The following is a 57,671-nucleotide window of genomic DNA, read 5'->3' as shown; positions in this document are numbered from 1 at the left end:
ATTTCACCCTTTAGTCGGTTAACTCCATAATTCTCTAGATGTTTACCTCCGGTTGTGATAGACAGCATCGTTTTCTTCCCTTTTAAGTTCCCGTGGTTATACACTCCAGGACCATATGCAAAACCAGCCGCGAAAACCCGGTCAAACCAGCCTTTTATAATCGCAGGTGCTGATGTCCACCACATCGGAAACTGAAAGATGATGTAATCAGCCCATTCTACCTTTTCTCTTTCTAACTGAAGGTCTTTAGGAACTGTCGACAAATCTTGAGGAACCCTGACATCACTTAGCTGTGCGACAGGATTGAAGTTCATCGCATAAAGATCAGAAACGGTAACTTTTGCACCTTTCTTTATTAAAGCCTCTACTGCAGCATCTTTTAAACTTGAATTATATGAATTGGGATTGGGATGTGCATATATAACTAACACATTCATAGTAGTACACCTCTACATTTATATTATGATTTTTATTGTTCTATTTATATCGAACGTTTTATATTGTTCATTATAAATGATTATTTTAAAATTACAACTAATTTCCACTTTTATTATTTTTTTCTAATATGATAGAATAGCAGTAGCATTTGCGTACGGGAAGTGAAAACACATGGGATATAGAGTAGATTTTGAATTTTCTCCACTATATGAATTAATGAATAGCCTAGAGTTATTTTTAACAAAAAAGTCCATTAAAAATGTAGAATTGGGGACTGAATGGGTGAATGCCGTACAGGAAAAATTAGATGAACACAAAGTAGATTTAGGGAGTCCGAAGAACTTACCTTGTTTTAATTACTTGTCTCTATTAATATGGCAATCCCCGGTTAAGGACGATGTTGAAGCATTTGTAAAATGGCTTCGATCGCTAGATCCTGGACAGCTATACGAGAGGCTGTTTTCCTATTACTCTGAGGTACTACCAGCAGACCTAAGTTCCCTACGAGATAAATATATTGAATTAATTTCAAAATGGAATAGTGTATATTTTAATGATTTAGACCCCATCATCATTAAAACCTTGAGACAGTCTATTAATGAATGGGACGGGAAAGAAAAAGAGGTAGATTCTGTTTCATTTGTGGATCAAGTTTCCGGTGGGGTTCGTATAGAGGACTACAAAGGATTGCAACAAGTGATTTTAATTCCTTCTTATCACATAAATCCGCTCATTACGATTTATAAATACAAGAACATGGTTCATGTCATGTACCCTGTTGATTTACCAGAGAAAGATTCTGAACAGCCGTCTAAAAAGCTTGTGCGCTTAACAAAAGCCCTCTCTGATGAGAATCGATTGCGTATATTAAAGCTTGTGAAGGAAGGACCTAAAACTTTTACAGAAATTCAGCAACGTTTTGAACTTTCGAAAAGTACGGTCCACCATCATGTTATGATGCTTCGTACTGCAGGCTTAATTAGTGCCTATCATACGAACGAATGCTGTACGGAGACGTTTGTGTATCGGGAGAATGGGCTTACGGAGTTAACGCAAAATATCAATTTGTATCTTGGAAAATAAGTGATGATAGAAACACGTGGAATCAGAAACAGGGATGGTATGCTATAAAAAGGAAGCTTGCCTATTAAAATTTTTAAGCAAGCCTCCTTCTTAATGGAAAGTTATGTTGAAACTTCATTATGCGTCACCCCAAACAACATCCCCTTCTTCACCCGTAGATACTCCTCATCCAGCTCATGTAAATCCATATCCTCATGAAAATAATAAGTAATATAGTCAAGAAAACCCCACACTACCTCCCTGTTCTCAACAGAGCTATTCTGTGCTGTTAAAATCAATGCATCCAGAATAGCCCCCAATATCGGTAAGTCTTTTCTACTCTTTACCTCAAATTCATAAAAGCTAAAGTAGAGGAGATTTTGTAAACTTTCCATTGCTATAAAGACCCTTGGTTTGTCTTCTTCATCTTTAAAAAGCAGGTTCCCCTCTAATAAAGGACTTATCTCTGCTAGTACCTTTCCGATATTCCTAATACAGTGCTTCGCGGTGAAAGGGTCATTGATTGCAGGGGAAGTTGCTCTCAAAGCAATTTCTACTAACTTTTGAACAGAATAGGAAAGGTCCTGAGAGGTGTTTCTTTGTTGAGCTAGTGTTATGTGTTTTTTACACGTTTCTAAAAGCTGATCATCAACACTCCCATTATCACGATAAACGGTAAATACCACTTTACCTTCAGAAACAAACTCCCCTATTTTGTGATGGAATTTTATAAATAGGTTATTTTTAGTAGCAAAAGAGACAAGTTCTTCTGTATTCACCATTTGAAGATAGGCGGCCTCTTTACAGTAGCAGGATTTATTAAATCCCAACTCTATTTCAAAATCGTTGCTAATAGCCAGCCTCTTGCCCTTCAACTGCTTTTTCAACGCCTGACTACATTCGTATGTTTCTTTCGTTAGTTTTTCAATCAGATAATCCACCTGAATGGACTTCCCGATATAGTGGATAAAGTGAATAAAGAACAACAAACATACAATCGTAAAAAGGACTCCGACCGCTGCTGAAATTACGTACTCATTCCCGATGGATTTCCTCATAAATAGAAGACTATAGATGGAATAGATAAAGCCACCTAGAAAAATTCCAAGTACCCTCATTGTAGTTTTTTCGGTCATGAAATTGGGAAGTGCTCTTGGTGAGAATTGAGAGGAATAGGTCGTTAACACAACCATGATAATCGAAAATGTAAAGGTCGTCATCGTTAACAGCGCAGAGGCTAAAGTAGCTAATATTTTTATTGCGAGATCTACACTTGTAAGCAAGATGTCAGGTACAAACTCCCTGTAATCTTTTATGAAGTAAGTATCAAACATAACAGTTATAATTGCTAAGATTAATCCAATTCCACTATATATACTCGGTAATAACCAAAGACTGTTCTTTAATTTGCGCCATAGTTTATTCATTATGAAAGTATCTTCCCTCCCTTGAAGCAGAAGTTTTGACCCCTAACAGTTTTGCCCTAGGACATAAAGTTAAACTTGCCAAATGAAAAAAGCCTATCTTCGTCTGATTGAGACAAAGATAGGCACAATTAAAATTCAATATCTACAAGATACAACCCACCAGCCTCTGCCATTCCGCCAGTCTGCACTCTCTCCTTCGATTCAATAATTCCAGGAATGCTTTCTGCTTCTTTTTCTCCCAGACCAACTTCTATCAACGTTCCAACAATTTTTCTCACCATATTATAGAGAAAACCGTTCCCATTAATCTTAATTTCAATAAAGCCTTCTACTTCTTCTATATCAATACTATTTACTTTTCGCACCATCGATTTTTTCTTACTTTTTGCATTCGAGTACGAAGTGAAGTCGTGTTCACCTATAAAAAACTGAGCTGCTTTTTTCATTTTTGATATATCTAATTTTTTGTCAACATGCATGCTGTACTTTCTCATGAAAGGATTTGTATATTCTTTATTCCAAATCTTGTACAGATATGTCTTTTCCTTCGCGTTATATCGAGCATGAAAACGATCATGAACCTTCTCAACCTCTATGACACTAATATCTCTTGGCAAATATCTGTATAGATATTCCCTAATATCTGATTCCGCTAAGTCCTCACTCATCTTAAAGTTAGCCACTTGATATAAAGCATGAACCCCTGCATCTGTTCTGCTACTACCAAAAATCTCAATCTTTCTTCTAACCATTTCGGATAGAACATTTTCTATCTTTCCTTGAATTGTATTATCATCGTTCCCGAGCCTCTGCCAGCCTCGATAACGACCTCCATCATATTGAATCACCATTTTATAATTGTTCATAACTTCTCCTTATAAATCTTTATCTCTGTTATGTAGTTGGTTAAGATTCTAACACTATATAGTTTACCTCAATTAGCTAAGTTAATTGCCCATCAATCCTAAAAAAATCCATAACATAAAAATAGAGCTGGAATCATCTCCAGCTCTACTTAAAAATTACTGTTCTAAAAAGAATTTTTCAAGATCATCTAAGAAAAGGTTAGCTGCAATTACTCCACCAGCAGTGTTCCAAATTGAGTCATCTACTTTGTGAATGTTTCCAGCTTTAACAGCTTCTAAGTTTTGGAATAAAGGATCTTTTAACCATTCCTCTTCGTTGTTAAGTGCATCAGTCTCTCCTGGTGGTGCATAAGTAAAGTAGAAAATGATGTCCCCTTCCATTTGAGGGATTTGCTCTTTACCAGCTTTAATCATAAAGTCTTCTACATTTTGTGCTTCAGGACGTGCAAAACCGATTTGCTCTAAAATAGTTCCTGCGAAAGTATCTTTTAGATAAATACGAACGTGATCAGCCATAAAACGAATAATAGAGATTTCAGTAGTTAGCTTGTCGCCAGCATTTTCTTTGATTTCTGCCACACGCGCGTCAAAATCAGCCATTACTTTTTGACCTTCAGCCTCTTTATTTAATGCTTTTGCATATAATTCAAAGTTTAATTTCCAATCGCCTTTAAGCGTTTCAGCAAAAACTGTTGGTGCAATCTTGTTTAATTGCTCATAGATTTCTTCTTGACGTAGCTTGTTACCAATGATCAAATCAGGTTGTAACGCTGCAATTGCTTCCAAGTTAACGCTACTTTCTTGCCCTACTGCTGTAACACCTTCCATTTGATCTTTAATATGTGCATAGAAGTCTGAACCTTCAGCAGGTGACCAAGAACTTACTGCTCCTACTGGCTTAACTCCCATAGATAGCAATGCTTCTGTACCTTCATTTGTAAGAATAACGACTTTTTCAGGTGTTCCTTCGATTGTAGTTGTACCCATAGCATGTTCAACTGTGTAAGACGCTGGTGTTGCTTCTTCTTTGTTTGTTTCAGATCCTGTATCTGACTTTTCTTCCGTTTGTGCAGCTTCTTCTTTACTTTCTCCTTGGCCGCAACCAGTTAGAATTAAAGAAAATACTAGCATAAGAGATAAAAGTGTAAGTATAGATTTTGCATTAAGCTTCTTAAACAAGGTTGTTTTCCCCTTCCGTAATCGGTAATGATTATCATTTACATTTACGAGAATAATTCATATTTCACCAATAGTCAATACCCTTTCACAACACTGTCATAAAAATTGAAAATGATTCTCAAAATCATTGACATCTAGACCCAAACATAAAATAATAGAATATTGAGTATAGAATTTATAAGAATCAAATTATCTATGAAAAAGGCTATTTTCAATGTAGCTGCTAAACTTTGAGGAGTTTTCATAATGATTTTAAAAACAAATAGGTTAAAAATAGTCGGACTTTGTATAGGAGCTATTTTCTTACTATTAAGTATGATTGCTAGTATTATTTACGGGTACACCGATACGACTCTAAAGATGGCGATTGAGGCTTTTAGAAATTTTAATGGTTCGAATGAGCATATTATTATTCAATCCGTTCGGCTTCCGAGAGCTCTAATTGCAGCCGTAGTAGGAGCAAGCCTTGCAATTGCAGGTGCATTGATGCAAGCCCTTACAAAAAACCCATTGGCTTCCCCAGGAATTCTAGGAGTCAATGCCGGAGCTGGATTCTTTGTCGTTGTTGCCGTTTCAGTTTTTAGTATAAGTTCCATGCAATCTTTTACTTGGATTGCTTTCTTAGGAGCCGCTGTTGCAGCCTTTGCAGTTTATTTTCTTGGTTCATTAGGTCGAGAAGGATTAACTCCAATGAAGCTCACACTAGCAGGAGCAGCCATGGCAGCCTTGTTTTCTTCCTTTACACAAGGATTACTTGTATTGAATGAACGAGCATTAGAGGAAGTATTATTTTGGTTAGCTGGTTCTGTTCAAGGTAGAAAGCTAGAACTGCTTTATGGTGTCTTACCTTATATAGCAGTTGCATGGATCGCTTCAATGATCATTGCTAGTAAAGTGAATGTTCTTTCCATGGGAGAAGATGTCGCGAAGGGATTAGGACAAAAAACAGGACTTATCAAAATTATCTCTGCACTTATCATCGTTGTATTAGCTGGAGGATCAGTTGCAGTAGCCGGACCAATTGGCTTTATTGGCATCGTTGTTCCACATTTAGCTAGATCATTGGTTGGGATCGATCATCGCTGGGTTATCCCTTACTGCGCGATCATTGGTGGTTCCCTTCTTATTTGGGCCGATATTAGTGCGCGCTATATTATTATGCCTGAAGAAGTTCCAGTTGGTGTTATGACAGCAATCATTGGAACGCCGTTCTTTATATACATCGCAAGAAGGGGGATATCTAAATAATGAAGAAATATAAAACCCTTCGTATAAAAGGTGTTATATCCTTTCTAATTGATCAGAAAGCATTACTTGTTACGATTGCTCTTTTTATTGCTACTTTGGCAGCGTTTATTATTAGTACAGGCATGGGAGATATGAAGATTTCCCCATTGGAAGTGATCAAGACTTTATTTGGTAAAGGTACGGATATGCATTCTCTCGTTGTTAATCAATTCCGTTTGCCAAGGATCATCGTTGCATTATTCGCTGGTATGAGCTTAGCCGTTGCAGGTGCGATTTTACAAGGAATTATTAGAAATCCACTTGCCTCCCCTGATATTATCGGTATTACGGGTGGGGCGTCTGTTGCTGTAGTAGGATTTTTAGCCTTGTTTAGTGACAGCAATAATTCTCTAACCATCAGTATCCATTGGTTGCCTTTAGCAGCTTTCATTGGAGCAACAACGATTGCTTTACTTGTTTACTTTTTATCTTGGAAAAATGGTGTATCGCCTATCCGGCTAGTGTTAATTGGTATTGGTATCGCTGCCCTAACTCAAGCTTTTACCACCACATTGATGATTATGGGGCCTATTTTTCAAGCTAGTCAGGCAAATATATGGATTACCGGAACGGTGTATGGCTCAAACTGGTCAAATGTTAAAATTTTAGTACCATGGGCTTCTGTACTATTAATTATAAGTTTTGTATTAGCGCAAAAGCTTAATATTCAAGAGCTTGGGGAAGAGTTAGCAAAGGGTGCCGGGAGCAGAGTACAAAAAGATCGTTTTACATTACTATTAATTAGTACTGCGTTAACCGGTGGAGCCGTTGCTTTTGCTGGAGGTATTGGGTTTGTTGGTCTAATGGCTCCTCACATTGCTCGTAATTTAGTTGGTTCTGCATTCGGAGCGCTACTTCCGACATCCGCGTTAATTGGTGGTTTATTAGTTATAGTGGCAGATTTAATAGGAAGAACGATAGCAACGCCATTAGAAATACCAGCAGGTGTTTTTACTGCTGCTATTGGAGCACCTTACTTCATCTACTTATTGTTTAAAAATCGTAATCTATAAGAAAAGCGCAAGCGCCTTGCTAAGCGCCGTATAAACTGGAGGCCCATCGTATGAGATAAAGGAAACACGGAGAGCGTAGCGATTCGATGTTGACTTATCGTAAGGAGATGGGGTGAAGTTTACTAGGCGCTAGGCGCTGGAGCTAGACACCAATCTAACTTGAAAAACTTATACTTTCTTAGCTAGTAAACGAAAAACCTATCATGTCCCTTTAATTAGCTAGACATGATAGGTTTTTTTATTTTCCTCACTTTAAGATCAATTTCGCAACAGCTTCACAATGCGTCGTATGCGGGAACATATCAACTGGCTGTACTTCAACCGTTTTATAGCCCCCATCCTCTAGGATTCGTAAATCCCTAGCTAATGTTGCCGGATTACACGATACATACACAACTTTCTTTGGCTTCATATCAATAATGGTTTGTAGAAGTGCTTCATCGCAGCCTTTTCGCGGCGGATCGACTACTAATACTTCCGCCGTAACCCCTTCCTTATACCACTTCGGAATTACGACCTCTGCCTCACCAACAGCAAATTCAACATTAGAGATATCATTTAACATCGCGTTACGGTTCGCATCCTCGATGGCTTCAGGGACAATTTCTACTCCATAAACCTTCTTAGCCTTTTGCGCTAAAAAGAGTGATATCGTTCCAATTCCACAATAGGCATCAATAACATTCTCTTCACCGGTTAAGTCTGCATATTGCAAAGCTGTCTCATATAATACCTTTGTTTGTTCAGGATTTACCTGATAAAAGGATCTTGAGGATATGGCAAACTTCACATTGCCAATATAGTCATAAATCACTTCTTCTCCCCATAGAACTTTTGTTTCATTCCCTAAAATAACATTTGTTTTTCGACTATTTACATTCTGAATAATGGATTTTACTCCATCAATTCGAGAGATTATTTCTTCTATTATTTGATTTTTATGAGGTAAGTCTTGAGTTCTGGTTACAATTACAACCATAACTTCACCCGTTACTAACCCATGACGAGCCATAATATGCCTTAATGTCCCTTTATGTCGCTGTTCATCATAGGCTGAAATTCCAAGACGCTCACATATTTCCTTTACTGCCTGAACCACTTTATCATTAATCTCTTGTTGGATGAGACATGCTTGCATATCAATTATTTCATGGCTACGTTTTTGGTAAAAGCCAGCAATCAAGCCTCCCTCTCTTTCTCCTACAGGAACTTGCGCTTTATTGCGATATCTCCAAGGTTCCTCCATCCCTAAAGTAGGATGAACCTTTACATTCTCGAGCTTTCCAATTCTTGTTAGTACATCGCGAACCTGCTTTTCTTTTGCCCTTAATTGACCTTCATAACTAAGATGTTGGAGCTGACATCCACCGCATTCATTATAAATAGGGCATGGCGCATTTACTCGATCCTTGCTTTCTTCGTATATCTCAATTAAGCGACCAAAGCTATACCCTTTATTTACTTTAATTACTTTTATTTTCGCCTTTTCTCCAGGCAATCCGTTCGGTACGAATATTGGATAACCATCTATTTTGGCTACACCTGCTCCGTCATGGGTTAAATCCTCAAACTCTACATCTATGTAATCATTTTTATTAATCGGGATTGTTTTACTCATTAGATTCTTCCTTTACTCGGATCTACATGTCCAAATTGACTAGAAAAATTGTAACATACTTGTATACAAAATACGAAATCCCCAGATAAAAATAGAAAAACTGCCGGTCTCTCTTTTAACCAGCAGTTTTTACAACTATTTGATTGCGTTCTTCGCAAGTAACATAATCGTCATGTCGTCCATAGGTGGGTTGTGAAGACCGGCACGGACATCGCGATAATATCGCTGTAAAGGATTTTGTTCTGAAAGGCTTCTAGCACCCACAATTCTCATCGCCAAGTCAACCACTTCGATGGCAGAGTTTGTCACTGCAAGCTTCGCCGCTCCTAATTCAGGCTTCATGCGATTTCTTCCTTCTTCATCCGCTTCATCCCATTGTTTTGCCACAGAATGAAGAAAATGACGGGCTCTCATTAACTCAAACTCCATCTCTCCCACTTTCTGTTGAACATTTGGCAAATCGATAATCGATCCCTTAATGCTATTCGGTGAGTATTCTTTTGCAAACTGAATGGCATACGTTCGAGCTGCCTGGGCAATTCCTAAATAGCAAGCTGGAATGTGAAGTAACCAACCTGATGCACCCTTGTTACCTGGCTCAACCCGCTCTACTAAATAATCCTCTTCGATTTTAACATCCTTTAGGACTAAATCATGACTTCCCGTACCTCTCATCGCGATACTATCCCATGTCTCTTCAATTTCCACACCATCAGTAGACCTGGGAATTAAGAAATAACCGACTTCCTCACTTTCAGCTACGGTGGCTGTTACATTAAAATAATCAAGCATGGGAGACATCGTTGTGAATGTTTTTCGGCCATTGACCACCCAGTGCTTCCCTTGTTTTACTGCAGTAGTGGTTGGCTTCCCACCACGCGTTGGACTTCCTGTTTGTCTTTCAGATGCGCAATTGTTAATAAGGGCTCCATTACGAACATCCTCACACATCATCTTAAACATGGATTCTTTCCATCTATTTCTTTCCCCGAGATCCTGTATGATTCCCATATGCCAACCTATGGACAATGCGGTTGAACCGTCTCCTCTTGCAATATATTCTTGAAGACACACTAGCTCATATAGAGATATTTCTTCTCCGCCATATCTTTTAGGTACTGTTAACGCGGTATATCCTGAAGTCTTTAAATCGTTAAGATTATCAAAAGGAAATGTCCCTTCTTCATCAACAGGAGCTGCCCTTTTTGAAAATCGCTCTGATAACGTGCTCATTAATTCGAGCCTCTCTTCAGTTGTTTTTAATTCTTGAAATCGCATTAATGTTCACGCTCCTTTAAAAACTCAATAAGCATTAATTCGTATTTTATAACACGACACTGTTTCATTCTTTACCCAATTATAGCATCCACCATTTACATTCTTAAAACAACTACACTTATATAAGAAAAAAGCTAGCCTGGGCTAGCTTTTTAAGGTTCTATTCATTTACGGTTACCGCGCTGTTTTCAGGACGGTCCTCATCGCGGATATCATCAATAGGAACAAACACTTCAAGATGTCGATACAAATTCACAAATTCAGCTGGCACTAAACCACCAAACTCCCCATCTAAATTTAATTGTATCTTTTCTTCTGAATGCACTTTTATTCGATTTGCTTTCGTATAGATGACAAGTGGATCATTCACATGCTCTCCACGGATAGCCAAAGTCGCTACCCTAATGAAATCCGCTAGGTTTGTTTTCTTTAGAATAAGCAAAGAGAACATTCCATCGTTTATAGATGAGTCTGGAGCAAGCTTTTCAAAACCACCAACCGAGTTAGTTAAGCCTACTAAGAATAGCATCGCTTCCCCTTCAAAAAGCTTTCCATCATATTCAATATTCACCTCGGTAGCTCGAATAGACGGAAGCATTTCTACACCCTTCAAATAATATGCTAGTTGTCCAAGCATGGTCTTTAGTTTACTTGGGACCTCATACGTAAGTTCCGTAATACGTCCACCACCAGCAATATTTATGAAATATTTCTCATTTATACGCCCAATATCTACTGGAATCGTATCACCTTTTACAATGATATCAACCGCAACCTCAATATCCCTCGGAATATGTACAGCCCTTGCAAAATCATTTGTTGTTCCTACTGGTATAATTCCAAGTTTAGGACGATAATCTTTTTCGGCCAAACCGTTCACTACTTCATTAATTGTACCGTCTCCACCTGCAGCTACTACTAAATCATATCGGCGTTCCACCGCAATTTCAGCCGCTTTCGTTGCATCACCAGGTCCGGTCGTTGCATGACAGGATGTTTCATACCCTGCTTCCTCAAGTTTTCTGAGCACCTCAGATAAATGCTTCTTGAAAATCTCACGACCTGAGGTTGGATTATAAATAATTCTTGCTCTTTTCATATCCATCATCCTATTTTACTTAGTCTCTATACTATATTGATTGTTATTTATTGTTCAAAACGTAGTCTCTCTTTCCGAACTCAATTCCATCTTTTAACATCATAACCCAAAAAATTGCCGCTCGCAATTTTCTAAAGTTCTCCCTTATCATTTTATAGGAAAGATGGAATAGCCCGACCCATATCATATCCCTTTTATTAGAAAATGGAAAGCTTCAATTTGATTAAAACATAAAAAGATTCTTAGCGTTAACACTAAGAATCAAATGAAAGGCAATGGTTACTTTAACGTATTCAAACTAACTTTAAAGCTATTGGATATATTTAGCTGATGAGTACCTTTTCCCATTTTGTAACTGGCATTTTTAAAATGGTTATTGCCCTCTGGATACGCATATCCCTCTTCAATCTCATTAAACTCGGGGTTAGAATCCTCTGTATGACCAGACGTTACAGTCCATTCATTCTCCTGACTAACCAACTCTTGTATCCCAACTGCTGAAACCGTTACATCACTGTTTTTTTCTAAATGAAGGGAGATACTTGAAGCACTCTCCACATTCCAGTCACTCATTAGTGTGCGCGGTTTTATTGTAATAGGATTATCATTCCCAGTTACCTCTAACTTTACATTGGTCGGAACCAACACCGTCGCAACCATAGTAGAGTAAAAATCAAATGGTCCTCTATAATTTTCTGGCAACCCTTTAATCGTTATATACAAAGTGTCACCCTTTTGAAGTGCAGAGACATAGTCATCCGCTTCTGATATTAGTTCTTTGTTTTTACTCGTACTTGCTCGATACGTTCCGAACATTGAAACCTCTTTATCTATTGTACTTTCAACCGTGACAGGATAGCGTTCAGTATGGAGAACTACTCGTTTTATATCCTCACTAACTTCCTTTGTAAAGGAAGGCAGTTCATAAGTCTTCTCCTCTCTTCCTAAAACATCATCCATGATATCTAGTAGACCTGTTGTATTTAACACAGCGAACGCAATTCCAAGGGTTCCAAGAATGCCAACAAAGAAAATACTTAAAAAATCATATTTTAGTAATGGCTTTTCCTGCCTCGATAAAAATAAATATACTAATATCTCAATACCAAGTACGACAAGTATAATTGGCAACCAAGATATCATCACATGAAGCATATCTAATCCTAGAATTTGTGAAAATAATAAATATATACCTAGAAATAGCAGTGCTATTCCCATTGAAATGGTTCCGACTCGCCAAGTTCTCATTGTAAACCCACCTTCCTTTCCTGTTCATACAGTTACTCAGATAAACCTTCCTGATTCCTACTCTTATTACCTAGCAATAACTTAATTCCTCCACCAATGAGGACAATACAGACGATTGCCGTTTGAAAGTAATGATCAAACCAATATCTTAAATCGATGTCAATCATTGAGTAAAGCATTGGTGATATAGAGGGAATAAGGATGTTGGATGTCATATAATATAATCCTAGTAATACTAGACCAATCCCAATCCATTTCTGCTGATTGATTAAGTATTCAATAATTGGCTTATCTTCAATTGGCTCTTGCCCAAATTTAGATGCTTTTTGCAAGCCATCAAAAAAGCTGTAAAACCAAATTATTGGAATTAGAAATAGAAAAATACCTAATCTTAGTACATCTAAAATGTAAATCGAGAATAAGAAAGCTGCCATTAGTTGTATTCCGCGACGCTGGTAACCAAGATATAAGTGTCCTGCGCCTGGAAAAATGGATAAAAATGTTGCAATTGATTTGCTCTTTTTCCCATCCTCTCTTCTCATTTCAAAGTCTTCCAGTATACTACGGTCAACAAGCTCTTCACCACGTTCCTTTTTATTAATTTGCTGCATAGCATCAAAGAAACTGTAGAACCAAATAACAGGTAGTATGGCTAGGAAAATTAGAAATTCGCCTCTTGAGGTAAGGATGGATACGAAGAACACCATGACTCCCAATCCTAAGAACGCCGTTAGGATGGTCATTCCTCTATTCATTAAACCTAATTGGAAATGACCAACCCCCGGGATTAATGATAAAAGGGTTGTATAGAATTTCTCCGAATCACGATTTGAAATAGGAGCATCTTGAGTTAAAGACTGGTTTCCTATTTGCTGTTTATGCAATCTAGACGCCGTTACCGCAGTGTCTATTAAATTTATTACGTAAAGAATTACACCTAAAATAACACATAGGAAAGCCTCATTATGTGCCCAATTGTTAGCTAAAATAAGCGTTAACGCAACAAGAAATATTTCAGACAATAAGTAACCGAGACCTCTAAATATTTTTCCTAAATAGAGTAGACCCCCACCTGGAAAAAAGGCTAATAAAAACGCAATGATTGGATTTTTTTGCATTATCTGTTTTCCTCCCTGTTTCTTTTCTCAATCGAATCCATCCAAGCAAACGTTCTATCTACTATCCCCTCTGTAACAGAAGATTTTTTTTCCTGAGCGATTGGACTCTGAACATTCTCCACATAGGTTGAAATGGACTGAAAAACACCTGTTGTCGTAAGTAAAAGCGTCATAGCAGCGGCAAGTGTATAATGAAAAATAGCTCTTTGATAAAAAGGTACCTTTTTCCCAGCATGAATCCGGGTAGCACTTTTACTCTCTTCAATTTTCTCCATAATGATGTCTGTAAAGGAGTCTTCATTAGATAGAGCAGGAAGCTCGTTCTCTAGTTCTGAAACAACCTGAAAATAGACTTCTACACATAGGTCACAGCTATATAAATGTTTTTCATACCTCTCTCTAGATTTCTCATCTATTTCATCGCTTGCGTATTTCTTCCACTGTTCAAATGAGTAATGAGTCATGAAAAATCTTCCTCCTTCCAATGTCTCTTCATCCAATGTCGTGCCCTATACAGTCTAGTTTCAATGGTTTTAACTCCCACATTATTTTCCTGCGCCATCTGCTGGTAGCTTTTTTCTTCAATATAAAAACCATGAATGACCTCACGATAATTTACAGGAAGCTCATCAAGCTTTTCCCTAACAAACTTTAGCTTCTCCTCCAGAATCATTCCTTCCTCTACCCTTACCTCTTCTATAGGTAGAGATTCATATACAATAGGCTCTATGATCTCTTCGCGACGTCTATCTTTCTTTCTTTTCACATCAATCGCATAGTTAACCGCAATTCTAGTGATCCAAGTTTTAAAACCTTGATTCTCATACCTTGGGAGAGAGTGATATATTTTAATAAATACATCTTGGGTGGCATCTTCTGCATCTTTTTGATCTCTTAATACTGCATAAATAGTGCGAAACAAATCGTTCCGATACTTTTCAACAAGAAGACGAAATGCGTGATCATTGCCACTTAATACTTTTTCAATTAGAATATGGTCGCTGATGTCTCTCTCCCCCTTTCTACCGCTTCCACCTTAATAGACGTTGGAACAATTAAAAACCCCTACACCTTTTTTAAAAAAAATTTTTATTTCCTTATAAAAAAAATTAAAAACCCCCTCTATTCAACTAAAGGGAGCTTTATGTATGTCTATTATTTATGTAGTTTTAGAATACTTACGTAACAAGCATGTGGAATTGTGTGCATAGCATCTTTCCCAAACTTTGTATCTAGTAAATTCAGAAGTTCTTCTATTATGTTTTTCCTTGGTTCTTCCTCAAGACCTGCAAGATAGGATAGAGAGGTAACTCGATCTAACCATTCACTGTTAGAAAATTGAACCTTGTAATCTAACTTATAAAAATCTCGCAAATCAAACTCGTTCTTACTCCATTCGTCAAACCACTCCACAGGAAAACCATTTATTCTTTGCTTGGACTCTGCTTTAGAACCAGGTGGCTTTACCCCATCAGGAATATGTCTTTTCAAAACATCAAAAGTGAAGTCAGTTACTTCATGAGGGGGGACAAATCCGGAATCCGCTACGATCAAAATTCCCTTATTCTTCAATAATCTCTTTATCTCTTTAATACTTTCTTCTCTATTAAACCAATGCCAAGCCCTCATTACCGTAACGATATCGAAATCGTTTGATGGTAAGTTGGTCTTCTCAGCAGACCCGACCTCATAACGAATGTTTTTATATTCAAGTGCGTTAATATTCTGTGCTTCTTTAATTAATTCAATCGAAGGATCTACTCCAATAACATCTGCATTTCGCAGGTCTAGTTTTCTTGTTAAGGCACCCGTACCACATGCAATATCTACTACCCTCTTACCCTCAAAGAAAATATTTCGTATTGTAAAACTTTCAAAAAGATTACTGGGGATATCATTACGAGACTTAGCATAACTTTTTGCCACTAGACCGAAATTTACTTCTTTCACATTCTCACCTCCGAATTATCTAAATATTAGGAAATTTATTAAAGATAGAATCATTATATGGTAAAATTCAATTGAAAACAAATCGGGAGGTGCGGAATAACATTTTTATCCTGTTATTAAAAAACTCTTCATGTAATAGGAATTGTCGTTTACATTATATATAAGGACATTTCCATTTTTCTGTTAAAGGATGATTATATGACTTCGCTAATTTTGTTGGCAGCCTATTTAATAGGCTCAATTCCAACAGCCTTAATTGTGGGAAAAGTGTTTTTTAATATTGATATTCGAGAGCATGGCAGCAATAATCCTGGTGCGACAAATAGTCTTCGCGTATTAGGAAAAAAAGCAGCCATCATTGTACTTCTTGTGGATGTGGGGAAAGGGGCTGTCGCAGCATCACTACCTTTATACTTTCAAACTGAGCTTGAACCACTCCATATTGGGCTAATCGCAGTCGTCGGTCACTGCTTTCCGATTTTTGCTAACTTTCGAGGTGGTAAAGCAATCGCAACTACAGCTGGGGTTTTACTAGTTTCAAATCTCTGGATGCTTTTGGTAGCTTATGTAACCTTTTTTGCCGTAATCTTTGTATCTAAATATGTTTTCTTTGGTAGCATTTCTGTCGGCGTAGCTTTACTTATATTTTCTTTGATTGAGCCAGGTAATGATAATGAACTTATATTTTCTTTATTTCTTTTGTTTCTACTTTTTCTACACCGAACCAATATTAAAAACTTCCTTTCAAATAATGAACTTAAAATTAATGATAATCGATTAAAAGATGATCGTATCACTACGAAAAGAAAATAATGTGATTTAAAGAGAGCTTTTGATAGCTCTCTTTACTTTTGGTTCGATTTTCTTTTTAGCACTATTTTTTAAAAGCACCAATAATACTACCTGCGACAACAGACCATAGATCGGAATCTTGCTTGTAAGCTGTTGTTAACTGCGTAATCATTTCTTTCTGCTTATCTGCAAAGTCTTCAGCATTCTTATCAGGAAGTTTTGATCGTAGTTCATCAACCATTGTTTGTATTTCAGAGGCTCTAGGACCCCAAACCGCTTTTTCTACCCCTTCTCCATCTATAAAAATAAAAATCGGAATGGCTCTTGAAGTACCATTTGTTAAGTATTGATCCATAAGTTCTAAATTTTGGTCCCTTAGTAAGAAGCGAACTTCCATCCCTGTATTTTCAGCGATTTTCAATAAAACTGGGTTGTTCAACATGGCATCTCCACACCAGTCTTCCGTAAGAACGATGACCTTTAGGGATTGGTCTTTTAATAAAGAAAGTTCCTCTAATTGTTGGTCACTTAAGTGAAAGCGGTTGTAAATCGACAACATTTCATCCTTATTCACTTTCATCGTTTCTAGGTATTCCTCTACATTCATTCCTTTGTTAAACCACTCTAATAAACCCATTTAAACACTACCTTTCTCTATTGAAATTTTGTCATCTCTTCTTCGACAAATTAAAAGGAAACCCCTTCGACATCGAAGGGGAATCATATCTTTTCCTGGGAAATTTTAATAGAAACTGTCGAAGTCTTAAAATCTGTGATATCGAAAATTAGCGTTTCTTTATTTCATCAACTATTAGTTTATTGGCTAACTGTGGGTTTGCTTGCCCTTTTGAAGCCTTCATTAACTGGCCTACTAGGAAACCGATTGCTTTATCTTTTCCGTTCTTAAAGTCTTCAATGGATTGAGGGTTTGCATCAAGCACTTCGGTAACAATCTTCAATAGTGCACCTTCGTCAGAAATCTGGACTAAACCTTTTTCCTTTACTGTTTGTTCTGCATTACCACCATTTTCAATAAGCTCCTTAAAGACTTTCTTCGCTATTTTAGAAGATATCGTACCATTTTCAATGAGCTTAATCATTCCGGCTAACCCTTCTGGAGTTAGTGCCACCTCTTCTAGTTCCTTTTGTTCTGCGTTGAGGTAAGCTGAAACTTCACCCATCAACCAGTTTGAAGCAAGTTTAGCATCTGCACCTGCATTCACCGTTGCTTCAAAGAAATCAGCTGTTTCTTTTCTAACAGTTAAAACAGCAGCATCGTAAGCTGGCAAAGCTAGTTCCTCTACATAGCGCTTTTTCCGTTCATCTGGAAGCTCAGGAATTTCCGCGCGTACGCGTTCCTTCCACTCCTCATCAATATACAAATCTAATAAATCCGGCTCAGGGAAATAACGATAGTCATCTGATCCTTCTTTTACACGCATTAAGATGGTTGTATTGGTTGCTTCATCATATCGAAGTGTTTCCTGCTGAATTGTCCCGCCAGATAGAATAACCTGTTCCTGACGCTTCTCTTCATACTCAATTCCTTTTCGGACAAAATTAAAGGAGTTAAGGTTCTTTAATTCTGTTTTCGTCCCAAATTCCTTTTGACCGACTGGACGAATCGAAATGTTCGCATCACAACGGAGAGACCCCTCTTCCATTTTACAATCTGAAACCCCTGTGTATTGAATAATAGATTTCAATTTTTCAAGGTAAGCATATGCTTCATTCGCTGTTCGAATATCCGGTTCAGAAACAATTTCAATAAGAGGAGTCCCTTGGCGATTATAATCACATAAGGAATATCCGCCTTCATGATTTAGTTTTCCAGCATCCTCTTCCATATGGATACGAGTAATTCCAATTTTCTTCTTATATCCATCCACTTCTATTTCAATCCAACCGTGCTCGCCTATAGGCTTGTCGAACTGTGAGATTTGATAAGCCTTAGGATTGTCTGGGTAAAAGTAGTTTTTACGGTCAAACTTCGTTTCAGTAGCTACTTGGCAATTTAAAGCCATAGCTGCTTTCATCGCATAATCTACTACTTTTCTGTTTAATACAGGTAATACTCCCGGATAACCTAAATCAATCACACTTGTATTAGAATTTGGCTCTGCTCCAAAGTGATTTGGACTTGCAGAAAAAATTTTGGAATCCGTCTTTAATTCAACATGTACTTCAAGTCCGATAACTGTTTCAAAGTTCATATTCTCACCCCTTACAACTGTGGTTTTTGTTTATGGAAATCTGTTGCTTGCTCGAACGCATGAGCCACACGATATACAGTGCTTTCATCAAAGTGTTTCCCAATGATCTGCAGTCCTAGTGGCAGTCCCTTATCAAATCCACATGGAACAGAAATAGCTGGAACACCTGCAAGATTTACAGGGATGGTTAAAATGTCGTTCGCATACATGGTTAATGGATCACTTGTTTTTTCTCCAAATTTAAACGCTGGTGTTGGAGTCGTTGGTCCAATAATAACGTCATATTTTTCAAAGACATCTTCAAAGTCTTTTTTAATTAATGTTCTCACTTTTTGTGCCTTCTTATAATAGGCATCATAATATCCTGAGCTAAGTGCAAAGGTACCAAGCATAATACGTCTCTTTACCTCGTCACCAAAGCCTTCTGCTCTAGTATTTTTATATAGGTCAATTAATGTATTTGAGTTAGCAGAGCGATAACCATATCTGACTCCATCAAATCGAGCAAGGTTCGCAGATGCCTCAGAAGAAGAGAGAATATAATATGTAGGCAATGCATACTTCGAGTGAGGGAGTGATACCTCTTCCCAAGTTGCACCTAAACCTTCAAGAACTTTTAGAGACGCAAAAATTGATTGGCGAACTTCTTCATTTACACCTTCTCCTAAATATTCCTTAGGCACGGCAATTCTTAATCCTTTTACATCTCCTGTTAGTGATTGTACAAAATTCGGTACATCCACATTGGCAGAAGTGGAATCCATTTTATCTAAACCAGATATTGCTTGTAATAAATAAGCATTATCCTCTACATTTCTAGTAATTGGACCAATTTGGTCTAGAGAGGAAGCAAATGCAATTAATCCAAAACGGGATACACGCCCATATGTTGGTTTAAGCCCCACAACCCCACAAAAAGCAGCTGGTTGTCTTATAGATCCACCTGTATCTGAACCTAATGAAAATGGAACCTCCCCCGCTGCAACTGATGCTGCGGATCCTCCAGATGAACCTCCTGGAACTGTCTCCAGATTCCATGGGTTTTTCGTCTTCTTGAATCCCGAGTTCTCCGTGGAAGAGCCCATCGCAAACTCGTCCATATTAAGCTTTCCAATTGTAATGGTTTCAGCATTATGTAATTTTTCTACAACGGTTGCATCATAGATAGGATCAAAATCACCAAGAATTTTGCTACCACTCGTTGTTATCAAGTCCTTCGTGACAATGTTATCCTTAATCCCAATTGGCATTCCAAATAATAATCCCTTTGTTTCATCAGTGTGAACTTTTCCGTCTAGCATTTTAGCTACATTACGAGCTCTTTCCTCATCTAATGCTAAAAATGCTTGAACATCATGATCTACTTGATGAATTCGCTTATAAGATTCATCTACAAGGTCTGAAACGGTAATTTCTTTTTTATGTAGGAGTTCATGTAATACTGATAACTTATGATCAAATAAACTCATCTTTTCCCCTCCTTATTCAATAATCGATGGAACTTTAATCTGGCCGTTCTGATGATCAGGGGCATTTTTAAGTACTTCCTCACGTGGAAGTCCCTTCCCAGCAACATCTTCTCTCATTACATTTTTCATATCAAGAACATGGGAAGTTGGCTCCACGTTCTCTGTATCCAACTCGTTTAACTGTTCAGCAAAAGTGATAATGGCATCCAACTCTTGAGTTAGCTTCTCTGCCTCTTTCTCGGATATAGCAAGTCTTGCCAAATGTGCAACATGCTTTACTTGATCAATTGAAATTCTCGACATAAAAGTCACCTCCAAATATAGAAAAGCGCAAGCGCCTTGGTAAAAATCAAAAATCGTGATTTTCACTTGGTAAGCGCCGTATAAACTGGAGCCCCTTCTAAGCTAGCTGTGGCTCCTTGCCCCTCGAGTCATAAGCTGTACTGCTATGTGGCAAACACCGCCACGCTGCAGTCCATCTTATGCTTGTCGGGTCAGAACAGTCGCCTCACTTTTTCTGCATGAGATAAAGGAAACACGAAGAGCGTAGCGATTCGATGTTGACTTATCGTAAGGAGTGAAAAATCATTCGATTTTTCTTAGGAGGGGCGAAGTTTACTAGGCGCTAGGCGCTGGAGCTAGACATCAGCCTAGCTTAAAATAGTTATACTTTCTTACCTAAGAACAAATCTACAATAATATTGATAATATCAAAGTTTAACGCTATAAAGCAACAAACACCCTAGCTTAAACTGGATGATAAGGAAGCTTTTTCTACAGCATTTTTATGAAAATAAAAAAGTGGCTTGTTAGGCCACATGATTGATCTATTTTATTTAAATAAATTGCTGAATGCTGAAAATAGCCCTTTTTTCTTTTCATTTTCTTTTACCTGAAAATGGGGTTGAGTACTATTTTTTAAGTAGATTTCTTCCTTATCTATGGCATAATCCTGGGCTACTACGAGCCCTAATTCTGAATTATAATCTTTATTAGTCACAACGGAAAACTCCACGCCAGTCTGATTGCATAGCTTAATATACTTTGATATATACTCGTAGCTCATATTTCCGTTTAAATATACGTGTGCCTTTCGGTTATTCTTTATAGCCTCTACGACTTCTTTATGCGTCCCTTCCATTCTCACTTGAGCTTGAGTAAGTGCAATTTCAACACGTTCCCTTAATGTACCTAAGAACTTCCTTCTTTCATCGGGTTTAATTTCCTTTGGACCATAAATTCCCTGTTTTAAGTATTCATCTACTTCATGATTGGACATATAATCCCCCCTATATTAAAAGGCTACTATTATGTATGTATTATTGTCTAATGAGGTGAATTAATTTACAAAGGTTTTTTATTTTTGGCGACATTCACTCAACTGTTTAATGGAGAGCATATTTGGATCATTCTACTAAAATAAAAAGACCCTCTCTTCCATAGAAGGGAGGGCAAAAATAGAAATGGAGAAAATATGGTGAAAATCACGGTTACAAAAGTAAACTTACTTTGATGCAGTAAACTGTTCTTCTTCCGTAGACCCTTTAAGAGCTGTTGTAGAAGAAGTACCTCCTGTAATAACCATTGAGACTTGGTCAAAGTATCCTGTTCCAACCTCTCTTTGGTGTCTTGTAGCAGTATATCCATGTTGCTCACTAGCAAATTCAGCTTCTTGTAATTCAGAGTATGCTGCCATACCACGATCTTTATAGCCGCGAGCAAGTTCAAACATACTGTGATTAAGTGAGTGGAAGCCTGCAAGTGTAACGAATTGGAATTTGTAGCCCATTTTCCCTAACTCAACCTGGAACTTAGCGATGGTTTCGTCGTCTAGCTTCTTCTTCCAGTTGAATGAAGGCGAACAGTTATATGCTAATAATTTGCCTGGGAATTTTGCATGAATCGCTTCGGCAAATTGTCTAGCCTCTTCTAAGCTCGGTTCAGCTGTTTCACACCAAACTAGATCTGCATAAGGTGCATATGCTAGACCACGAGAGATTGCTTGATCTAAACCTGCTTTCACTCGGAAGAACCCTTCTGGTGTGCGCTCCCCAGTGATGAACTCAGCATCATATGGATCAACATCACTTGTAATAAGATCTGCAGCATTAGCGTCTGTACGTGCTACTACTAGAGTTGGAACTCCCATAACATCTGCTGCTAAACGTGCAGAGATTAAATTACGTACTGCTGTTTGAGTTGGTAAAAGTACTTTCCCGCCTAAATGGCCACATTTTTTCTCTGAAGAAAGCTGATCTTCGAAGTGAACTCCCGCGGCACCCGCTTCAATCATACCCTTCATTAATTCAAATACGTTTAATTGACCACCAAAGCCTGCTTCTGCGTCCGCAACAATCGGAGCAAACCAGTCGATTGAATGATCTCCCTCAGAATGAGTAATTTGGTCAGCACGCTGTAATGCTGAGTTAATTCGCTTTACAACGTTAGGTACACTATTCGCTGGATATAAGCTTTGGTCAGGGTACATGTTTCCAGAAAGGTTAGCATCGGCTGCTACTTGCCAACCACTTAAGTAAATTGCCTTTAGTCCAGCCTTCACCTGCTGTACAGCTTGGTTTCCTGTAAGAGCACCTAGAGCATTAACAAAGTCCTCTTCGTTAACTAGCTTCCAAAGCTTTTCAGCACCGCGACGAGCTAGAGTATGTTCAATATCAATCGATCCTCTTAACTTAATAACTTCCTCAGCGGAGTAAGGTCTAGTAATACCTTTCCAACGCTCATCCATCTCCCAGCTCTCTTGTAATTGCTGTACTCTTTGATCTGCCATTTTATTTTTCCCCTTTCAATTCAGTGATTTTTATAATGACCTATCAAGACCGATATCGGACTTAGAAAGGTGTAAAATACTTTAATCTCAAATCGGTTCAATTTTTTCAAAAAAATGTGTAATTAAATTTGATTATTAATCTTATAGTTTATAGGTCTACTAAATTTAATTTACATCCACTCTATAGAACCTGCCTCCTTCGTTGTTATAATACACAATATTTATTATATAATGTATTCTATAACAGAGAAGAAAATAATGGAACCCCAAATTTAAAGATTTTTCAGTTTTTTTTCGACATGAATCTATTTTTTCATATAAAAAGCCTGATACCACAGTACTTTTCAGTGAATATCAGGCTTTTATATATTTTATTTTTTCAAAATTGTTACTTTCACATTGTTATAATACAGTGAGGTTCTGCCCTCAAATCCAGAGTCTGTTCCAAAGAAAAGCCATAACTCTCCATTACCATTTGTTTTCACTTCAATCGGTTCCGCGGTGCTAAGAGTCTTATTTGTATATTTTTCGTCTCCAGTTGCCTCTATTTTAGCAACATCACCTACGACAACCGCCTCCTTACCTGAAGAGGCTTGTTCTCCTTTATTAATATTCATTCTCCAGTCACCATTTACTTGGACCACTTTAGGCTCTTTAGTTGAAGCCCCTGCCTTTACATAGACACTTTCACCTGGAGCTCCTCCAATACCGATTAACCCTGGATCTGCACTCGTATAAAAACTAATTTCCATGTCAACTAAATATGTAGTATTAGGTAATAGACCTTCACTCTTTCCAACCTTTTTCTTAGCAAACATAAATAGATCATCACTGCTATTTTGCCCACTTAGATAAAGTCCCTTATTAGATTCCCCTGGTATTGATTTATGAGCAAATTCCAGTCCATATAATTCCTGATCGTAATCAACAGGCAGATCGGAAAATTCACCACTCCATCCTTGGAGTTCTTTAGAAAATTCATAGTTTAAGGATAATCCTTCCTTCAAATGAAAAGGGATTACAATTTTCTTTCCGTTCTTCAATTTATTCTCAATCGAAAGTAGGTAGACTGCTCCATATTCATAGCGATCTGATGGTTTTATCTTCACAGATTTTTTGTTTTTCTTATCATAAACAATAGAAGTTGGGTGAGTAACCAAGGAGCCATTTTCGAGTGTCTCTATATAAATGTTATAGAATTTATTTACGATTTTTTGATTCATCGACCTGTTAAAATTTACAGTCCACTCCTTTTGCGAATCTGTTATAGAACGTGTCTCCCAAAAATCAAAGCCATTTGTTTTCTTATTAAACAACGATAGATTATTTTGATCAATCAAACTCAATGTTGTATATGGAGGTAACTGTAACTTCCCAACAACATAAGGGTATACCATTACGTCCTGATAATACTTATCCTTTTCCGGATACCCTTCTTTAAAATGAAGCTTTAATTGTTCTAGTGTTTGTTCCGGTTTAATAAATTCCAGCGTGTACCCTGAGTTAGGTTTTTCACCTAACGAAATAACATATAGATCACCAAACTGATGCTTCCCTTCTACCTTTTTCACCTTTTCAATAAAAGCTTTTTCTACTTCTGATAATGTTGTCTCCTCTACAATTTGAAAAGTATGATTGACTTTCTCTTGGTTCATTCTTTCCTCTGCTAATACTTGAGTAAAGGGACTAAAAACTAACAAGATGGTAAGCAAGCTAAAAACAACCGCCCTCACTTAAATTCCTCCTTTTTACAAAAGTTCCATAATATAGACGCAAAATTCATAACGGAGGTTACATCTTTTGAAACAGAAAAAACCCGTCCTCATTTAACGAAGACGGGCACCTGAAAAATTATTTCTCTACATCATTTTCAACGGCTTCTTCAAATTGTTCTTGAATAACCGGTCTTGGATGATTGCCAATTAAACTAAATATTATAATAGCAAGAGTTGCTAAGATAAAGCCCGGTACAATTTCGTAAAGATGAGCTCCAAGTCCAACATTTTTCCAAATGATGACTGTCAATGCACCAGTAATCATTCCAGCTAGTGCTCCATTACGATTCATACGTTTCCAGTAAAGTGACATAAGGATTACCGGTCCAAAGGCTGCACCAAATCCTCCCCAAGCGTAACTTACAAGATCTAGAACAGAAGCTCCGCCTTTTTCAGGATTACCTTGGTATGCAAGTGCAATTGAAATGAGAGCAATGACAATAACACCAGCTCTTCCAATCCAAACTAATTCTTTGTCACTTGCATTCTTACGGAATAATGCTTTGTAAAAGTCCTCGGCTAAAGCACTTGATGAAACAAGTAGCTGAGAATCAATGGTACTCATAATAGCAGACAGAATTGCAGCAAGTAGAACTCCAGATACCCAAGGATTAAACAGGATGTCTGCAAAAAAGATAAACACTTTTTCGCTATTGTCAACCTCTCCAACAATTAGTGGGTTGTCCGCAAAAGAAGCAATACCTACAAAACCTGTTACAATAGCACCAATAATGGAAAGAGTCATCCAAGACATACCGTAGAATCTTGCCTTTGGGATTTCCTCTGTTGATTTAATAGCCATAAAACGTGTGATGATATGAGGTTGTCCAAAATAACCAAGTCCCCATGCCATTAATGAAATAATCCCCAACCCGGTCATAGTGTCAAGCGGGTCTAGATAAGTTGGGTCAATACTTCTAATCGTATCTACAGTTTCTCCCCAGCCTCCAAGGTTCATAATCGCCACAATCGGTACAATAATAAGCGCTAAGAACATTAATAGACCTTGGAAAAAGTCAGTCCAACTGACGGCTAAAAATCCACCTAAGAAGGTATATGAGATAATGACGATTGCACCAATAAATAATGCGGTGTTATACGTCATCCCAAATGTTTCTTGGAATAGTAGTGCTCCCCCTACTAACCCGGAAGAAGCATAGAAGGTGAAAAATATTAAGATGACAAGAGCGGAAATCACTCGCAATAATCGTGATTGATCCTTAAAGCGGTTTTCAAGAAAATCGGGGACAGTAATAGAGTCGTTGGCTACCTCTGTATATGAACGTAGTCTTGAGGCAACAAATTTCCAATTTAAATAAGCACCAATTAATAGTCCAACACACATCCAAATTGAATCTAAACCTGTTGCATAAGCTAATCCTGGTAAACCGAGCAATAGCCATGAGCTCATATCTGATGCTCCTGCACTCAAGGCGGTTACTCCAGGCCCTAAACTTCTTCCTCCAAGAACATAGTCTGAAAGATTACTAGTCATTCTGTAAGAGATAATACCGATAAATAACATTGCAATTAAATAAATAATAAAGGTAATTAACGTAGCGTTTTCCATTGTTTCTGCACATTTCTCCTCTCAAAATATTTTTATCTGTGTGTAATTTTTCTGAAAGTCTTTTTATACATTTATTTTGTATTTTTTATTCATCTCTATATAGTAATAAATGTAAAAAAAGACTCTCTAATTAACCCCCGTTGTCACCAACGTTGTTAATATTAACATACAAAAATAGTTAGAACAGGTAGAATATTCTGATTTTTATTTCATAATCTATAATTATACGTATAATTTGTATAAATTTATAATGTAAGCGCTTAATTTTAAATATGTATTCAGCAAAAATCATAAAATTAATTTCGATTTTTGACAGTTTTTTAGGAAAAAACACGATATTTTGAGATTTGAATTACGTTTTTTCGGACTCTAATTTTCACCCTAAGATGATAAAAAAGAGTGAACTGCAAATATTGCAGTCCACTCTCCACATATTAGTATGCCTCTTTTTTCGCTTGATCAAACTCTTCTTCAATTTCGTTAGAAGGTGGCGAAGTAATTAAACTAACAATAATGATAGCTAACGTACTAAGGATAAAGCCTGGCACGATTTCATATAGGTCGAATAAGCCTCCACTTAGCTTCTCCCACACAACTACAACAACTGCACCGGTAATTAATCCTACTAGTGCACCGTTTCGATTCATTCGCTTCCAGAATAGAGAGAGAATGATGACCGGACCAAACGCTGCACCAAAACCACCCCATGCATAGCTTACAAGATTAAGAACTGAACTATCAGGGTTCATCGCAAGTGCAATGGCGATAAATGCAATAGCAACAACAGCAATTCTACCTACCCAAACAAGTTCCTTTTGACTTGCTTGCTTACGGAAGATAGCTTTATAGAAATCCTCTGCAACGGCACTTGAGGATACTAATAACTGTGAATCAATTGTACTCATAATCGCTGATAGGATTGCTGCTAAAAGAATTCCAGCTACCCATGGATTAAATAAGACTTGGGTAAAATCCATAAAGACTGTTTCCGGATCCGCTAATGGGGCGTCAGCAAAATAGACGATACCAGCAAATCCAGTAAATACAGCTCCAAATAATCCAAATACCATCCATACCGTACCAATTAAACGTGCTTTTGGTACATCTCTAACAGATTTTAACGCCATAAATCGAGTAATGATATGGGGTTGCCCAAAATACCCAAGACCCCAAGCCATTAGTGATATGATTCCCATTGTAGTGGTACCAGCTAAAATATCAATGCCGTCTGGATTTAGGGTAGAAACAGTATCGACTGCATAACCCCAACCACCCACTTCACTGATAGCTGCAAAAGGCACTATTATCAAGGCAGCAAACATCAAGATACCTTGAATAAAATCCGTCCAACTTACGGCTAAGAATCCACCAAGGAACGTATATGAAATAATGACGATTGCACCTATCCAAAGGGCTGTTTCATATTGAAAACCGAATGAAGCTTCGAATAACTTTGCTCCTGCAACCATTCCAGATGATGTATAAAATGTAAAGAATAACAGAATTACGAGGGCAGAGATAACCCTTAATGATTTAGAAGAATCTTTAAATCTATTTTCTAAGTAATCTGGGATTGTAATAGAATTATTAGACACTTCTGAGTAAGAACGTAGTCTTCTGGCCACAAACTGCCAATTAATATATGCTCCTATTGCTAATCCAATGGCGATCCATGCTGACGAGAATCCGCTCACATAAGCGGCCCCCGGTAAGCCAAGTAAGAGCCACCCACTCATATCCGAGGCGCCCGCGCTTATAGCAGCGACCCCAGGTCCTAAGGTTCTGCCCCCGAGTACATAATCTGATAAACTACTTGTCATTCGATAAAAAAAGATACCTATTGCTAACATTCCGAGTAAATAAATGATAAACGTAACTAACGTTGCTGTTGACATCATTATTATTCTATTCTCTCCTTTCAGTTATAAACGTAACAATTGATAACAAAACTAATATTGGCATCGGGACGAAAAGCCAAAATAAAGTTGCTGCTGAAAGACCCACTTCTCAACACCTCCTTTTCACCCTTTGTATAACTCTTATGCACTAGTACACCTATATATGTATTTCACCGGGCTCTATCTTCATTATTTCAATATAAAAAACCCTTCTCTCATCAGTAGAGAAAAGGGTTTGAAGAAATTTATATTTATTACATTTTTAATGTTGTTTGGCCTTAAAAATACCGTCTTTTCTACAGAAATTAATTAGAAATTTTACAACTTTTGTACTAAACTCCATAAAACATTACTTTCGATTACTTCCTGTAGTGATAATTTCCAAGCTATATTAAAACATTTCAGAAGTTGTTTTAGCTTGCATGTGAAGTAATAAGTAGTCTGGTCCGCCTGCTTTCGAGTCAGTTCCTGACATGTTGAAGCCACCAAAAGGTTGGTAACCTACGATTGCACCTGTACAGCTACGGTTGAAGTATAAGTTTCCAACGTGGAAATCTTCACGAGCTTGCTCGATGTGCGCACGATTTCTTGTAATAACCGCACCTGTTAAACCGTACTCCGTGTTATTTGCTATTTCAATTGCTTCAGTGAAGTTTTTAGCTTTCGTGAATCCAACTACTGGTCCGAAGATTTCTTCTTGCATCAAACGGTCATTTGGCTTAAGGTCCGCAAATACAGTTGGCTTAATGAAGAAGCCTTTTGAGCTGTCTCCTTCTCCACCTGTCATTAATCTGCCTTCTTGTTTTCCAATTTCAACATAACTCATAATTTTGTCAAAAGCGCTTTGATCGATTACTGGACCCATAAATGTGCTTTGCTCTTCTGGATTAGCTAGAGTTAATTCATTCGTTAACTCAACTACTCGGTTTAATACTTGATCATATACATCTTCCACAATTACGGCACGTGAACAAGCTGAACATTTTTGTCCAGAGAATCCAAACGCACCAGCAACGATGGATTGTGCTGCTAATTCTAAATCAGCATCGCTATCTACAACAATCGTATCTTTACCGCCCATCTCAGCGATGACACGTTTTAACCAGATTTGGCCTTCATTTAATTTAGACGCACGTTCAAAAATACGTAATCCAACATCACGAGAACCAGTAAATGAAATGAAACGAGTATCTTTATGATCTACTAAGTAATCTCCAACTTCAGCGCCACTTCCAGGTACGAAGTTAAGAACCCCTGCAGGAAGACCTGCTTCTTCCATTACTTCAACAAACTTCGCTGCAACGATTGGTGTTGTTGAAGCTGGCTTTAATAGTACTGTGTTACCTGTTACAATTGCTGCTACTGTAGTACCAGCCATAATTGCAAGAGGGAAGTTCCAAGGAGAGATAATTACGCCTACTCCTAAAGGAATATAGCCATAGCGGTTAAATTCATTAGGGCGGCTATTGACTGGAACACCATCTTTGATTTGTAGCATTTGACGAGCATAAAATTCTAAGAAATCGATTGCTTCTGCTGTATCAGCGTCCGCTTCTTTCCACGGCTTACCTGCTTCTTTTGTTAAAAGGGCAGAGAATTCATGCTTACGACGACGGATAATCGCTGCTGCTTTGAAAAGAACATCTGCACGAGTTTCCGGCTTCACTTTCTTCCAAGTTTTGAATGCCTCAACTGCTGATTGCATTGCTTTCTCAGCAAGATCACGGTTCGCTTTTGATACACGACCAATAACTTCCTCTTTATTAGAAGGATTAACAGAAACGATTTTATCTTCCGTAGAGATACGCTCCCCACCGATTAATAGATCGTAGTCTTGACCTAAATAGTTTTCTACTGTTTTTAAGCCTTGTAAATAACCTTCACGCTCTTTTTCAACAGTAAAATCAGTAAATGGCTCATGCTTGTATGGTTGGACCATCACGATCGCCTCCTTAGTACTATTACTTTGCATACAATTCACATTCTATCAGTTTTAATTCCTATCATCAATGATGATATTAAGGACAAGTCTTTCTCATCCTTTACCTTTCATTAGAATGGTTTAAACATGCTTTTACAATCGGTAAAGATACAAAGCTCCTTCAAATTAGGATATACTTTACTGATATCACCTCTATAGACTGAGTCTTGATAATCCGCTCTGAAATTAACACCAACATTCATTCCAAACGTAAAAAAGCGTCTCACTTTCAAAAAGTAAAACGCTTTTTCATATAAATACTAATATGGATCTGATGGATGTCCCATTTCTTCTGCCTGTTTTACGGCATCCTCAGTATGCGTAGAACCAATAGGACCACCTGTATCTGATGTACCCGATGCATCTGCTCCTTTCAGTCCTTCCGCCACCCTTCTTCCATAATCAGGATCACACTGTGTAAAAATATCTATCATCTTGTCTTGAATCTCTTTACGGCAAGGTTTTAACGTATTAACAAGATTCGTTATAAGCTCATTTCTTTCCCACTCATTGAACCTTCTATACGTTTCGCCAGCTTGTCCGAAATTATTTGTGCGATCAATTCGCTCTCTTTTTACTTCTCCTTCTACATAAGGAGTATGATCCTTCCCTGCTCTTGGTGCTTCTTTCAATCCACCAATAAGTGAAGGTTCATAGTTTACGTGTGGATTTTGGCCTTCGCCTCTATCTACCCGGTACTCCATTTGGCCACCTCTTTGATTGGTAGCCACATGCTTTTTCGGAGAGTTAATGGGTAATTGTAGATAGTTTGTTCCAACACGGTAACGTTGTGTATCAGAATAAGAGAATGTTCTTCCCTGTAAAAGTTTATCATCAGAGAAATCTAGCCCGTCTACTAAAACTCCTGTTCCAAAAGCAACCTGTTCCACTTCCGCATAGTAGTTTTCTGGATTTTTATTAAGAACCAGCTTTCCAACCTTTTTCCATGGGAATTGATCTTTGTACCATAGTTTAGTTGGATCTAACGGATCATAATCCAATTCTGGATGATCACCATCACTAATAATTTGAACGTACATTTCCCACTCAGGATAGTTCCCTTGCTCAATTGCTTCATATAAGTCTTGTGTTGCATGGTTAAAGTTCTTACCTTGAATTTCATCTGCTTCTTTTTGTGTTAAGTTCTTAATTCCTTGAACTGGCTCAAAGTGATATTTTACAAGATAGCCTTTCCCTTCCTCGTTTACCCACTTATAAGCATGGACCCCAGAACCTTGCATTTGACGGTAATTCGCTGGGATTCCCCATGGAGAGAATAGGAATGTAACCATGTGAGCAGATTCAGGCGTTTGACATAAGAAGTCAAACATGCGCTCCCCATCCTGAATGTTTGTAACGGGATCTGGCTTAAAAGAATGAACCATATCCGGGAATTTTAACGGGTCACGGATAAAGAAAATCTTTAAGTTATTCCCAACTAAATCCCAGTTTCCATCCTCTGTATAGAACTTAATGGCAAATCCTCTAGGATCCCTTAATGTTTCAGGAGAATGTCCCCCATGTACAACTGTAGAAAAGCGAACAAATACCGGAGTTTTTTTGCCTTTCTCTTGGAAAAGCTTTGCTCTCGTATATTTAGAAATTGGCTCATCTCCCACCGTTCCATAAGCTTCAAAGTAACCATGAGCCCCTGCACCACGAGCATGGACGACACGCTCTGGAATTCTTTCACGGTCAAAATGACTAATTTTCTCTAAAAAGTCGTAATTCTCTAGTGTTGTCGGCCCCCGATTTCCAACCGTACGAACGTTTTGGTTGTCTGTTACCGGATGACCTTGTCTATTAGTAAGGGTATCAGACGTTTCATTCTTTCCTGTTGTTTTGTTAAAGTCATTTTCAGAACCTTCTATATTTGTACCATGGTACTCTTTTTCATTATCTTTCACGGTTGATCCTCCTAATAAAAGATTTCCAATGGTAACAATATTTGCCTTAAGATACGGTTTTATACAATATGAGTGGTATTTTTTCCCGTTCTATACTATCTCTAGATGTAAGACACAAAAATACCCCCAAGTTAAAATCTTGGAGGTACTTCTTGATATTCCGTATTAATAAATATGAACCATCGGCTCGTTAGCTTCAGCTTCTCTCACAATTAGTGCTTCAGGACCGTTTACAGATGAGATTTGAACCTCAACTGATATATAATTTGGAAAATGCTCCATCACTAGTCCAGTAACATATTGGGTAAACCCAACGGCTTCAGCTTTCCCATAAAATTGAATCGGAATAGTAATACTCAAGTCATGGAGTTGGTCACCAATATAAAAAGCTTCTCCTATGACACCATTAAAATTAGGGAAATAAGCTTCCACATCTTGTTTGAAATTCAAAAAGAACGTAACATCATCCCGATGAGCATTTGTTGCTTCTGGAGATGGAAATAAGAAGTACTTCTCATCGACTGTTTGCCAACCATCCAATTTTGAACTCCCTTTTGGTGCATGGGCGTAAGCAAAGAAGTTTCCTGGCACGACCGAAGATCTGCTAGCCTGCTCAAATAAAGCAATAGTAATGGGTACATCTTTTAATTTATCACTATTTCGAAGTCGCTTCAGAACCTGATCAGCTATTTTCTTTCCTTCACGTTCCATTACCGATCTCTCAATTTTGGTTTCAAACGTTGGACCATACTGTATTTCTTGATAGTAATGGACCGAATTCATCGCTAGCCCAATCACTACTCCACCTAAACGTACCGTTCCTTCACTGTTAACTAGATAGTTATGTTCAATAATATGAGCCAAATAGATCGGGTTTTCCTCATTACGAGTTTTTACATCTCCTTGACCCGAATCTAAAGGATTTAAACCAATATTCTCTTCTTCCGTTAAGTTTCTTTCTTTTAACTGTTGAGGAGTATACTGTCGATTAAGCCATAGCCCAACCGTCTCTCGATCTAAAACCTGTCCTTCTTGGAACAAGAATTTATCCGGATCAAAGTTGTGCTGGGCAATTCGCATAAGTCCTGTTTCGAGCTCATCTATGTCATACCTAGTATTTAAATTCCCTACCACTAATCCTCTTGCTTCTGAAGGCTTGAATGGTAAAATCGTTCGATAATATTGGTCCGAAATTTTATATTTTGGAATAATCGCTGTTTCTTTCGAATCTTCCTTATTTTGTACAACTTCCTCTTGTTTTTGAAAGTTAGGAGCACACCCACTCAATATAAGGATTAAGATTGCGACTATTGAGATCTTCCTCATGGTCCTTACACCTCTTAATCTTTTAATTCTTCTACCAGTCTCTCCTCGTTCCAGATCTCAATGCCTAAATCCTGTGCTTTTGTAAGTTTGGAACCGGCATCTTCTCCAGCAATCAGTATATCTGTTTTTTTACTTACACTCCCTGAAACATTTCCACCTAAAGCTTCTATTTTCTCTTTCGCTTCATTCCTAGTTAATTGTTCAAGCTTCCCAGTAAGAACAATGGTTTTACCAGCAAAAATAGAGCTAGATTCTGCCGCAGAAACAGGCTTTGGTCCTTTGTATGCCGTGTTTACTCCAGCTAATTTTAGTTCATTTATCAGTTCTGAAACTTCCTCCAGTTCGAAAAACGATACAATCGAATCCGCCATTTTTTCACCAATCTCATTAATTGCAATCAATTGTTCCTTCGTTGCATCGGCTAAAGAATCCATTGTTTCAAATTGCTGTGCCAAAGTTTTAGCTGCTTTTGCCCCGACATGACGAATTCCTAGTCCAAAAAGGAGCTTCTCTAGGGAGTTAGCTTTAGATGCTTCTATAGCAGTTAAAAGGTTATTGACTGATTTCTCACCCATTCTCTCAAGACCTAGCAATTGCTCTTTCGTTAACGAATAAATATCAGCAACATCATTGATTAGCTGCTCTGCAAAAAGCTGACTGATTACTTTTTCACCTAACCCATCAATATTCATTGCATCTCTAGAAACGAAATGAATGAGACCTTCACGTATTTGCGCAGGACATTTCGGGTTAATACAGCGCAATGCTACCTCTCCATCTAAACGAACTAACTCACTTTCGCATTCTGGGCAATGAGTAGGCATATGAAAATCAAGCTCGTCCCCTGTCCGTTTGTCCGCTAATACATTTACAACTTCCGGGATAATATCGCCAGCCTTTTTAATAACCACTTGATCGCCAATTTTAATATCTTTCTCGCGGATTAAATCTTCGTTGTGTAACGATGCACGTTGAACGGTTGTCCCAGCTACACGAACAGGCTCTAATATAGCCGTTGGGGTTACCACACCTGTTCTACCTACACTTAACTCAATTGCTTTAAGAGTGGTGACAACCTCTTCTGCAGGGAATTTATACGCAATGGCCCAGCGTGGGCTTTTTGCTGTTGTTCCAAGTTCTTGTTGCTGTTCTAGTGAGTCCACCTTAATCACAATTCCATCTATGTCATAAGGAAGACTTGGGCGTTTCTCCCCCCAACCTTCAACATATTGTAGTACTTCTTCAATGTTTGCACAGCGTCTCCTTTCCTTGTTTGTTTTAAAACCGAGTTTATCCAATAAATCTAGACCTTCACTATGGGAAACGACTCCTGTTTCTCCAACATCAGCTATATTATATAGGAAAATATCTAGATTTCTTGAAGCTGCAATACGAGGATCTAACTGTCTTAAGGATCCTGCAGCTGCATTACGAGGATTGGCAAAAGGTTCTTCACCTTTTTCCTCTTTTACTTTATTCAGCGCTTCAAATGAGCTCTTAGGCATAAAAGCCTCTCCTCGAACCTCAATTGAGACAGCATCATTTATTCTTAGTGGTATGGATCTAATCGTTCTTAGATTAGCTGTAATATCCTCTCCAACTGTACCGTCTCCTCTTGTAGCCCCTTGAACAAATAATCCATTTTCATAGCGAAGAGATACAGCTAGTCCATCAATTTTCAACTCGCAAACATAGGAGAAATGGTCGCCAACAACTTGTCGAATACGGCGGTCGAAGTCTCTTAAATCCTGTTCATTAAAGGCGTTCCCTAGACTTAACATGGAAGTTTGGTGCTGAACCTTTTCAAAAAGGTCTAAAGGTGCTCCCCCCACACGTTGAGTAGGGGAATCAGGTGTCCGTAGCTCAGGGTATTGTTCCTCAAGCTGATTTAACTCCTTTACAAGGCGATCGTATTCAACATCCGGAACAGATGGCTTGTCGAGGACATGATATTCATAATTATATTGGTTTAATAACGTATGAAGTTCTTTTACTTTCTTTTCAGCCGTTTGAAGGTCCATACATCCAGCCCTTTCAATCATATAATTTAAGCTTTTTTAATAGGAGCAAATTTAGCTAGTAAGCGTTTTATCCCTGTTGGACTTGGGAAGGCAATATCTAGTTCAGTACCCTCTCCTTCACCCTTCACACTAACAACCGTTCCAACTCCCCATTTTCCATGCGCAGCTTTATCGCCAACTTTCCAGTCAAGCTCATCTCCACCTGTAGAGGTAGTAACCGGACGACTGACAGCTGCTCTTGATGCTACAGCTGGTCTAGTAGGCGATCCAAAAGGTGATCCACTCTTTTGTCTAGGTTGAATTCCCTCTAGAAGATCTTCTGGAATTTCCTTGATAAATCGAGAAGGTGGGTTCATATTCGTGCGTCCAAATAAAGTACGCATTTGAGCATTGGTGATAAAAAGTTCTTCTTCTGCTCTTGTGATCCCTACATAAGCAAGACGTCTTTCTTCTTCCATCTCCATTTCTTCCATAAGCGAGCGGCTGTGAGGGAATACCCCTTCCTCTAAGCCCATCAAAAAGACTACTGGGAACTCTAAACCTTTTGCGGAGTGAAGCGTCATAAGTACAACCGTATCAGTTTTTTGTCCTTCTTCATCAAGCTTATCAATATCAGCTACTAGAGCTAAGTCAGTTAAGAAGCCAACCAAACTTTTATCTTCATTACTTTCTTCGAAGCTCTGTGTTACGGACAAAAATTCATCTAAGTTTTCAAGTCGGCTTTGTGCTTCAATGGACTTTTCTGCTATTAGCATTTCTTTGTATCCAGTTTTCTCTAGCACCTCTTCTACAAGCTCGGTAACAGACAGATAATCCTGCATTTGTGTAAAACCTTTAATCAAGTGTTGGAACTCTGCTGCCGCTTTTGTAATTTTAGGACTTAGACCAATTAAGTCTATTGATTGTAATGCTTCATACATAGATAAGTCATGCATCGCAGCAAAGTTTGCAATTTTATCAACGGAGCTAGATCCTATCCCACGCTTGGGCACATTTATCACACGCTGTAAGCTAATATCGTCATCAGGATTTGAAATTAATCGTAAATAAGCAAGAATATCCTTAATTTCCTTACGATCGTAGAACTTTATTCCTCCAACAATTGAATACTCTATGTTAGATTTTAAAAGTACTTCCTCCATTACACGGGACTGAGCATTTGTACGATATAAAATGGCGATATCGGAGTGCTTTCTTTTTCCACTATCAACCATCTCTTTAATTTTACCCGCTACAAATTGTGCTTCCCCTTGCTCACTGTCCGCTCGGTAATAGAAAATTTTATTTCCTTCATCATTATCAGTCCAGAGATTTTTAGCCTTGCGGTTAAGATTATTCTTAATGACTTCGTTTGCTGCAAAAAGTATTCTTTTGGTTGATCGATAATTTTGTTCAAGCAGAATCGTTTGTGCCTTTGGGTAATCTTTTTCAAAGGATAAAATGTTAGCAATGTCTGCTCCACGCCAACGATAAATGGACTGATCTGAGTCTCCAACTACACATAAGTTTTGAAAACGGTTCGCTAAAAACTTAACTAGCATATACTGAGCTCTGTTGGTATCTTGATACTCATCAACATGAATGTATTGGAATTTACGCTGATAATATTCAAGAACTTCTGGCACACGCTGGAACAATTGAATCGTTGTCATGATTAAATCATCAAAATCCAGAGCTTGATTTTTTCGTAAGCGTTTTTGATATAGCTCGTATACATCACTTACAACTTGGTCGAAATACCCACCTGCATTTTTTGAATATTCTTCAGGTGTAATCAGCTCATTTTTCGCACTGCTAATAGAACCAAGTATCGCACGAGGATCAAACTTTTTTGGATCTAAGTTCTTTTCTTTTAAAATACTCTTTATAACCGATTGCTGGTCAGTCGTATCTAATATGGTAAAATTTCGATTAAAACCAATCCGATCAATATCTCTTCTTAAAATTCTTACACACATCGAGTGGAACGTAGAAATCCATATCTCATCAGCCACTCCACCCATCATATTATAAATACGATCCTTCATTTCTCTAGCAGCTTTATTGGTAAACGTGATCGCTAGGATATTGTAAGGATTAACTCGTTTCTCTACCATTAAATAGGCTATCCGATGGGTTAATACTCTTGTTTTTCCACTTCCCGCCCCAGCCATCAGTAGCAACGGACCATCTGTCGTTTTAACAGCTAGCTGTTGCTGAGGGTTCAGTCCATTCAATAATTTATCTGTTAAGTATTGCACTTAATTCCTCACCACCATACAAACATTTGTTCTTATTTCTATTGTAATCTTTTATAAAAATCGTTTCAATTGTTTACTGTTTAATTTCCACTGTTTTTAACGCTTTATCTATATCATCATATATGGAGTTACCTACCACAATAACATCTGCGAAAGCAGCCATTTCCTTCGCTTGCTCTATAGTTTGGATTCCACCACCATAAAAAAGCTTTGTATGTTGGAGAGCATCTTTTACACTAGCAACGACTTGTGGGTCCCCGTACCTCCCACTATACTCTAGATAAAAAATTGGCAGGTGAAACATTTTTTCAGCCATCATTGCGTATGCAACGATATCATCTTCTGTTAGGTTTGCAATAGCATCAGTCTGCTTAGCCGCCTTGCATTCATCATTTAATATACAATAACCTTGAACAAGAATCTCATCCCAGTTCATTATGGCTCCATATTCTTTTATAGCTTCATGATGAAGACCAGTAATCCACTTAGTGCTTGTACTATTTAAAACCGTTGGAATGAAAAACAGATCAAACCCTGGTGTAACAGAATCTATATTAGATACTTCCAACACACAAGGTACCGTGTATCGGCGTACTCTTGCCATTAGATCTAGGACTTTCTCTAACGTTACTCCATCCGTTCCACCAATAATGACTGCATCCGTACCAGATTCACAGATTCTTTCTAAGTCTTCATCTGATATGGGCTTACTTGGATCGAGTTTAAAGACATGGCGCCATTCCCGAACATCGTACATGCCATATTTCCCCCATTCTACTATTCCATTACAACATTATAGCATTTGTTAAAATGAATCTAAAATCTAAATGGTTAGGTTTTTTTTCCATTAGCCTGTTAACTTGTCCGTTTACAGAGTTAACCCATTAACGAAGCAATTCAAAGGCTTTTACGAGAATTCAAGCACTCTTCACAACGCTGAAATTAGCGCTACCTTTTACAACACTCTAACAAAAAGAAAAACCGAAGGATAGGCTCCGTCGGTTTCTTAAATTTATTCTACTGTAGGACTTGTTTCTTGTTCTTTAATACGTTCTAAAGCTAGTTCATAAGCATCATTTCCATAGTTTAAGCAACGTTTTACGCGTGAAATGGTTGCTGTACTTGCACCTGTTTCTGTTTCAATTTTGTGATACGTTTTTCCTTCGCGAAGCATACGAGCAACTTCTAGACGTTGTGCTAATGATTGAATCTCATTTACCGTACATAAATCATCAAAAAAACGATAGCACTCCTCTAAATCTTTTAACGACAAGACCGATTTAAAAAGTTGGTCAAGTTCTTTCCCTCTTAATTTATCAATTTGCATATACTATACCCCTTTAAATTATAAAATCTTGTTATATTATTCCGTTTCAAATGATACCGTTTGCTCTAAACCTGGATTTGATGGGATTACATTAATCCAAGTTTTCCCCGGTAGGAATCCTATTTCTTTCCCATTTAAGAACGGCAGGATTCTACCATCAATATTTTGCCATTCTACTTCATTCCACTTTCCTAGTTGAAGTAAATAAGCTCTTCCTCCAGAAGTTAAATTAATGTCTCTTCTTCCAGCACTATCAATAATTTGATGATCCATTTCTACCACAAATATATTGTCTAGTAAAACTGGATCCTTGCTGTCTGCATCTATCGACTGTTCACCGTTTGAAAAACGCTTATATTTTTTTTGCTCTTCGTCATATTCATAAATCACATTAAATGTTTGGTCTGAAAAATAGGAGATCATTGCTGATAATGCTGATTCCCCGTCAAGGTTTTCAATTTCGTCCTTATTTAGAAAAGCTAGTGACGATGGAGCTTCACTCATGTCGTATCCGATTTTCTCGGCACCCTTTACGATACTTTCAGAAGAGATATACGAATTATGAGGCGCTTTTCTAGTGCTAGATCTTTTGAATAGCGTACCGTCATACTGCATGCCGTTAATATTGTCTACATATCCACTTGATAGCATTTGCTGCGCTTTAGGACTATACCCATGCGCTACATAGAGTGCTTCATACCCCTTTGCTAAATCAATATAATAATCTCGAGCGCTTCTGACTGGTCCAATATTTTCAGGACGGTCACTTTGAAAGATTGCCAAAAATCTAGTGACACTTCCCTCTGCTAATACTTCGTATACAATATCTGCCTTGTGTATCCCTGACTGCGGCCTCGCTTGTGGATGATTATTGATCATAACAGCAAAGGCTCTACCTTCAGCTTCTTCCTCCATTCCTACCCCTGACAATGGATAGTGGTACAAGTATTCTATATCTTCAACCTCTTTAACTACTTCTTGGACTTTTTTCTCTTTATGTTCTTTTGATTCTTCAACTTCTTCTTTGTCATTACTACATCCAGATAGTAAAAATATTGCTACAATTGTTACTACGATCCATTTTTTAAGCATATTACACCCCTATAACTTGAACATTCAGTGGATTCTTTCCATCCTCTCCCAATGGCTCTTTTCATAGACGTATTGCTGTGTAGTTATGTTCTCCAAAAGGCTTATACAATTTGCTATATCCCAAGGATGTGCTTAGAGAAATAATCAATAAACAACAGTCTTTATAAAAAAGCCTACCTATTAAGTCCTAGCCATTGTATCCTTATAATTTTTATAGGAGACTTAGGACAGGTTTAACTAATTTTAGGTTCTGTTTAGTCTAGATGTAATAAGCTACAAAACATTTGAAGACGAAAAGTACTCTTTTACATTTTAACGCATTATCGTCGGAAAGAGTACCATTTTATTCATCACATCATACATCCCCTGCTGAGTCATACGTATATAGGGCAAGTGAGTGGATGAGAAAAACAATAGCGAATAAATGGGATCTGCAAAACGGTAGCCTCTCTCTTTCAAAAGAGATAACAAAATTTTCTCTTCTTCAATTAAGTCTTCAACCCTTTTGTCTGACATAACTCCCTTTAACGGAAGAGAGATCTCATGAAGTACACGATTGTCCTCACTGATGACAATCCCTCCACCTATCTCTTTCATACGATTAAAAGCATTTAAGATGTCTTGTTTACTTTTTCCGATTAAAATAATATCACCTGTGTTAGAAAAAGAGCTAGCTAAACCCGAAAGCTTATTGGCAAACCCTTTAAGAACCGTATTAATTCTCCACTTTCCTTCACGATCCACTAACATAAAAAAGCATTCATCATGTTCCATAGAAAGTTCTTCTAATGAAGCATCAATGGCAATTGAATAAGGTTTTGTAATAACAGAATTCTCCATTTTTATCCCGAACGGCATGGAAAACTGAAGATCATCCACTGTTAAATCCCAATCTAATTGTAACGGACCAAAGCCCAGTTCATTCCAATTTAAATCTTTGTACTCATCCAGCTTTTTATGATCTCGCTTCACCCATTTTCCTTTAGCTAAAACAGAAATCGGAGTTGGATTTTTTTCATCGGTTAAGAAGTTTATATTTGCTACTCTACCTGTAGCAATGTTGCCATGTAGATACTCAAGGTTATAATATCGAGCTACATTTATCGTTCCCATGTTGTAAGCATCAATGACAGGTACTCCCTTTTCAATCGCAATTCGAATCATATGATCAATTAAACCCTGCTCATAAAAAGAAGCGGAAGACCCATCCGTATTAAACATAAATTTATCGTACATATCAATTCCGAGCTCGTGTATCTCATCTAATAGCTTAGGCAAATCTGGTCGTATAGATGAATTCCGAAGTGAAACTGTGTATCCTTGCATGAGACGATTGTAGACTTCCTTACCAGTCATCGCTTCATGATCACAATCTGCACCAAAAAGCATCATCTTGGCCAATGTTTTTTCTGAGGCTCCTGGAAAATGACCTTCAATTTGCTTCCTCATTCTTTTTGCCTCTTGAACCCAGTGGAGCATTAGGTCATCTCCATCTAAAAGCTTAGGCCACCCGGTTAATTCTCCACCTTGTAAGACCGCATCATGCTCGAGCCACGATTTAATATTACTATGTGAGAATGCCAGCTCTTCCTCTTGAATTTCAGTCTGAGCATCAAATCGACACCACCAATACATAGTAGAGGGCATACTACGCATCTCGCTCAACAAAGAAAACGCTTTCTTTTTTTCTAACTGCAAAACAAGGACCATATTATCATTAATAAGTGTCGTCGTTCCAAATTGCGATGCATACGAAGCTAACGAATGGGGATTATATAATTGAAACGGGTGGGCATGGGGTTCAATATAGCCCGGAACTAGATGTAATCCATGACAGTCCACTACTTCACAGTTTTCATCTATGTTTTCTGGTAACATTTCGCCTACATATACAATACGGTCTTTATAAATCCAAATATTAGCTGTCATCCATTTACGGAATGTTTGGTTTAAGTATCGAGCATTCTTTAAAAGTATGGTTGGTGAAAGTTTCCCGTCTAGAATTGAAACGTGTTCACGTATGTGCTTGTTTTTCCAACGGTAACGCTGTTCCAGCACTATGCTCCCCCTCCTTCTTATCAGTTGTATAGGTTATTTTCTCATATAGAATGTCGTTATTCGTATTTTGTCTCAAACACGAAATCGATGCTGCTTCATGGCATCTATTCTTCCTTAAATACAGTAGACACCACAATCCGTTTAGAAGCAGTAAATAGCACTTAATAACAACAAATTTACGAAAAGAGCCTCTGTATGACTTATATATATTTAAGTTAATCCGATAAATTTACTATGTTTTTTGTTTACCCCTAGATTTGCATACGAGGAAACTGATGAAAGCAGGATATATAAAATTTTTTAAAAAAGAAAACCCTTACATGGGTTTCTATATATAGTACCATATTTCATTATTTAACGCATTAAAGAAAAGCAAAAGATTCTACTTAATTTCTTAAAAAAGGAGTGTTCGAAATGAATGTTAAGCCTAACATTGGAATCCTTAATGCTTTAATTCGAATTACATGCGGGTTCACCATTTTAGCATGGAGCACAGCTAAGCTGGTAAAACGTCCTTGGCGCGAATCTTATATTATCGCTGCCATGATGGGTGCCATGAAAGTAGGAGAAGGGATTGTTCGATTCTGCCCTGTAACCGCACTCTTTGAAAGAAGCCAAGAAATGATGCAAAATCAAAATCAACCTAATAACGATGGTGAAAATAAGCAAGTTGAAGATCAAATGATTCCTTATAATCCGACTTAATATTTGTTTGACAGAAATACACCCCCTTCTAATAAAGGGGGTGATCAATCTAAAAAGGAGATGGATATATTGTTTTGGGAATACGTTAGTGATATGTCTTTTATTTTAGTAACAGTTATTGGAAGTATTGTAGCAATTATCTATGCCTATATGCGTCGATCAAATAAGCGAAGTACTAGATAACTTAATCGCCCTATGCCCAATATCATTTCGGTAGAAAACCCCATCACAATCTAAGCTTTGGAGCTCTTTATATACTTTCTTTTGTGCATCCTCTAAAGTGGATGCCTTTACCCCTACTAAAAGGACTCGGCCACCATCTGTTATAAATTCTCCTGCTTCGTTTTTCTTCGTTCCTGCATGAAAAACAAAAGCTTCCTGAGCAACTAGCTCAAGGTCTTTTAAAACTGCACCCTTATCATAGCTTTCAGGATATCCATTTGATGCAACCACAACTCCGACCATTGGTTGCGGATCCCATTCTATTGTGGGGGTCTTACCTTCCAATACAGATTTCATTACTTCTACTAAGTCTGACTTCATTCTAGGTAAGATGACTTGGGTTTCTGGATCACCAAATCTAGCATTAAATTCAATAACCTTAGGACCATCTTCTGTGCTAATTAATCCAGCATATAAAATACCACAGAAGCTTCTTCCTTCTTGAACAAGTGCTTTTGCTGTCGGTTTTAATATAGTTTCGATGGCTGTCTGTACTACTGCATCTCCAATATGAACTACTGGAGAATATGCACCCATTCCACCTGTATTAGGGCCTTTATCATTGTCATATGCACGTTTATGATCTTGGGCAATCTCTAGAGGAGTAACATTTTCTCCATTTACAAAAGCCATTAAAGAGAACTCTTCTCCTGCTAAAAACTGTTCAACTACAACCGTTGAAGAAGCTTCTCCGAACTTTGATTCCAACATCATTTCTTTTAAGCTTGTTATCGCCTCGTCCATTGTCATCGCAACTGTAACACCTTTACCAGCAGCAAGGCCATCAGCTTTAATAACGATTGGAGCACCCTTTAACTCAACATAGGCTTTAGCTTTTTCATAGTCAGTAAAAACCTCAAACTCAGCCGTAGAAATGCTGTATTTCTTCATTATATCTTTTGCAAAAGATTTGCTACCTTCAATTTCAGCTGCTTTCTGATTAGGACCGAAAACCAACATATTAGCTTCTTGAAAACGATCTGCTAATCCTTCTAGTAACGGAACTTCTGGACCAATGATGGTTAAGCCAACTTGATTCTCTTTAGCAAACTGTAGCAATTTTTCCTGTTCATTTTCACCAATAGCTAATCGCTCTGCTACATCGACCATTCCAGCATTACCAGGAGCAACAAATACTTTTGACACTTGCGGACTTTCACTTACTTTTCTACAAATCGCGTGCTCACGTCCACCACGGCCAACCACTAGTACATTCATTTATTCAACCTCCGAATCTTAATGTTTAAAGTGTCTTACTCCTGTAAACACCATAGCAATTCCATATTCGTCTGCCTTTTTAATAGAGTCTTCATCACGAATGGATCCACCAGGCTGAATAATTGCTGTAATTCCTGCTTTTGCTGCTGCTTCTACCGTATCATCCATTGGGAAGAAAGCATCAGATGCTAAAACGGCACCGTTTGATTTTTCACCCGCTTGTTCAAGGGCAATCTTTGCAGCACCAACACGGTTCATTTGACCAGCACCGATTCCAAGAGTCATATCCTTATCGTTTACAACAATCGCATTTGATTTAACATGCTTAACAACCTTCCAACCAAGCTTTAAAGCTTGCCATTCTTCCTCAGATGGCTCTCTTTTTGTCGGAACCGTAATCGTTGCATCTTCAAATGTATAACGGTCTTGATCTTGAACTAACAATCCGCCTTCAATAGACGTTAATTTTGATTCTACTTTTTGACCTTGATCAAATGGAATGGTTAGAAGTCGGATATTCTTTTTGCCTGTTAGGATAGCTAATGCCTCTTCTGAGTATGAAGGAGCAATAATAATTTCTAAGAAGATTTCATGTAATTTTTCAGCAGTTTGCTTATCTACTTCGCGGTTAAGAGCAATAATACCACCGAAAATAGAAACAGGGTCTGCTTCAAATGCCTTAGTAAAAGCACCAAATACATCCTCGCCAGTTCCAACTCCACAAGGGTTCATATGCTTTACAGCTAAAGCTGCTGGTTCCTTGAACTCTTTCACAATTTGTAATGCTGCATCAGCGTCATTTATGTTGTTGTATGAAAGCTCTTTACCATGAAGCTGAGTAGCATTTGCAATCGAGAATGTAGATCCTAATGGCTTACGGTAAAATGCTGCTTTTTGATGAGGATTCTCTCCATAACGTAATGATTGATTAAGCTCATAAGTCACTGTTAATTTTTCAGGTGTTTCTTCCTGTGCTAAATCTGTCATATATTCAGCAATCATCGCATCATATGCTGCTGTGTGACGGAATACTTTCGCAGCAAGCTTACGGCGAGTTTCTTTTTCAACATTGCCGTTTGCTTTAAGCTGTTCAAGCACTACTTCATAATCGGTAGGATCAACTACAACTGTTACATATTCGTGATTCTTTGCAGAAGCACGAAGCATCGTAGGACCACCAATATCGATATTTTCAATCGCATCTTCTACTGTCACATCAGGCTTAGCAATCGTTTGTTGGAAAGGATATAGGTTTACGCACACAAGTTGAATTGGATCAATATTGTGTTCAGCAAGCTGATTAATATGACTTTCCTCAGAGAACTTTGCAAGTAACCCACCATGAATCATAGGATTTAATGTTTTTACACGACCTTCAAGGATTTCAGGAAAACCAGTTACATCACTTACGCCCATCACTGGAATTCCATTCTCTTGTAGCATCTTTTTCGTGCCACCTGTCGAAATAATTTCAAATCCAAGTTCACTTATTTGCTTTGCAAATTCAGCAACGCCATTTTTATCTGATACGCTAATTAAAGCACGCTTTTTCATTAGAAATTGCCTCCTTACGATTGTAAAATCTTCTGAATAACTGCTGGATAAAGCTCGTGTTCGATACTATGAATTTTAGCTTGTAGACTTTCTTTTGTTTCAACTTCACTAATTTCCACTGGTTTTTGCGCTATAATGGGGCCAGTGTCCATACCAGCATCAACATAATGAACCGTAACTCCGCTTACCTTGACTTTTGCATCAAGTGCTTGGCCAATAGCATCCTTCCCAGGAAAAGCTGGAAGTAACGAAGGATGGATATTAATAATTTTGCCTTCAAATTCTGTTAAAAGAGTGGACCCAATCAACCTCATATAGCCAGCTAGAATAATAAAATCTATTTCTTTATCTTTAAGTTCTTTTAAGATTTCAGCTTCATATTCTTCTTTGTTAGCATATTCTTTTGCAGTAAAAGCGAAGAATGGAATGCCTTCACCCTTTGCACGCTCGATAGCAAAAGCACCCACTTTATCACTAACCAAAAGACTAATATTAGCTTCTAGTTCTCCATTTTTAACTGCATCTATAATAGCCTGAAAATTACTACCACTACCGGAAGCAAAAACGGCGATATTCTTCATAATCTTCCTCCGTGTGAAAAAATTTACCCGTTGATCTTAACGCCTTCTTCATTGGAGACAACTCCAATTTGATAAGCTTTTTCGCCATTCTCGTTGAAGTAATGAATAACTTCCTGTGCAATACTTTCGTCTACTGCTACAACCATACCTGTTCCCATATTAAAGATATTGTACATTTCTTTGCGGTCTAGTTCGCCTAATTTCTCCATTAGAGTAAATACAGGTGGGACTGTCCAGCTGTTTTCATCTAATTCCGCTCCAAGTCCTTCAGGCAGCATACGTGGAACGTTTTCAATGAATCCTCCACCAGTAATATGAGCCATTCCCTTAATTTCAAACTTCTTTAATGCCCCTAAAATAGATTTCACATAGATTTTCGTCGGACGTAGAAGTTCCTCACCAAGCGTACACCCTAGTTCTTCAACATGATCTGTTAAAGCCATGTTCGCATTTTCGAAGAAGATTTTTCTCACTAAAGAATAACCATTGCTATGAATCCCACTTGAAGCTAGACCAATTAATACATCACCAGCTTTAATCGTTTCGCCTGTAATAATCGCTGATTTTTCACATGCTCCTACAGCAAATCCAGCTAAGTCATATTCTTCTTCACTATACATTCCTGGCATTTCTGCTGTTTCTCCACCAACTAAAGCACAGCCTGCTTGCTCACAGCCGTCAGCAATTCCTTTTACAATTGCTTCAATTTTGCTGGGTTCTGCCTTTCCACAAGCAATATAGTCTAAGAAGTAAATGGGTTCTGCACCTTGTACAACAATATCATTTACACACATTGCTACAGCATCAATGCCGATTGTATCGTGTTGATCCATCATAAAAGCTAGCATTAACTTTGTTCCAACACCGTCTGTTCCAGAAACTAATACGGGCTCCTTAAGGTTAAGTGCCGAAAGATCAAACATTCCACCAAATCCGCCTAATCCACCAATAACTCCAGGACGCATTGTCTTTTGAACATGTTTCTTCATTCTAGAAACAGCCTCATACCCTGCTTCTATATTTACACCTGCTTGTTTATAAGCGTTTGCCATTTGAATCCTCCTATAAAAGGGATAGATATAGTCATATTTCATATTAAAAGAAAAGCGACATCGATTTAGTACAATGTCGCTTCCTGAAGTTTCAGTCATCTAATAGAATGTTTCTTAAACCTTTTCATACGGATGAAGTGTGCTCGGATAAATTTCTGTTGGATATTTACCTGTAAAACAAGCTAAACATTGACCACAATTTTCATCCTGGCTGTCTCTTCCGATTGCTTCATTCATGCCTTCAACACTTAGGAAGGTTAATGTATCCGCACCAATTAATTGTCTTATCTCTTCTACTGAATGATTAGAAGCAATTAATTCTTCCTTAGTAGATGTATCAATTCCATAGAAACAAGGATGTGTGATAGGCGGTGAGCTAATCACCACATGCACTTCAAGCGCACCAGCATCTTTTAACATGTTAACGATGCGACGACTTGTTGTTCCTCGTACAATGGAGTCATCAACCATGATTACTCGTTTGCCTTCAACAACACCACGTACAGGAGAAAGCTTCATTTTCACTCCCTGTTCCCTTAGTGATTGAGAAGGTTGGATAAATGTTCTACCAACATATCTATTTTTAATTAATCCCATTTCATATGGAATTCCAGAAGCTTCTGCATATCCGATCGCTGCGGAGATACTTGAATCCGGAACACCTGTTACAACATCAGCCTCAATCGGAGCTTCCATCGCAAGTCTTTTACCTAAGTTCTTTCTAGCTGTATGGACATTAATGCCTTGGATATTGCTATCTGGACGAGAGAAATATACATATTCCATCGTACACATGGCTTGGTTAGAGGCAATCGAATACATTTCAGATTGGATGCCTTCATCATTAATAATGACTAATTCCCCTGCAATTACGTCACGAACAAACTCTGCACCGACTACATCTAATGCACAGGTTTCAGAAGCGATGACATAAGCATCTCCAAGCTTTCCAATTGAAAGTGGACGCATTCCATTAGGATCTAAAGCCACCATAAGCTCTGTTTCTGTCATGATTAAAAATGCATAAGCACCTTTTAACATGGATAGTGCATTTTTCACACGGTCTTTAAGAGAGGCTGATCCACCACGTTTAATTAAGTGAGCTAGTACCTCTGTATCTGAACTTGTTTGAAAAATGCTACCTTGACCTTCAAGCTGATGTTTTAAAGCTGTTGCATTCACAAGATTCCCGTTGTGGGCAAGTGCTAGACTACCAGTTTGAGAGTGGAATAGTAATGGCTGAACATTTTCATAGCCACTTCCACCAGCTGTAGCATACCTTACGTGACCAATAGCTGCTTTACCTACAAGTTCCTGGATTGCTTCAGCAGAGAAAATTTCAGCTACAAGACCTTCCCCTTTAAGGCCTTTAAGCTTTTCCCCATCTGTTACTACCATTCCAGTACCTTCTTGGCCACGATGCTGCAAGCTGTGTAGACCATAATAAGTAATCTGGGAGGCATTAGGATGCCCCCAAACCCCAAATATTCCACACTCTTCGTTTAAACCCCTTAACTCAGCAAGCATGGAATAGCTCCTTTCCAAGCATTCTTCATTTCTTCTACTTGTTGTTCTACTAGAGTTCCTTGTTCTGAAGAAATTCGAAGAACTGGTGTTTCAATAACTGTTCCAATAAGCTTTGCATCTACTAAACTTTCAAATTGCTCTTGATCTTCTTTTTTCACTGTTAATAAGAAGCGAGATTGTGTTTCACTAAAAAGTGCAGAGACATTGTTTCCATCAACCGTTACCTCTGCTCCTAAACCTTCGCTACCAATTAAACTTTCAGCTAACGCAACCGCTAGACCACCTTCTGCTAAATCATGAGCTGAAGCCACAACACCTGCACGGATAGCGCCTAGTACTTGACCTTGATGCTTTGCTTCTACTTCAACATTTAACTCTGGTGCTTTTCCAAAAATTCTACCGTAAGTTAATTTTTGAAGCTCACTACCACCAAATTCATCTTTTGTTTCACCTAAAAGATAAATTAGGTCTCCTTCGTTTTTAAAGTTTTGTGTCGTAACATGATCTAAATCTTGAACTAAACCGACCATCCCAACTACCGGGGTTGGATAAACAGCCGTTCCATTCGTTTCGTTGTAAAGCGATACGTTTCCACCAATAACTGGTGTGTTTAATCCACGGCATGCTGCACTCATTCCATCAACCGCTTTTTCGAACTGCCAAAAGATTTCTGGTTTTTCAGGGTTACCAAAGTTTAAGCAGTCTGTAATTGCTAATGGCTCAGCCCCAGATGCAACAATGTTTCTAGCTGCTTCTGCTACAGCAATCTTCCCACCTGTTTCTGGATCTAAATAGATATAACGAGAGTTACAATCCGTTGTCATCGCTAATGCTTTACGAGTACCACGAATACGAACTACCGCTGCATCTGAACCTGGTGAAACAACTGTATTTGTACGAACCATATAGTCATATTGATTGTAAACCCACTCTTTACTTGCAATAGTAGGTTGTTTTAATAAGTTTACAAGAGTTTCGTTGTAGTCTTCTACTTCAGGAATAACATTTTCCATCGCTTGGAACTCACGGAAATATGCAGGTTCACTTGATGGCTTATGATATACTGGAGCATCTTCTGCTAATGCATCTGCAGGAACGTTTGCTACTACTTTACCATTGTGTACTAAGCGAAGCATTTTATCGTCTGTTACAACACCAATAGCTACTGCTTCTAAATCATATTTAGAGAACAAATCAACGATTTCTTGCTCTCTTCCTTTTTTTACAACGATTAACATACGCTCTTGAGATTCTGATAGCATCATTTCGTATGCAGTCATTCCTCTTTCACGCTGAGGAACAAGGTCTAGGTTCATTTCGATACCCGATCCAGCTTTACTTGCCATCTCTGCAGATGAACTTGTTAGTCCAGCTGCACCCATGTCTTGAATTCCTACTAATGCATCAGATTGAACTAGCTCTAAGCAAGCTTCTAGTAAAAGCTTCTCCATAAATGGATCGCCTACTTGAACTGCTGGACGCTTCTCATCGGATTGTTCTGTTAGCTCCTCAGAAGCAAATGTTGCACCGTGAATTCCATCACGACCCGTTTTTGCACCAACGTACATAACTGTATTTCCAACACCGTGTGCTTGACCTTTTTTAATATCTTTATGATCAATTAATCCCACACACATTGCGTTAACTAATGGATTACCTTCATAAGCAGCATCGAATTGAACTTCTCCACCAACAGTTGGAATACCGATGCAGTTACCGTAACCAGCAATCCCAGCTACTACTTCTTTAAAAAGATATTTCACACGAGCTGAAGAATCTAATTCTCCAAAACGTAGTGAGTTTAAAAGAGCAATAGGTCTTGCTCCCATCGAGAATACGTCACGGATAATCCCACCTACACCAGTTGCTGCACCTTGATAAGGCTCAATTGCAGAAGGGTGGTTATGGCTTTCAATTTTAAAAACAACTGCTTGCTCGTCACCAATATCAACGATTCCAGCGCCTTCTCCTGGTCCTTGAAGAACTCTTTCTCCAGTAGTAGGGAATTTTCTTAATACAGGCTTTGAGTTTTTATAGCTGCAATGTTCAGACCACATAACAGAGAACAAACCTGTTTCTGTATAGTTTGGTGTACGACCTAGAATTTTTTCAACCATCGCAAATTCATCATCGGAAAGACCCATTTGCTGATATATTTTTTCTGCTTTAATCTGTTCTGGATTTGGCTCAAGCATTAATGACATTTGCTTCCCTCCATTGTTTTACGATAGATTTGAAAAGTTTAAGACCGTCTGCTCCACCTAAAAGCTCATCAACTGCTCTTTCTGGGTGAGGCATCATTCCAAGGACATTACCCTTTTCGTTCACGATACCTGCAATATTTTCTAAACTTCCGTTTGGATTGTTATCATAAGTGAAAACAATTTGATTGTTGTCTTTTAACTGTTGTAAAGTTTCTTGATCGCAGTAGTAATTACCTTCTCCATGTGCAATCGGAATCATAATTACTTCACCTTGGCTATATTCTGACGAAAACATCGTTTCGTTATTTTCAACTTTTAATTGAACTGGCTTACAAATAAATTTTAAGCTTTCATTACGTCTCATTGCCCCTGGTAGCAATCCAGATTCAAGTAGAATTTGAAACCCGTTACAAACTCCAAGAACAGGCTTCCCAGCTTCAGCAGCCTTCACAACCTCTTGCATAACATTACTGAAACGAGCAATTGCGCCTGAACGCAAGTAATCTCCGTAAGAGAATCCACCAGGTAAAAGAATACCGTCGAATTCATCTAGGTTCTTAACATCATGCCAAACATATTCTACTTCTTCGCCTAATTCATCCTTAATCGCATGAAACATATCAATGTCACAGTTCGACCCTGGGAATACCACTACAGCAAATTTCACTGTGAAACACACTCCTCTATCTCAAAGCGATAGTCTTCAATAACCGTGTTAGCTAAGATTTTTTCACATGCTTCCCTTACAACATCTTCCACGTTACGATCCGATTTCTCAATCGTTAACTCCATATACTTACCAATACGAACATCAGAAACTTCATTGAAATTTAAAGTGTGTAAAGAGTTCTTAACGACTGTTCCTTGTGGATCTAAAACGCTTTCTCTTAATGTTACATAAACTTTAACTTTATACATGTGAAGGGCCTCCAAGTCTTTGTAAAATATTTTCGTAAGCTTCTGTTAAATTACCTAAATCTCTACGGAATACATCTTTATCTAGCTTTGCATTTGTTTCCATATCCCACAAACGGCATGTGTCAGGTGAAATCTCATCTGCTAATAGAATTTCGCCAGATTCATCTTTACCAAACTCCAGTTTGAAATCTGTTAGCTGAATCCCTAATTCTTTAAAAAAGCTTGTTAATACTTCATTAACTTTCAATGCTTTTTCCTTTAGAACAGCAACTTCTTCTTTCGTAGCAAGCTCAAGGACATCTATTTGATCATCTGTTAAAAGAGGATCGCCTAAATCATCATTTTTTAAGTAGAATTCTATTAACGGCTTCGAAAGACGTTGCCCCTCTTCTACTCCCAATCTTTTTGAAAAGCTTCCAGCAGCAACATTTCTAACAACTGTTTCTAATGGAATGATAGAAACCTTTTTAACAAGTTGCTCTGTTTCAGAAAGTTGTTGGATGAAATGTGAAGGCACGCCTTCATTGTGTAACTTTGAAAATATTAAACTAGTAATTTGGTTATTCAAACGGCCTTTACCCGTGATTTCAGCTTTCTTTTCACCATTGAACGCCGTAGCTGAATCTTTATACTCAATCCACACAACATTTTCATCGTCTGTTAAATACACACTTTTTGCTTTTCCTTCGTACAATAACGCTCCTTTTTCCATGGACTAAGAGAGCCTCCTTATTGGGAATAGTTACATCAATGATGTCGGGCTCAATTAGCCCGACACTTTTTAAAGACCAAGTCTTTCGAAAACTGTATCTACGTGTTTAATGTGGTAGTTATAATCAAAGCATTCTTCAATTTCAGCTGGTGAAAGCTTTGATGTAATCTTCTCATCAGCTTCAATGATGTTACGGAAATGAACTTGTGTTTCCCAAGCTTCCATTGCTTTTGGCTGAACGGTATCATAAGCCTCTTCACGAGTAAGCCCTTTGTCGATTAGAGCAAGTAACACTCGTTGTGAGTAGATGATTCCAAACGTACGGTCCATATTGCGCTTCATATTCTCTGGGAATACCGTTAAATTTTTAACGATGTTACCAAAACGGTTTAGCATATAATTTAGAGCGATTGTTGCATCAGGGATGATAATTCTTTCAGCAGAAGAGTGTGAAATATCTCTTTCATGCCATAATGGAACGTTCTCATAAGCTGTTAACATATAACCACGGATAACACGAGCAAGTCCTGTCATGTTTTCAGAGCCGATTGGATTACGCTTATGCGGCATTGCGGATGAGCCTTTTTGTCCTTTAGCAAAAAACTCTTCCACTTCACGAGTTTCACTCTTCTGTAATCCGCGAATTTCGACAGCAAATTTCTCTATAGAAGACGCAATTAATGCAAGTGTCGACATGTAATGTGCATGACGATCACGTTGAAGTGTTTGAGTTGAGATTGGAGCTGGTTGAATCCCTAATTTCTCACATACATACTTCTCAACAAATGGATCAATGTTCGCATATGTTCCAACTGCACCTGACATTTTTCCAAACTCAATACCTGCTGCAGCGTGTTTAAAGCGCTCAAGATTACGCTTCATTTCCTCGTACCATAAACCAAGCTTTAATCCGAAAGTAGTTGGCTCTGCATGTACTCCATGTGTACGACCCATCATAACGGTATATTTATGTTCTTGAGCTTTATTTTTTAATATTTCAACGAAGTTCTCAATGTCGTTTAATAAAATTTCGTTTGCTTGTTTAATTAAGTATGAAAGGGCTGTATCAACAACATCTGTAGAAGTTAGCCCGTAGTGTACCCATTTTCTTTCTTCTCCAAGTGTTTCTGAAACGGCTCTCGTAAATGCAATAACGTCATGTCTTGTTTCTTCTTCAATTTCCTTAATACGGTTTATATCAAAAGAAGCATTTTCACGAATTTTTTGTACATCTTCTCTTGGAATATCACCTAGTTCTACCCAAGCTTCACATGCTAAAATTTCAACCTCTAACCAAGCTTTGAATTTGTTTTCCTCTGTCCAAATCGCTCCCATTTCTGGGCGTGTATAACGTTCAATCATCTTTTATCCCCCGATCTTTTCCTTCACATTTTCCCAAATCTGACTGTTTTCTATTTCGGCAAGTGTGTCTTCTATAGAGTTCGTTAATACAGTAACATGACCCATTTTTCTTTTTACTTTTGCCTCTTTTTTACCGTACAAGTGGATCTTCCAATTTGGAGTAGTTGGAACATTGTCTATTAAATCCTGTTGATGTTCTCCTAGTACATTAACCATTACGACCGGCTTTAATAATTCAGTACTTCCTAATGGCCAATTACATACAGCACGTATATGCTGTTCAAACTGAGAAGTCTCGCAAGCTTCAATTGAGTAATGACCTGAGTTATGTGGTCTTGGTGCCAGTTCGTTTATATATATATCACTATCTTTAGTTAGGAACATCTCAACAGCTAATGTACCCACTAGACCAAGTGCTTCAGCTATTTGTTTTGCCATGCTAATAGCTTTGTCTTTCTCATCTTCCTTAATTCTTGCAGGAACGATCGTTTGATGAAGAATATTGTCTTTATGAATATTCTCTCCTACAGGGAATACTTCAGTCTGACCAGATGAGTTTCGTACAACAATGACTGAAATTTCTTTATCAAATGGAATCCATTTTTCAAGCACACAGATTCCTTTTTTCAAAAGCTCTTCACCTTTAAAAATATCCTGCTCCGATTTTATAACGAGTTGACCTTTTCCGTCGTAGCCACCACGTGCTGTCTTTAATACGGAAGGGTAACCTAATGTTGAAATGGAGTCATATATATCTTCCACCGTTTCGATCACTGCATAAGGTGCAACTTCAACACCTGCACGTTCAATTGCTGCCTTTTCAGTTATCCGGTTCTGAGTTATTTCTAAAAGCTTCGTTCCTTGAGGAACATATGCATGTTCATACAGCCACTGAAGAGCTTGAGCATCAATATTTTCAAACTCGTATGTGATGACATCACTTGCTTCCGAAAGTTGCTTAATGGCTTCTATATCATGATAATCGCCGATAATTTTAATATCAGATACTTGACCACATGGAGAATCCTCCACTGGATCTAGGACAGCAATCCTGAACCCCTGTGCTTTTGCAGCTAGAGCCATCATTCTTCCTAATTGTCCTCCGCCTATAATTCCAATTGTTTGCCCTGGTAAAATGACTTTACTAGACAAGTTCATCACTACTTTCTAAGACGGCGTTTTTTGTATCTTCTCTCATACTCTCTAACTTTAAGGCTATTTCTTCATCAAACGCACCAAGTATTTGAGCCGCTAGCAACCCAGCATTCGTCGCACCAGCTTTCCCAATAGCAACCGTCGCAACTGGCACCCCGCCAGGCATTTGAACGATTGAAAGCAAAGAATCCAATCCATTTAAAGCCTTTGATTGAACCGGGACACCGATAACTGGAAGAGTTGTTTTAGCTGCTACCATACCTGGTAAATGCGCTGCTCCCCCTGCACCTGCTATGATTACTTTAATGCCACGACCTCTGGCATTTTCCGCAAATTCAAACATTAGATCCGGGGTTCGATGAGCAGAAACTACTTTCTTTTCATAATTTACCTCTAATTTATCAAGCACTTCACAAGCATGCTTCATTGTTTCCCAATCAGACTTACTCCCCATTATGATGGCAACTTGAGTTGTCATATTCTCCCTCCAGATCTTTACTTATGTGCTATCTTTATTCTAAATTAAAAAGCCCGGACAGACTGTTCCCTCTATAAGAGAAAGCAATCTGTCCGGGCTTAAATGTTTACGGTTACCTTTTTATGTAGAAACCCACAAAAAGGACTAGTCCGGGCCATATCTACTTTCCCTCATAGTCCGATATTTTACGGATATCGGGTAGAAACTTATGGGCCATATTCCCATTATATATGAGGGTATTTAATTAAACGTATCTGTTATCACCATATTCATCTTAACAACTGTGAACATTCTATGTCAACACAAAAATCGAACGTTTATCATTTTCAGACAATTTAATGTTCGGATTTTACTTAATCATTCTTTTTGGCTTCAAAAAGAATCTGTCTACCAATCGGTTCATATGAAACTGTATCCCCATTCATTATTTCTTTAAAAATGGGCTTTTCAGTCCTTCTAAATGGAGTATATCCCTCACTTTGGATTCGATCCATACATTGGCTAATCGTTTCATTTTCAAGCACTTCAAATACTTTCTTATTTCCTTTACTCATGAAAATAATTTTCCTTTCTTAACTGATTTCACCCAGAAGCCTCCATGAATAGTTTTTGGCTCATATGCAATAATAAATGCTTTCGGATCTAGTTCCTTTATCGTGTTATATAGTTTCAGTTCATATTTTCTCGGGGTTAAAATCTGCATAGCCATGCGGTCACCTTCTAATCCATTTGCCGCCCAATTCGTTACCCCATAGCCTTTATCTCTTAAAATTTTCGGTAAATTCTTATCATATTCTTTTGTAATTACATTTACTGTAATATATCCAAGAGCTAACTTCTCTTCAATTTTCATCCCAACAATAACACCAATACCATATCCTACTGCATACGCGATTAAATTTTCTATTTTGTTGAGGTTGTCTAACACTAGACCTAAACCTATTACATAAATAACCACTTCAATCATGCTAAGAAAAGCCGCTAAATATCTCTGCCCTTTTAAGGTAAGAATCATTCTTATTGTAAAAAAAGAGACATAAACGATATTTATAATCAAAATGATGGCAATCATCACAAGACTATTTTCTAACATAAATATTCCCCCCTCTAATATGAGGCCTCTAATCATATAACCTTAGCCTTACTTATATAGAGTTATTAAGAGACCTGTTTTCGTATACAAATAACCAGAGATAAAAAACCTTTTTAACTCCAGTAAAAACAAGTATGTAATTCCCTATTGTACAGAAAAAACCGCATTTTGCGAACCTTTTTGAATGAGTTTATATTGGTATATAAATGAAGCATAGTATTTTTTATATTATTTACCTTATATCAAGCGAATGAAACAAATTAATTACTTCCAATATTTATATCTAGTTTCTTCCTATTATATATGTTAGAAAATTTTGAAATAAATGATGTTTTCGATGTTCTCAAAATCAGAATAATTTAGATGGCAAGTTTATGATGGATTGATTGTATTAAAATTGATTTCTAATGGATATTAAAATGTAAACCTTTATAAAACACAAAAAACGAGTATCCTCATCAGATACTCGTTACATTGCCTGGCGACGTCCTACTCTCACAAGGGGACAGCCCCTAACTACCATTGGCGCTGAGAAGCTTAACTTCCGTGTTCGGTATGGGAACGGGTGTGACCTTCTCGCCATCATCACCAGACTATTATTAAATTGAGAAACTTATGTTCACTTACGTGAATATAAGGAGAGTTATTTTGACTAGCGTCAAAAAACTTTATTCCCTCAAAACTAGATAATGCTATGAAGAAGAAGTAAGTCGAGTAATCAATTTGGTTAAGTCCTCGATCGATTAGTATCAGTCAGCTCCACACGTCACCGCGCTTCCACCTCTGACCTATCAACCTGATCATCTTTCAGGGATCTTACTAGCTTGCGCTATGGGAAATCTCATCTTGA

At 37.9% G+C, this 57,671-nt stretch carries 50 protein-coding genes, 2 rRNA genes and 1 riboswitch (1 of these 53 running past the window's edge); of the genes, 6 read left to right on the top strand and 46 right to left on the bottom strand.

All coding sequences use genetic code 11. The features are described 5' to 3' along the window. A protein-coding gene (locus ACFYKX_RS12140; RefSeq protein ID WP_389361293.1) for an NAD(P)H-dependent oxidoreductase crosses the window boundary here: on the bottom strand, window positions 1–437 show its 5' portion. It extends 232 nt beyond the left edge of the window; only the first 437 of its 669 coding nucleotides appear in the window; the start codon lies at window positions 435–437; its stop codon lies beyond the left edge, outside the window. A gap of 172 nt (window positions 438–609) precedes the next feature. Here ACFYKX_RS12140 and ACFYKX_RS12135 point away from each other — a divergent pair, with 172 nt between their 5' ends. Further along, on the top strand, window positions 610–1,521 hold the full coding sequence (locus tag ACFYKX_RS12135) for an ArsR/SmtB family transcription factor (protein WP_389361291.1): 912 nt from the start codon (window positions 610–612) through the stop codon (window positions 1,519–1,521). A gap of 101 nt (window positions 1,522–1,622) precedes the next feature. On the opposite strand, the gene ACFYKX_RS12130 is transcribed toward ACFYKX_RS12135, so the two are convergent. The 3 genes from ACFYKX_RS12130 to ACFYKX_RS12120 all read right to left on the bottom strand — a co-directional run bounded on the left by ACFYKX_RS12130 (window position 1,623) and on the right by ACFYKX_RS12120 (window position 4,924). Further along, window positions 1,623–2,927: a DUF2254 domain-containing protein gene (locus tag ACFYKX_RS12130; protein ID WP_389361289.1), complete on the bottom strand. Its 1,305-nt coding sequence runs from the start codon at window positions 2,925–2,927 to the stop codon at window positions 1,623–1,625. A gap of 128 nt (window positions 2,928–3,055) precedes the next feature. Further along, complete coding sequence (gene truA, locus ACFYKX_RS12125) at window positions 3,056–3,793, bottom strand: tRNA pseudouridine(38-40) synthase TruA (RefSeq protein WP_389361287.1); 738 nt, start codon at window positions 3,791–3,793, stop codon at window positions 3,056–3,058. 156 nt (window positions 3,794–3,949) lie between these two features. Beyond that, window positions 3,950–4,924, bottom strand: coding sequence for an ABC transporter substrate-binding protein (locus ACFYKX_RS12120; protein ID WP_389361514.1), 975 nt, complete (start codon window positions 4,922–4,924; stop codon window positions 3,950–3,952). Window positions 4,925–5,218: 294 nt separating this feature from the next. Here ACFYKX_RS12120 and ACFYKX_RS12115 point away from each other — a divergent pair, with 294 nt between their 5' ends. Both ACFYKX_RS12115 and ACFYKX_RS12110 read left to right on the top strand, forming a co-directional pair. Beyond that, window positions 5,219–6,220, top strand: coding sequence for a FecCD family ABC transporter permease (locus ACFYKX_RS12115; protein WP_389361285.1), 1,002 nt, complete (start codon window positions 5,219–5,221; stop codon window positions 6,218–6,220). Then, window positions 6,220–7,272: a FecCD family ABC transporter permease gene (locus ACFYKX_RS12110; protein WP_389361283.1), complete on the top strand. Its 1,053-nt coding sequence runs from the start codon at window positions 6,220–6,222 to the stop codon at window positions 7,270–7,272. The genes ACFYKX_RS12115 and ACFYKX_RS12110 overlap by 1 nt, the downstream gene beginning before the upstream one ends. Window positions 7,273–7,519: 247 nt before the next feature. Here the strand turns inward: ACFYKX_RS12110 and rlmD are convergent, their stop codons facing one another. The 8 genes from rlmD to ACFYKX_RS12070 form a co-directional block, all read right to left on the bottom strand. Continuing rightward, window positions 7,520–8,890: a 23S rRNA (uracil(1939)-C(5))-methyltransferase RlmD gene (gene rlmD / locus ACFYKX_RS12105; protein ID WP_389361281.1), complete on the bottom strand. Its 1,371-nt coding sequence runs from the start codon at window positions 8,888–8,890 to the stop codon at window positions 7,520–7,522. 135 nt (window positions 8,891–9,025) lie between these two features. Further along, window positions 9,026–10,168, bottom strand: coding sequence for an acyl-CoA dehydrogenase family protein (locus ACFYKX_RS12100; protein ID WP_389361279.1), 1,143 nt, complete (start codon window positions 10,166–10,168; stop codon window positions 9,026–9,028). A gap of 160 nt (window positions 10,169–10,328) precedes the next feature. After that, window positions 10,329–11,267, bottom strand: a complete 939-nt coding sequence (locus tag ACFYKX_RS12095) for a diacylglycerol kinase (protein WP_389361277.1) — start codon at window positions 11,265–11,267, stop codon at window positions 10,329–10,331. A gap of 279 nt (window positions 11,268–11,546) precedes the next feature. Beyond that, window positions 11,547–12,515, bottom strand: coding sequence for a hypothetical protein (locus tag ACFYKX_RS12090; protein WP_389361275.1), 969 nt, complete (start codon window positions 12,513–12,515; stop codon window positions 11,547–11,549). A 32-nt stretch (window positions 12,516–12,547) separates the two neighbouring features. Next, window positions 12,548–13,633 carry a hypothetical protein gene (locus tag ACFYKX_RS12085; protein ID WP_389361273.1) on the bottom strand — a complete coding sequence of 362 codons (1,086 nt, stop codon included), beginning with the start codon at window positions 13,631–13,633 and terminating at the stop codon, window positions 12,548–12,550. Next, window positions 13,633–14,097, bottom strand: a complete 465-nt coding sequence (locus tag ACFYKX_RS12080; RefSeq protein WP_389361271.1) for a hypothetical protein — start codon at window positions 14,095–14,097, stop codon at window positions 13,633–13,635. The genes ACFYKX_RS12085 and ACFYKX_RS12080 overlap by 1 nt, the downstream gene beginning before the upstream one ends. After that, window positions 14,094–14,627: an RNA polymerase sigma factor gene (locus tag ACFYKX_RS12075; protein WP_389361513.1), complete on the bottom strand. Its 534-nt coding sequence runs from the start codon at window positions 14,625–14,627 to the stop codon at window positions 14,094–14,096. The genes ACFYKX_RS12080 and ACFYKX_RS12075 overlap by 4 nt, the downstream gene beginning before the upstream one ends. Window positions 14,628–14,788: 161 nt before the next feature. Beyond that, complete coding sequence (locus ACFYKX_RS12070; RefSeq protein WP_389361269.1) at window positions 14,789–15,583, bottom strand: class I SAM-dependent methyltransferase; 795 nt, start codon at window positions 15,581–15,583, stop codon at window positions 14,789–14,791. A gap of 198 nt (window positions 15,584–15,781) precedes the next feature. On the opposite strand from ACFYKX_RS12070, the gene plsY reads away from it, so the two are divergent. After that, window positions 15,782–16,396 carry a glycerol-3-phosphate 1-O-acyltransferase PlsY gene (gene plsY / locus ACFYKX_RS12065; protein WP_389361267.1) on the top strand — a complete coding sequence of 205 codons (615 nt, stop codon included), beginning with the start codon at window positions 15,782–15,784 and terminating at the stop codon, window positions 16,394–16,396. Window positions 16,397–16,457: 61 nt separating this feature from the next. On the opposite strand, the gene ACFYKX_RS12060 is transcribed toward plsY, so the two are convergent. From ACFYKX_RS12060 to ACFYKX_RS11975, 18 genes are all read right to left on the bottom strand, one after another. Next, window positions 16,458–17,012: a thioredoxin family protein gene (locus ACFYKX_RS12060; protein WP_389361265.1), complete on the bottom strand. Its 555-nt coding sequence runs from the start codon at window positions 17,010–17,012 to the stop codon at window positions 16,458–16,460. A 148-nt stretch (window positions 17,013–17,160) separates the two neighbouring features. After that, on the bottom strand, window positions 17,161–18,588 hold the full coding sequence (gene gatB / locus ACFYKX_RS12055) for an Asp-tRNA(Asn)/Glu-tRNA(Gln) amidotransferase subunit GatB (RefSeq protein WP_389361263.1): 1,428 nt from the start codon (window positions 18,586–18,588) through the stop codon (window positions 17,161–17,163). 11 nt (window positions 18,589–18,599) lie between these two features. Then, window positions 18,600–20,057 carry an Asp-tRNA(Asn)/Glu-tRNA(Gln) amidotransferase subunit GatA gene (gatA, locus tag ACFYKX_RS12050; protein WP_389361261.1) on the bottom strand — a complete coding sequence of 486 codons (1,458 nt, stop codon included), beginning with the start codon at window positions 20,055–20,057 and terminating at the stop codon, window positions 18,600–18,602. A gap of 12 nt (window positions 20,058–20,069) precedes the next feature. Further along, entirely contained in the window at window positions 20,070–20,360 is a 291-nt protein-coding gene (gatC, locus tag ACFYKX_RS12045; protein WP_389361259.1) for an Asp-tRNA(Asn)/Glu-tRNA(Gln) amidotransferase subunit GatC, read from the bottom strand. 529 nt (window positions 20,361–20,889) lie between these two features. Further along, on the bottom strand, window positions 20,890–21,336 hold the full coding sequence (locus ACFYKX_RS12040; protein ID WP_389361257.1) for a YueI family protein: 447 nt from the start codon (window positions 21,334–21,336) through the stop codon (window positions 20,890–20,892). Window positions 21,337–21,561: 225 nt separating this feature from the next. Next, window positions 21,562–22,845 carry an isocitrate lyase gene (gene aceA / locus ACFYKX_RS12035; RefSeq protein WP_389361255.1) on the bottom strand — a complete coding sequence of 428 codons (1,284 nt, stop codon included), beginning with the start codon at window positions 22,843–22,845 and terminating at the stop codon, window positions 21,562–21,564. A gap of 371 nt (window positions 22,846–23,216) precedes the next feature. Then, the gene (locus ACFYKX_RS12030) at window positions 23,217–24,578 is read right to left on the bottom strand and encodes a protease complex subunit PrcB family protein (protein WP_389361253.1); all 1,362 of its coding nucleotides are present in this window, start codon (window positions 24,576–24,578) and stop codon (window positions 23,217–23,219) included. A 118-nt stretch (window positions 24,579–24,696) separates the two neighbouring features. Further along, window positions 24,697–26,190, bottom strand: a complete 1,494-nt coding sequence (gene putP / locus ACFYKX_RS12025) for a sodium/proline symporter PutP (protein ID WP_389361251.1) — start codon at window positions 26,188–26,190, stop codon at window positions 24,697–24,699. Window positions 26,191–26,624: 434 nt separating this feature from the next. Continuing rightward, the gene (gene putP, locus ACFYKX_RS12020) at window positions 26,625–28,085 is read right to left on the bottom strand and encodes a sodium/proline symporter PutP (protein WP_389361512.1); all 1,461 of its coding nucleotides are present in this window, start codon (window positions 28,083–28,085) and stop codon (window positions 26,625–26,627) included. A gap of 394 nt (window positions 28,086–28,479) precedes the next feature. Then, on the bottom strand, window positions 28,480–30,027 hold the full coding sequence (gene pruA / locus ACFYKX_RS12015; RefSeq protein WP_389361249.1) for an L-glutamate gamma-semialdehyde dehydrogenase: 1,548 nt from the start codon (window positions 30,025–30,027) through the stop codon (window positions 28,480–28,482). Window positions 30,028–30,329: 302 nt separating this feature from the next. After that, window positions 30,330–31,976 carry a catalase KatX gene (gene katX, locus ACFYKX_RS12010; RefSeq protein WP_389361247.1) on the bottom strand — a complete coding sequence of 549 codons (1,647 nt, stop codon included), beginning with the start codon at window positions 31,974–31,976 and terminating at the stop codon, window positions 30,330–30,332. A 165-nt stretch (window positions 31,977–32,141) separates the two neighbouring features. Beyond that, window positions 32,142–33,302: a CamS family sex pheromone protein gene (locus ACFYKX_RS12005; protein ID WP_389361245.1), complete on the bottom strand. Its 1,161-nt coding sequence runs from the start codon at window positions 33,300–33,302 to the stop codon at window positions 32,142–32,144. A 14-nt stretch (window positions 33,303–33,316) separates the two neighbouring features. Then, entirely contained in the window at window positions 33,317–35,323 is a 2,007-nt protein-coding gene (gene ligA / locus ACFYKX_RS12000; RefSeq protein ID WP_389361243.1) for an NAD-dependent DNA ligase LigA, read from the bottom strand. A gap of 26 nt (window positions 35,324–35,349) precedes the next feature. Further along, window positions 35,350–37,563 carry a DNA helicase PcrA gene (gene pcrA, locus ACFYKX_RS11995; protein ID WP_389361241.1) on the bottom strand — a complete coding sequence of 738 codons (2,214 nt, stop codon included), beginning with the start codon at window positions 37,561–37,563 and terminating at the stop codon, window positions 35,350–35,352. A gap of 73 nt (window positions 37,564–37,636) precedes the next feature. Then, the gene (locus tag ACFYKX_RS11990; protein ID WP_389361239.1) at window positions 37,637–38,320 is read right to left on the bottom strand and encodes a heptaprenylglyceryl phosphate synthase; all 684 of its coding nucleotides are present in this window, start codon (window positions 38,318–38,320) and stop codon (window positions 37,637–37,639) included. 255 nt (window positions 38,321–38,575) lie between these two features. Next, window positions 38,576–38,890, bottom strand: a complete 315-nt coding sequence (locus tag ACFYKX_RS11985; protein ID WP_389361237.1) for a YerC/YecD family TrpR-related protein — start codon at window positions 38,888–38,890, stop codon at window positions 38,576–38,578. A gap of 36 nt (window positions 38,891–38,926) precedes the next feature. Continuing rightward, window positions 38,927–39,982 (bottom strand): DUF3048 domain-containing protein, encoded by a 1,056-nt coding sequence (locus tag ACFYKX_RS11980; RefSeq protein ID WP_389361235.1) that lies wholly within the window; start codon window positions 39,980–39,982, stop codon window positions 38,927–38,929. A gap of 312 nt (window positions 39,983–40,294) precedes the next feature. Beyond that, window positions 40,295–42,040, bottom strand: a complete 1,746-nt coding sequence (locus ACFYKX_RS11975) for an adenine deaminase C-terminal domain-containing protein (RefSeq protein WP_389361233.1) — start codon at window positions 42,038–42,040, stop codon at window positions 40,295–40,297. A gap of 414 nt (window positions 42,041–42,454) precedes the next feature. On the opposite strand from ACFYKX_RS11975, the gene ACFYKX_RS11970 reads away from it, so the two are divergent. Together ACFYKX_RS11970 and ACFYKX_RS11965 are read left to right on the top strand one after the other, a co-directional pair. Beyond that, the gene (locus ACFYKX_RS11970; protein WP_389361231.1) at window positions 42,455–42,745 is read left to right on the top strand and encodes a YgaP family membrane protein; all 291 of its coding nucleotides are present in this window, start codon (window positions 42,455–42,457) and stop codon (window positions 42,743–42,745) included. Between the two features lie 60 nt (window positions 42,746–42,805). Beyond that, window positions 42,806–42,928 (top strand): EYxxD motif small membrane protein, encoded by a 123-nt coding sequence (locus ACFYKX_RS11965; RefSeq protein WP_389361511.1) that lies wholly within the window; start codon window positions 42,806–42,808, stop codon window positions 42,926–42,928. Here ACFYKX_RS11965 and purD read toward each other — a convergent pair. The 16 genes from purD to ACFYKX_RS11885 all read right to left on the bottom strand — a co-directional run. Beyond that, window positions 42,905–44,185, bottom strand: a complete 1,281-nt coding sequence (gene purD / locus ACFYKX_RS11960) for a phosphoribosylamine--glycine ligase (protein WP_389361229.1) — start codon at window positions 44,183–44,185, stop codon at window positions 42,905–42,907. The two genes, ACFYKX_RS11965 and purD, sit on opposite strands and share 24 nt — an antisense overlap. A gap of 18 nt (window positions 44,186–44,203) precedes the next feature. Continuing rightward, complete coding sequence (purH, locus tag ACFYKX_RS11955) at window positions 44,204–45,739, bottom strand: bifunctional phosphoribosylaminoimidazolecarboxamide formyltransferase/IMP cyclohydrolase (protein ID WP_389361227.1); 1,536 nt, start codon at window positions 45,737–45,739, stop codon at window positions 44,204–44,206. Between the two features lie 14 nt (window positions 45,740–45,753). After that, window positions 45,754–46,320: a phosphoribosylglycinamide formyltransferase gene (gene purN / locus ACFYKX_RS11950; RefSeq protein ID WP_389361225.1), complete on the bottom strand. Its 567-nt coding sequence runs from the start codon at window positions 46,318–46,320 to the stop codon at window positions 45,754–45,756. Between the two features lie 23 nt (window positions 46,321–46,343). Beyond that, window positions 46,344–47,372, bottom strand: coding sequence for a phosphoribosylformylglycinamidine cyclo-ligase (gene purM, locus ACFYKX_RS11945; protein ID WP_389361223.1), 1,029 nt, complete (start codon window positions 47,370–47,372; stop codon window positions 46,344–46,346). A 114-nt stretch (window positions 47,373–47,486) separates the two neighbouring features. Continuing rightward, window positions 47,487–48,899 carry an amidophosphoribosyltransferase gene (gene purF, locus ACFYKX_RS11940; RefSeq protein ID WP_389361221.1) on the bottom strand — a complete coding sequence of 471 codons (1,413 nt, stop codon included), beginning with the start codon at window positions 48,897–48,899 and terminating at the stop codon, window positions 47,487–47,489. Next, window positions 48,884–51,103 carry a phosphoribosylformylglycinamidine synthase subunit PurL gene (purL, locus tag ACFYKX_RS11935; RefSeq protein ID WP_389361219.1) on the bottom strand — a complete coding sequence of 740 codons (2,220 nt, stop codon included), beginning with the start codon at window positions 51,101–51,103 and terminating at the stop codon, window positions 48,884–48,886. Before purL ends, purF begins: the two co-directional genes overlap by 16 nt. Continuing rightward, entirely contained in the window at window positions 51,087–51,770 is a 684-nt protein-coding gene (purQ, locus tag ACFYKX_RS11930) for a phosphoribosylformylglycinamidine synthase subunit PurQ (RefSeq protein WP_389361217.1), read from the bottom strand. Before purQ ends, purL begins: the two co-directional genes overlap by 17 nt. Beyond that, complete coding sequence (gene purS / locus ACFYKX_RS11925; RefSeq protein ID WP_389361215.1) at window positions 51,767–52,021, bottom strand: phosphoribosylformylglycinamidine synthase subunit PurS; 255 nt, start codon at window positions 52,019–52,021, stop codon at window positions 51,767–51,769. The genes purQ and purS overlap by 4 nt, the downstream gene beginning before the upstream one ends. Beyond that, window positions 52,014–52,733: a phosphoribosylaminoimidazolesuccinocarboxamide synthase gene (purC, locus tag ACFYKX_RS11920; protein WP_389361213.1), complete on the bottom strand. Its 720-nt coding sequence runs from the start codon at window positions 52,731–52,733 to the stop codon at window positions 52,014–52,016. Before purC ends, purS begins: the two co-directional genes overlap by 8 nt. Before the next feature lie 69 nt (window positions 52,734–52,802). After that, on the bottom strand, window positions 52,803–54,095 hold the full coding sequence (purB, locus tag ACFYKX_RS11915; RefSeq protein ID WP_389361211.1) for an adenylosuccinate lyase: 1,293 nt from the start codon (window positions 54,093–54,095) through the stop codon (window positions 52,803–52,805). Window positions 54,096–54,098: 3 nt separating this feature from the next. Then, entirely contained in the window at window positions 54,099–55,253 is a 1,155-nt protein-coding gene (purK, locus tag ACFYKX_RS11910; RefSeq protein WP_389361209.1) for a 5-(carboxyamino)imidazole ribonucleotide synthase, read from the bottom strand. Beyond that, window positions 55,240–55,728 (bottom strand): 5-(carboxyamino)imidazole ribonucleotide mutase, encoded by a 489-nt coding sequence (gene purE, locus ACFYKX_RS11905; RefSeq protein WP_389361207.1) that lies wholly within the window; start codon window positions 55,726–55,728, stop codon window positions 55,240–55,242. The genes purK and purE overlap by 14 nt, the downstream gene beginning before the upstream one ends. A gap of 153 nt (window positions 55,729–55,881) precedes the next feature. Then, a riboswitch (purine riboswitch) is annotated at window positions 55,882–55,982 on the bottom strand. A 99-nt stretch (window positions 55,983–56,081) separates the two neighbouring features. After that, a complete protein-coding gene (locus ACFYKX_RS11900; RefSeq protein ID WP_389361205.1) occupies window positions 56,082–56,282 on the bottom strand; it encodes an NETI motif-containing protein in 201 nt (66 codons plus the stop codon). Further along, window positions 56,279–56,821 (bottom strand): DUF2179 domain-containing protein, encoded by a 543-nt coding sequence (locus ACFYKX_RS11895; RefSeq protein ID WP_389361203.1) that lies wholly within the window; start codon window positions 56,819–56,821, stop codon window positions 56,279–56,281. The genes ACFYKX_RS11900 and ACFYKX_RS11895 overlap by 4 nt, the downstream gene beginning before the upstream one ends. 476 nt (window positions 56,822–57,297) lie before the next feature. Beyond that, window positions 57,298–57,414: ribosomal RNA gene (rrf, locus tag ACFYKX_RS11890) — 5S ribosomal RNA — on the bottom strand. 130 nt (window positions 57,415–57,544) lie between these two features. Next, a 23S ribosomal RNA gene (locus ACFYKX_RS11885) occupies window positions 57,545–57,671 on the bottom strand; the annotation flags it as partial.

The organism is Cytobacillus spartinae (genome assembly GCF_042865285.1).
Lineage (GTDB): Bacteria > Bacillota > Bacilli > Bacillales > Cytobacillaceae > Robertmurraya_A > Robertmurraya_A spartinae.
This window is presented reverse-complemented; position numbering and strand designations above follow the sequence as displayed.

Coding starts and splice junctions, on each gene's coding strand:
- pruA (WP_389361249.1), bottom strand. CDS start 30,027: ATGGTCCAACCATACAAGCATGAGCCATTTACTGATTTTACTGTTGAA.
- purD (WP_389361229.1), bottom strand. CDS start 44,185: ATGAATGTACTAGTGGTTGGCCGTGGTGGACGTGAGCACGCGATTTGT.
- ACFYKX_RS11970 (WP_389361231.1), top strand. CDS start 42,455: ATGAATGTTAAGCCTAACATTGGAATCCTTAATGCTTTAATTCGAATT.
- ligA (WP_389361243.1), bottom strand. CDS start 35,323: ATGGACCTTCAAACGGCTGAAAAGAAAGTAAAAGAACTTCATACGTTA.
- purM (WP_389361223.1), bottom strand. CDS start 47,372: ATGGCAAACGCTTATAAACAAGCAGGTGTAAATATAGAAGCAGGGTAT.
- ACFYKX_RS12040 (WP_389361257.1), bottom strand. CDS start 21,336: ATGTCCAATCATGAAGTAGATGAATACTTAAAACAGGGAATTTATGGT.
- ACFYKX_RS11900 (WP_389361205.1), bottom strand. CDS start 56,282: ATGAGTAAAGGAAATAAGAAAGTATTTGAAGTGCTTGAAAATGAAACG.
- ACFYKX_RS11990 (WP_389361239.1), bottom strand. CDS start 38,320: ATGTACGATGTTCGGGAATGGCGCCATGTCTTTAAACTCGATCCAAGT.
- plsY (WP_389361267.1), top strand. CDS start 15,782: ATGACTTCGCTAATTTTGTTGGCAGCCTATTTAATAGGCTCAATTCCA.
- gatC (WP_389361259.1), bottom strand. CDS start 20,360: ATGTCGAGAATTTCAATTGATCAAGTAAAGCATGTTGCACATTTGGCA.
- ACFYKX_RS11985 (WP_389361237.1), bottom strand. CDS start 38,890: ATGCAAATTGATAAATTAAGAGGGAAAGAACTTGACCAACTTTTTAAA.
- purN (WP_389361225.1), bottom strand. CDS start 46,320: ATGAAGAATATCGCCGTTTTTGCTTCCGGTAGTGGTAGTAATTTTCAG.
- rlmD (WP_389361281.1), bottom strand. CDS start 8,890: ATGAGTAAAACAATCCCGATTAATAAAAATGATTACATAGATGTAGAG.
- ACFYKX_RS12090 (WP_389361275.1), bottom strand. CDS start 12,515: ATGAGAACTTGGCGAGTCGGAACCATTTCAATGGGAATAGCACTGCTA.
- ACFYKX_RS12130 (WP_389361289.1), bottom strand. CDS start 2,927: ATGAATAAACTATGGCGCAAATTAAAGAACAGTCTTTGGTTATTACCG.
- ACFYKX_RS12085 (WP_389361273.1), bottom strand. CDS start 13,633: ATGCAAAAAAATCCAATCATTGCGTTTTTATTAGCCTTTTTTCCAGGT.
- purF (WP_389361221.1), bottom strand. CDS start 48,899: ATGCTTGCTGAGTTAAGGGGTTTAAACGAAGAGTGTGGAATATTTGGG.
- aceA (WP_389361255.1), bottom strand. CDS start 22,845: ATGGCAGATCAAAGAGTACAGCAATTACAAGAGAGCTGGGAGATGGAT.
- purL (WP_389361219.1), bottom strand. CDS start 51,103: ATGTCATTAATGCTTGAGCCAAATCCAGAACAGATTAAAGCAGAAAAA.
- ACFYKX_RS12115 (WP_389361285.1), top strand. CDS start 5,219: ATGATTTTAAAAACAAATAGGTTAAAAATAGTCGGACTTTGTATAGGA.
- ACFYKX_RS11965 (WP_389361511.1), top strand. CDS start 42,806: ATGGATATATTGTTTTGGGAATACGTTAGTGATATGTCTTTTATTTTA.
- ACFYKX_RS12080 (WP_389361271.1), bottom strand. CDS start 14,097: ATGACTCATTACTCATTTGAACAGTGGAAGAAATACGCAAGCGATGAA.
- purB (WP_389361211.1), bottom strand. CDS start 54,095: ATGATTGAACGTTATACACGCCCAGAAATGGGAGCGATTTGGACAGAG.
- gatA (WP_389361261.1), bottom strand. CDS start 20,057: ATGAGTTTATTTGATCATAAGTTATCAGTATTACATGAACTCCTACAT.
- ACFYKX_RS12095 (WP_389361277.1), bottom strand. CDS start 11,267: ATGAAAAGAGCAAGAATTATTTATAATCCAACCTCAGGTCGTGAGATT.
- purC (WP_389361213.1), bottom strand. CDS start 52,733: ATGGAAAAAGGAGCGTTATTGTACGAAGGAAAAGCAAAAAGTGTGTAT.
- ACFYKX_RS12100 (WP_389361279.1), bottom strand. CDS start 10,168: ATGCGATTTCAAGAATTAAAAACAACTGAAGAGAGGCTCGAATTAATG.
- purK (WP_389361209.1), bottom strand. CDS start 55,253: ATGAACTTGTCTAGTAAAGTCATTTTACCAGGGCAAACAATTGGAATT.
- ACFYKX_RS12060 (WP_389361265.1), bottom strand. CDS start 17,012: ATGGGTTTATTAGAGTGGTTTAACAAAGGAATGAATGTAGAGGAATAC.
- ACFYKX_RS12135 (WP_389361291.1), top strand. CDS start 610: ATGGGATATAGAGTAGATTTTGAATTTTCTCCACTATATGAATTAATG.
- ACFYKX_RS12120 (WP_389361514.1), bottom strand. CDS start 4,924: ATGCTAGTATTTTCTTTAATTCTAACTGGTTGCGGCCAAGGAGAAAGT.
- ACFYKX_RS11980 (WP_389361235.1), bottom strand. CDS start 39,982: ATGCTTAAAAAATGGATCGTAGTAACAATTGTAGCAATATTTTTACTA.
- ACFYKX_RS12110 (WP_389361283.1), top strand. CDS start 6,220: ATGAAGAAATATAAAACCCTTCGTATAAAAGGTGTTATATCCTTTCTA.
- putP (WP_389361251.1), bottom strand. CDS start 26,190: ATGGAAAACGCTACGTTAATTACCTTTATTATTTATTTAATTGCAATG.
- ACFYKX_RS11895 (WP_389361203.1), bottom strand. CDS start 56,821: ATGTTAGAAAATAGTCTTGTGATGATTGCCATCATTTTGATTATAAAT.
- purS (WP_389361215.1), bottom strand. CDS start 52,021: ATGTATAAAGTTAAAGTTTATGTAACATTAAGAGAAAGCGTTTTAGAT.
- gatB (WP_389361263.1), bottom strand. CDS start 18,588: ATGAACTTTGAAACAGTTATCGGACTTGAAGTACATGTTGAATTAAAG.
- truA (WP_389361287.1), bottom strand. CDS start 3,793: ATGAACAATTATAAAATGGTGATTCAATATGATGGAGGTCGTTATCGA.
- purH (WP_389361227.1), bottom strand. CDS start 45,739: ATGAAAAAGCGTGCTTTAATTAGCGTATCAGATAAAAATGGCGTTGCT.
- ACFYKX_RS12005 (WP_389361245.1), bottom strand. CDS start 33,302: ATGAGGAAGATCTCAATAGTCGCAATCTTAATCCTTATATTGAGTGGG.
- purE (WP_389361207.1), bottom strand. CDS start 55,728: ATGACAACTCAAGTTGCCATCATAATGGGGAGTAAGTCTGATTGGGAA.
- putP (WP_389361512.1), bottom strand. CDS start 28,085: ATGTCAACAGCAACGTTAGTTACGTTTATCATTTATTTACTCGGAATG.